Annotated in this window: 50 protein-coding genes and 1 riboswitch (1 of these 51 only partly in view); of the genes, 32 read left to right on the top strand and 18 right to left on the bottom strand. The window is 73.5% G+C overall.

The window, feature by feature from the left end:
- Positions 1 to 471: the 3' portion of a peroxide stress protein YaaA gene (gene yaaA / locus ACWDCZ_RS06460; RefSeq protein WP_049659172.1), read on the top strand. 315 nt of this gene lie to the left of the window's left edge; 471 of the gene's 786 nt are visible here — the last part of the coding sequence; its start codon lies beyond the left edge, outside the window; its stop codon occupies positions 469 to 471.
- A gap of 21 nt (positions 472 to 492) precedes the next feature.
- On the opposite strand, the gene ACWDCZ_RS06455 is transcribed toward yaaA, so the two are convergent.
- From ACWDCZ_RS06455 to ACWDCZ_RS06445, 3 genes are read right to left on the bottom strand one after another with little or no spacing between them, the layout of a single operon-like run.
- The gene (locus ACWDCZ_RS06455; RefSeq protein WP_416873402.1) at positions 493 to 1,632 is read right to left on the bottom strand and encodes a bifunctional RNase H/acid phosphatase; all 1,140 of its coding nucleotides are present in this window, start codon (positions 1,630 to 1,632) and stop codon (positions 493 to 495) included.
- 4 nt (positions 1,633 to 1,636) lie between these two features.
- Entirely contained in the window at positions 1,637 to 2,380 is a 744-nt protein-coding gene (locus ACWDCZ_RS06450) for a zinc ribbon domain-containing protein (protein ID WP_049659174.1), read from the bottom strand.
- A 23-nt stretch (positions 2,381 to 2,403) separates the two neighbouring features.
- On the bottom strand, positions 2,404 to 3,240 hold the full coding sequence (locus ACWDCZ_RS06445; RefSeq protein WP_049659175.1) for a Nif3-like dinuclear metal center hexameric protein: 837 nt from the start codon (positions 3,238 to 3,240) through the stop codon (positions 2,404 to 2,406).
- Positions 3,241 to 4,269: 1,029 nt separating this feature from the next.
- Here ACWDCZ_RS06445 and ACWDCZ_RS06440 point away from each other — a divergent pair.
- Both ACWDCZ_RS06440 and ACWDCZ_RS06435 read left to right on the top strand, forming a co-directional pair.
- Entirely contained in the window at positions 4,270 to 6,255 is a 1,986-nt protein-coding gene (locus ACWDCZ_RS06440) for an alpha/beta hydrolase family protein (RefSeq protein WP_449815369.1), read from the top strand.
- A 617-nt stretch (positions 6,256 to 6,872) separates the two neighbouring features.
- Positions 6,873 to 7,046, top strand: coding sequence for a hypothetical protein (locus tag ACWDCZ_RS06435; RefSeq protein ID WP_158077660.1), 174 nt, complete (start codon positions 6,873 to 6,875; stop codon positions 7,044 to 7,046).
- 165 nt (positions 7,047 to 7,211) lie between these two features.
- Here ACWDCZ_RS06435 and ACWDCZ_RS06430 read toward each other — a convergent pair whose 3' ends face one another.
- Positions 7,212 to 8,294 (bottom strand): alcohol dehydrogenase catalytic domain-containing protein, encoded by a 1,083-nt coding sequence (locus ACWDCZ_RS06430; RefSeq protein WP_449815368.1) that lies wholly within the window; start codon positions 8,292 to 8,294, stop codon positions 7,212 to 7,214.
- A 161-nt stretch (positions 8,295 to 8,455) separates the two neighbouring features.
- Here ACWDCZ_RS06430 and ACWDCZ_RS06425 point away from each other — a divergent pair, with 161 nt between their 5' ends.
- From ACWDCZ_RS06425 to ACWDCZ_RS06405, 5 genes are all read left to right on the top strand, one after another.
- On the top strand, positions 8,456 to 9,841 hold the full coding sequence (locus ACWDCZ_RS06425; protein ID WP_449815367.1) for a M48 family metalloprotease: 1,386 nt from the start codon (positions 8,456 to 8,458) through the stop codon (positions 9,839 to 9,841).
- 121 nt (positions 9,842 to 9,962) lie between these two features.
- Positions 9,963 to 10,616, top strand: a complete 654-nt coding sequence (locus tag ACWDCZ_RS06420; RefSeq protein WP_117487499.1) for a class I SAM-dependent methyltransferase — start codon at positions 9,963 to 9,965, stop codon at positions 10,614 to 10,616.
- A gap of 126 nt (positions 10,617 to 10,742) precedes the next feature.
- On the top strand, positions 10,743 to 12,014 hold the full coding sequence (locus ACWDCZ_RS06415) for a hypothetical protein (RefSeq protein ID WP_074000833.1): 1,272 nt from the start codon (positions 10,743 to 10,745) through the stop codon (positions 12,012 to 12,014).
- A 7-nt stretch (positions 12,015 to 12,021) separates the two neighbouring features.
- Positions 12,022 to 13,062 (top strand): N-acetylmuramoyl-L-alanine amidase, encoded by a 1,041-nt coding sequence (locus ACWDCZ_RS06410; protein ID WP_449815366.1) that lies wholly within the window; start codon positions 12,022 to 12,024, stop codon positions 13,060 to 13,062.
- Between the two features lie 195 nt (positions 13,063 to 13,257).
- The gene (locus ACWDCZ_RS06405) at positions 13,258 to 14,169 is read left to right on the top strand and encodes a hypothetical protein (protein WP_449815365.1); all 912 of its coding nucleotides are present in this window, start codon (positions 13,258 to 13,260) and stop codon (positions 14,167 to 14,169) included.
- 179 nt (positions 14,170 to 14,348) lie between these two features.
- Here ACWDCZ_RS06405 and ACWDCZ_RS06400 read toward each other — a convergent pair whose 3' ends face one another.
- The 3 genes from ACWDCZ_RS06400 to ACWDCZ_RS06390 all read right to left on the bottom strand — a co-directional run bounded on the left by ACWDCZ_RS06400 (position 14,349) and on the right by ACWDCZ_RS06390 (position 17,610).
- On the bottom strand, positions 14,349 to 15,410 hold the full coding sequence (locus tag ACWDCZ_RS06400) for a prenyltransferase/squalene oxidase repeat-containing protein (RefSeq protein ID WP_234348709.1): 1,062 nt from the start codon (positions 15,408 to 15,410) through the stop codon (positions 14,349 to 14,351).
- Positions 15,407 to 16,150, bottom strand: coding sequence for a class I SAM-dependent methyltransferase (locus ACWDCZ_RS06395; RefSeq protein WP_049660417.1), 744 nt, complete (start codon positions 16,148 to 16,150; stop codon positions 15,407 to 15,409). The genes ACWDCZ_RS06400 and ACWDCZ_RS06395 overlap by 4 nt, the downstream gene beginning before the upstream one ends.
- Before the next feature lie 149 nt (positions 16,151 to 16,299).
- Positions 16,300 to 17,610, bottom strand: a complete 1,311-nt coding sequence (locus ACWDCZ_RS06390) for a glycosyltransferase family 4 protein (RefSeq protein ID WP_074000830.1) — start codon at positions 17,608 to 17,610, stop codon at positions 16,300 to 16,302.
- Positions 17,611 to 17,842: 232 nt separating this feature from the next.
- On the opposite strand from ACWDCZ_RS06390, the gene ACWDCZ_RS06385 reads away from it, so the two are divergent.
- The 6 genes from ACWDCZ_RS06385 (at position 17,843) to ACWDCZ_RS06360 (ending at position 24,404) form a co-directional block, all read left to right on the top strand.
- Positions 17,843 to 18,463, top strand: a complete 621-nt coding sequence (locus ACWDCZ_RS06385) for a TetR family transcriptional regulator (RefSeq protein ID WP_049660100.1) — start codon at positions 17,843 to 17,845, stop codon at positions 18,461 to 18,463.
- 114 nt (positions 18,464 to 18,577) lie between these two features.
- Positions 18,578 to 18,659: riboswitch (cobalamin riboswitch) on the top strand.
- Positions 18,660 to 18,766: 107 nt separating this feature from the next.
- Positions 18,767 to 20,035 carry a prenyltransferase/squalene oxidase repeat-containing protein gene (locus tag ACWDCZ_RS06380; RefSeq protein WP_449815364.1) on the top strand — a complete coding sequence of 423 codons (1,269 nt, stop codon included), beginning with the start codon at positions 18,767 to 18,769 and terminating at the stop codon, positions 20,033 to 20,035.
- Complete coding sequence (locus ACWDCZ_RS06375) at positions 20,035 to 20,838, top strand: SCO2322 family protein (RefSeq protein WP_449815363.1); 804 nt, start codon at positions 20,035 to 20,037, stop codon at positions 20,836 to 20,838. Before ACWDCZ_RS06380 ends, ACWDCZ_RS06375 begins: the two co-directional genes overlap by 1 nt.
- Before the next feature lie 16 nt (positions 20,839 to 20,854).
- Positions 20,855 to 21,970 (top strand): CbiQ family ECF transporter T component, encoded by a 1,116-nt coding sequence (locus tag ACWDCZ_RS06370; RefSeq protein WP_449815380.1) that lies wholly within the window; start codon positions 20,855 to 20,857, stop codon positions 21,968 to 21,970.
- A complete protein-coding gene (locus ACWDCZ_RS06365) occupies positions 21,967 to 23,571 on the top strand; it encodes an ABC transporter ATP-binding protein (protein WP_449815362.1) in 1,605 nt (534 codons plus the stop codon). The genes ACWDCZ_RS06370 and ACWDCZ_RS06365 overlap by 4 nt, the downstream gene beginning before the upstream one ends.
- Positions 23,568 to 24,404 (top strand): ECF transporter S component, encoded by an 837-nt coding sequence (locus tag ACWDCZ_RS06360; protein ID WP_449811390.1) that lies wholly within the window; start codon positions 23,568 to 23,570, stop codon positions 24,402 to 24,404. The genes ACWDCZ_RS06365 and ACWDCZ_RS06360 overlap by 4 nt, the downstream gene beginning before the upstream one ends.
- On the opposite strand, the gene ACWDCZ_RS06355 is transcribed toward ACWDCZ_RS06360, so the two are convergent.
- Entirely contained in the window at positions 24,401 to 25,210 is an 810-nt protein-coding gene (locus ACWDCZ_RS06355) for a helix-turn-helix domain-containing protein (protein WP_449815361.1), read from the bottom strand. The two genes, ACWDCZ_RS06360 and ACWDCZ_RS06355, sit on opposite strands and share 4 nt — an antisense overlap.
- Before the next feature lie 249 nt (positions 25,211 to 25,459).
- Here ACWDCZ_RS06355 and ACWDCZ_RS06350 point away from each other — a divergent pair, with 249 nt between their 5' ends.
- Positions 25,460 to 26,272 (top strand): alpha/beta hydrolase, encoded by an 813-nt coding sequence (locus ACWDCZ_RS06350; RefSeq protein WP_449815360.1) that lies wholly within the window; start codon positions 25,460 to 25,462, stop codon positions 26,270 to 26,272.
- On the opposite strand, the gene ACWDCZ_RS06345 is transcribed toward ACWDCZ_RS06350, so the two are convergent.
- Positions 26,269 to 27,582, bottom strand: coding sequence for a helix-turn-helix domain-containing protein (locus ACWDCZ_RS06345; protein WP_449815359.1), 1,314 nt, complete (start codon positions 27,580 to 27,582; stop codon positions 26,269 to 26,271). The two genes, ACWDCZ_RS06350 and ACWDCZ_RS06345, sit on opposite strands and share 4 nt — an antisense overlap.
- Positions 27,583 to 27,876: 294 nt before the next feature.
- Between ACWDCZ_RS06345 and amcB the strand changes: the two genes are divergently transcribed.
- Genes amcB through ACWDCZ_RS06325 form a run of 4 tightly spaced genes read left to right on the top strand, consistent with a single transcriptional unit; the run spans position 27,877 to position 30,667 of the window.
- A complete protein-coding gene (amcB, locus tag ACWDCZ_RS06340) occupies positions 27,877 to 29,055 on the top strand; it encodes a cyclophane-forming radical SAM peptide maturase AmcB (protein ID WP_449815358.1) in 1,179 nt (392 codons plus the stop codon).
- The gene (gene amcA, locus ACWDCZ_RS06335; protein ID WP_198959297.1) at positions 29,052 to 29,222 is read left to right on the top strand and encodes a multiple cyclophane-containing RiPP AmcA; all 171 of its coding nucleotides are present in this window, start codon (positions 29,052 to 29,054) and stop codon (positions 29,220 to 29,222) included. The genes amcB and amcA overlap by 4 nt, the downstream gene beginning before the upstream one ends.
- 60 nt (positions 29,223 to 29,282) lie before the next feature.
- On the top strand, positions 29,283 to 29,981 hold the full coding sequence (locus ACWDCZ_RS06330; RefSeq protein WP_449815357.1) for a pentapeptide repeat-containing protein: 699 nt from the start codon (positions 29,283 to 29,285) through the stop codon (positions 29,979 to 29,981).
- Positions 29,978 to 30,667, top strand: coding sequence for a hypothetical protein (locus ACWDCZ_RS06325; protein ID WP_074000823.1), 690 nt, complete (start codon positions 29,978 to 29,980; stop codon positions 30,665 to 30,667). Before ACWDCZ_RS06330 ends, ACWDCZ_RS06325 begins: the two co-directional genes overlap by 4 nt.
- A 144-nt stretch (positions 30,668 to 30,811) precedes the next feature.
- On the opposite strand, the gene ACWDCZ_RS06320 is transcribed toward ACWDCZ_RS06325, so the two are convergent.
- Positions 30,812 to 31,900, bottom strand: coding sequence for a methyltransferase domain-containing protein (locus ACWDCZ_RS06320; RefSeq protein WP_449815356.1), 1,089 nt, complete (start codon positions 31,898 to 31,900; stop codon positions 30,812 to 30,814).
- 151 nt (positions 31,901 to 32,051) lie between these two features.
- On the opposite strand from ACWDCZ_RS06320, the gene ACWDCZ_RS06315 reads away from it, so the two are divergent.
- The 8 genes from ACWDCZ_RS06315 to ACWDCZ_RS06280 all read left to right on the top strand — a co-directional run bounded on the left by ACWDCZ_RS06315 (position 32,052) and on the right by ACWDCZ_RS06280 (position 44,316).
- Complete coding sequence (locus tag ACWDCZ_RS06315) at positions 32,052 to 33,365, top strand: XRE family transcriptional regulator (protein ID WP_449815355.1); 1,314 nt, start codon at positions 32,052 to 32,054, stop codon at positions 33,363 to 33,365.
- 98 nt (positions 33,366 to 33,463) lie between these two features.
- Positions 33,464 to 34,597 carry an RICIN domain-containing protein gene (locus ACWDCZ_RS06310; protein WP_449815354.1) on the top strand — a complete coding sequence of 378 codons (1,134 nt, stop codon included), beginning with the start codon at positions 33,464 to 33,466 and terminating at the stop codon, positions 34,595 to 34,597.
- A gap of 27 nt (positions 34,598 to 34,624) precedes the next feature.
- Positions 34,625 to 35,290 carry a M15 family metallopeptidase gene (locus ACWDCZ_RS06305; protein WP_449815353.1) on the top strand — a complete coding sequence of 222 codons (666 nt, stop codon included), beginning with the start codon at positions 34,625 to 34,627 and terminating at the stop codon, positions 35,288 to 35,290.
- A 117-nt stretch (positions 35,291 to 35,407) separates the two neighbouring features.
- On the top strand, positions 35,408 to 35,824 hold the full coding sequence (locus ACWDCZ_RS06300; protein ID WP_387819782.1) for an NUDIX hydrolase: 417 nt from the start codon (positions 35,408 to 35,410) through the stop codon (positions 35,822 to 35,824).
- Between the two features lie 82 nt (positions 35,825 to 35,906).
- Positions 35,907 to 37,307, top strand: a complete 1,401-nt coding sequence (locus tag ACWDCZ_RS06295) for a hypothetical protein (RefSeq protein ID WP_449815352.1) — start codon at positions 35,907 to 35,909, stop codon at positions 37,305 to 37,307.
- 109 nt (positions 37,308 to 37,416) lie between these two features.
- On the top strand, positions 37,417 to 38,250 hold the full coding sequence (locus ACWDCZ_RS06290) for a LysR family transcriptional regulator (protein WP_449815351.1): 834 nt from the start codon (positions 37,417 to 37,419) through the stop codon (positions 38,248 to 38,250).
- Positions 38,251 to 38,321: 71 nt separating this feature from the next.
- Positions 38,322 to 43,376: an HD domain-containing protein gene (locus ACWDCZ_RS06285; RefSeq protein WP_449815350.1), complete on the top strand. Its 5,055-nt coding sequence runs from the start codon at positions 38,322 to 38,324 to the stop codon at positions 43,374 to 43,376.
- A gap of 343 nt (positions 43,377 to 43,719) precedes the next feature.
- On the top strand, positions 43,720 to 44,316 hold the full coding sequence (locus tag ACWDCZ_RS06280; protein WP_049650518.1) for a hypothetical protein: 597 nt from the start codon (positions 43,720 to 43,722) through the stop codon (positions 44,314 to 44,316).
- 70 nt (positions 44,317 to 44,386) lie between these two features.
- Here ACWDCZ_RS06280 and ACWDCZ_RS06275 read toward each other — a convergent pair whose 3' ends face one another.
- Positions 44,387 to 44,710 (bottom strand): antibiotic biosynthesis monooxygenase family protein, encoded by a 324-nt coding sequence (locus ACWDCZ_RS06275; RefSeq protein ID WP_074000815.1) that lies wholly within the window; start codon positions 44,708 to 44,710, stop codon positions 44,387 to 44,389.
- A gap of 176 nt (positions 44,711 to 44,886) precedes the next feature.
- Here ACWDCZ_RS06275 and ACWDCZ_RS06270 point away from each other — a divergent pair, with 176 nt between their 5' ends.
- Positions 44,887 to 45,075 carry a hypothetical protein gene (locus ACWDCZ_RS06270; RefSeq protein WP_074000814.1) on the top strand — a complete coding sequence of 63 codons (189 nt, stop codon included), beginning with the start codon at positions 44,887 to 44,889 and terminating at the stop codon, positions 45,073 to 45,075.
- 91 nt (positions 45,076 to 45,166) lie between these two features.
- Here the strand turns inward: ACWDCZ_RS06270 and ACWDCZ_RS06265 are convergent, their stop codons facing one another.
- A complete protein-coding gene (locus ACWDCZ_RS06265) occupies positions 45,167 to 45,577 on the bottom strand; it encodes a cupin domain-containing protein (protein WP_449815349.1) in 411 nt (136 codons plus the stop codon).
- Positions 45,578 to 45,639: 62 nt separating this feature from the next.
- Between ACWDCZ_RS06265 and ACWDCZ_RS06260 the strand changes: the two genes are divergently transcribed.
- A complete protein-coding gene (locus ACWDCZ_RS06260; RefSeq protein ID WP_449815348.1) occupies positions 45,640 to 46,116 on the top strand; it encodes a MarR family winged helix-turn-helix transcriptional regulator in 477 nt (158 codons plus the stop codon).
- Positions 46,117 to 46,130: 14 nt separating this feature from the next.
- Here the strand turns inward: ACWDCZ_RS06260 and ACWDCZ_RS06255 are convergent, their stop codons facing one another.
- Positions 46,131 to 46,610: a CYTH domain-containing protein gene (locus ACWDCZ_RS06255; protein WP_049650521.1), complete on the bottom strand. Its 480-nt coding sequence runs from the start codon at positions 46,608 to 46,610 to the stop codon at positions 46,131 to 46,133.
- Between the two features lie 52 nt (positions 46,611 to 46,662).
- Positions 46,663 to 48,735, bottom strand: coding sequence for an MFS transporter (locus tag ACWDCZ_RS06250; protein WP_449815347.1), 2,073 nt, complete (start codon positions 48,733 to 48,735; stop codon positions 46,663 to 46,665).
- Positions 48,736 to 49,187: 452 nt separating this feature from the next.
- Between ACWDCZ_RS06250 and ACWDCZ_RS06245 the strand changes: the two genes are divergently transcribed.
- Positions 49,188 to 50,426 (top strand): hypothetical protein, encoded by a 1,239-nt coding sequence (locus tag ACWDCZ_RS06245; RefSeq protein WP_449815346.1) that lies wholly within the window; start codon positions 49,188 to 49,190, stop codon positions 50,424 to 50,426.
- A gap of 35 nt (positions 50,427 to 50,461) precedes the next feature.
- On the opposite strand, the gene ACWDCZ_RS06240 is transcribed toward ACWDCZ_RS06245, so the two are convergent.
- The 4 genes from ACWDCZ_RS06240 to ACWDCZ_RS06225 form a co-directional block, all read right to left on the bottom strand.
- On the bottom strand, positions 50,462 to 51,049 hold the full coding sequence (locus tag ACWDCZ_RS06240; protein ID WP_049656026.1) for a TMEM165/GDT1 family protein: 588 nt from the start codon (positions 51,047 to 51,049) through the stop codon (positions 50,462 to 50,464).
- A gap of 297 nt (positions 51,050 to 51,346) precedes the next feature.
- Positions 51,347 to 52,129 (bottom strand): ABC transporter permease, encoded by a 783-nt coding sequence (locus ACWDCZ_RS06235; RefSeq protein WP_449815379.1) that lies wholly within the window; start codon positions 52,127 to 52,129, stop codon positions 51,347 to 51,349.
- Entirely contained in the window at positions 52,129 to 53,751 is a 1,623-nt protein-coding gene (locus ACWDCZ_RS06230; protein WP_449815345.1) for a dolichyl-phosphate-mannose--protein mannosyltransferase, read from the bottom strand. Before ACWDCZ_RS06230 ends, ACWDCZ_RS06235 begins: the two co-directional genes overlap by 1 nt.
- A gap of 188 nt (positions 53,752 to 53,939) precedes the next feature.
- Positions 53,940 to 55,241, bottom strand: a complete 1,302-nt coding sequence (locus ACWDCZ_RS06225; protein ID WP_449815344.1) for an MFS transporter — start codon at positions 55,239 to 55,241, stop codon at positions 53,940 to 53,942.
- Positions 55,242 to 55,385: 144 nt separating this feature from the next.
- Between ACWDCZ_RS06225 and ACWDCZ_RS06220 the strand changes: the two genes are divergently transcribed.
- Both ACWDCZ_RS06220 and ACWDCZ_RS06215 read left to right on the top strand, forming a co-directional pair.
- The gene (locus ACWDCZ_RS06220; RefSeq protein WP_449815343.1) at positions 55,386 to 55,967 is read left to right on the top strand and encodes a MarR family winged helix-turn-helix transcriptional regulator; all 582 of its coding nucleotides are present in this window, start codon (positions 55,386 to 55,388) and stop codon (positions 55,965 to 55,967) included.
- Positions 55,968 to 56,087: 120 nt separating this feature from the next.
- Positions 56,088 to 56,639 carry a hypothetical protein gene (locus ACWDCZ_RS06215; RefSeq protein WP_449815342.1) on the top strand — a complete coding sequence of 184 codons (552 nt, stop codon included), beginning with the start codon at positions 56,088 to 56,090 and terminating at the stop codon, positions 56,637 to 56,639.
- The last annotated feature ends 91 nt before the right edge of the window (positions 56,640 to 56,730 follow it).

Raw genomic sequence — 56,730 nt, 5'->3', positions numbered from 1 at the left:
GAGCGTTCGCTGCTGGTCTTCTCCGGCCTCTGGGGCGCCGTGCGGATCTCCGACCGGATTCCGTCCTACCGCTGCTCGATGGGCGTCAAGCTCCCGCAGCTGGGGGCGCTCGGGGCGTACTGGCGGAGCGCGATGGCCCCTGTGCTCCCCGAGGTCGCGGACGGGCTGGTGCTGGACCTGCGCAGTTCCGCGTACGCGGCGGCCTGGAAGCCGGCCGGCGAGGTGGCCGCCCGGACCGCGACCGTCCGGGTGCTCCAGGAGCGGAACGGCAAGCGCAGCGTGGTCAGCCACTTCAACAAGGCGACCAAGGGGCGGATCGTCCGGGACCTGCTGGCGGCCGGGGCGGAGCCGAAGACGCCCGGCGAGCTGATGGACGCGCTGCTGGAGCTGGGCCACCACGTCGAGCTGGCGGCGGAGGGCACCGCGCGCAAGCCGTGGCAGCTGGACGTGGTGGTCACCGAGGTGCACTGAGCACCCCGGTGACGACGGGCCCTAGCGCAGGTGCGAGGTGTCGTTGAGCAGCCGCACCGAGGCGTTGCCGTCCGCGTAGTACTGGACGGCGCAGATCGAGGCGGCGGACAGCTCCATCCGGTACATCGAGTCCGGCGGGGCGCCGAGCGCCAGCCGGACCAGGGTCTTGATCGGGCTGACGTGCGAGACCACCAGCACGGTCTTCCCCGCGTACCGGGCGAGGATCTTGTCCCGGGCGACGCCGGCCCGGTGGGTGAGCGTGGTGAAGCTCTCGCCGCTGCCGGTCGGCTTGGCCTTGGCGGAACCGAGCCAGGCGGTCAGGTCGTCCGGGTAGCGCTCCCGCACCTCGGCGAAGGTCAGGCCCTCCCAGGCGCCGAAGTCGACCTCGCGCAGCCCGTCCTCGTACCGGACCTCCAGGCCGAGCCGGGCGGCGACGGTCTCGGCGGTCTGCCGGGTGCGGAGCATCGGGGAGGCGACGACCGCCTGGACGCTGCCGCGCGCGGCCAGTGCCTCGGCGGCCCGCTCGGCCTGCCAGCGGCCCTTGTCGGAGAGCTCCGGGTCGCTGCCGCCGCTGCCGGAGAAACGCTTCTCCGGGGTGAGCGGGGTCTCGCCGTGGCGCAGCAGGACGAAGGTGGTGGGGGTGCCGAGGTCGGCGGGGGCGGCCCAGCCGGCCTTGGGGGCGGCGGTCTCCAGCGGCGGCTCGTCGACGGCCGCGGCCGCGGCCTTGGGCTTCGGCTCCCACTGGCGGCCGTCGCGGCCCGCGTCCATCGCCTCGTTGGCCAGCCGGTCGGCGTCCTTGTTCCGCTCGCGCGGGATCCAGGTGTACGTGACCCGGGCGCGCGGGAGGACGGTGCGCGCCTCGGCGGCGAGCGGCTGCATGTCGGGGTGCTTGATCTTCCAGCGCCCGGACATCTGCTCGACGACCAGCTTGGAGTCCATCCGGACGTCCACCGAGGCGTCCGGGTCCAGGTCGCGGGCGGCCTTGAGCCCGGCGATCAGTCCCTTGTACTCGGCCACGTTGTTGGTGGCGTGGCCGATGAACTCGGCGGCTTCGGCGATGATCTGCCCGGTGTCCCCGTCACGGACCACCGCGCCGTAGCCGGCCGGCCCCGGGTTGCCCCGGGACCCGCCGTCGGCCTCGACGATGAAGCGCGCCGCCACCGGATCAGACGCCCGAGTCGGAGGTGCGGACCAGGATCCGCGAGCAGTTCTCGCAGCGGACGACCTTGTCGGCCGGCTCGGCCTTGATGGCGTTCAGCTCGGTGATCGAGAACTCGGTGCGGCAGCCCTCGCAGCGGCGCTGGTAGAGGCGGGCCGCGCCGACGCCGCCCTGGGTCTCGCGCAGCTTGGTGTAGACCTTCAGCAGGTCGGCCGGGATGACGGCGGCGACGGTCTCGCGGTCGCGCTTGACCTTCTCGGCCTCCCCGTCGATCTCGGCGAAGGCGGCGTCGCGGCGGCCCTCGGCCTCGGTGAGGACGACGGTGGAGTGCTCCAGGCGGGCGGACAGCTCCTCGACCCGGCTCTTGGCGCTCTCCTGGCGCTCCATGATCTCCAGCACGACGTCCTCCAGGTCGCCCTGGCGCTTGGCGAGCGAGCCGATCTCGTGCTGGAGGTTCTCCAGGTCCTTCGGCGAGGTGATCGCGCCGGAGTCCAGGCGCTGCTGGTTGCGGGCGGCACGGGAGCGGACCTGCTCGACGTCCTGCTCGGCCTTGGTCAGCTCGCGGGCGGTGTCGCCCTTCTGGGCCTCGGCGGCGACGACGAGGTCCTTGAGCGCGGTGTGGTCGGCGGTGACCTTCTCGATCTCGGCGTGCTCGGGCAGGCTCCGGCGCCGGTGGGCCAGCTGGTCGAGCTTCGAGTCGATGGCCTGGAGGTCGAGCAGGCGGTTCTGGTCGGCGGGCGCGGCGTTCAAGCGGAGAGCTCCTGTGAATCGGGTCAGGCGGTGAAGGACATGGGGGCGTGCGCGGTCCACGGGTCGGTGACCCGGTGGGAGACCTTGGTCTCCACGGCCCAGCCGCGCTTGTCGGCGGCGGCCAGCAGGGCCCGCTCGGCCAGGGTGAGCCAGGGCCACTCGGTGGCCCAGTGGGCGGCGTCGAGCAGCGCGACGGGCGACGCCTCCGCGGCCTCGGAGGCCGGGTGGTGACGCAGGTCGGCGGTCAGGTAGGCGTCCACGCCGGCCGACCGGACGTCGGCGAGGAAGCTGTCGCCCGAGCCGCCGCACACCGCGACCCGGCTGACCAGCCGGTCCGGGTCGCCGGAGACGCGGACGCCGGCGGCGGTGGCGGGCAGGCCCGCCGCCACCTGCGCGGCGAAGGCGGAGAGGGTCAGCGGGGGCTCCAGCAGGCCGATCCGGCCGGTGCCGCGGCGGCCCAGCGGGTCGGTCGGGTCCGGCACCAGCGGGCCGGTCACCCGCAGGCCCACCGCCTCGGCGAGCGCGTCCGAGACGCCGGGGTCGGCGTGGTCGGCGTTGGTGTGGGCGACGTGCAGGGCGATGCCGTTGGTGATCAGCGTGTGCACCACCCGGCCCTTGAAGGTGGTCGCGGCGACGCTGGTGGTGCCGCGCAGGTAGAGGGGGTGGTGGGTGACCACGAGGTCGGCGCCCCACTCCACGGCCTCGTCGACGACCGCCTGGACGGGGTCGACGGCGAAGAGCACGCGGTTGACCTCGGTCTGAGGGTCTCCGCAGACCAGGCCGACGGCGTCCCAGGACTCCGCCCACTGCGGGGGGTAGACCTCTTCGAGCGCGGTGATGACGTCGGACAGTTTCGGCACCTGTCGAGACTACCGTGCGCGCGGGGGCGGTCGGGCCTCGGCCGTACGGCCGGGCGCCGGGGGAACGGTCGCGGCCGGGTCGCGTCGCGCCCGCGGCGCCGGGTCGCCGCCGGTCCGCCGCCGGTACGTCCTCGGTCCGTCGTCGGTCCGTCGTCGGTCCGTCCTCGACGCGTCGCGGCCGCGTCGGCCGGTGCCTCGCGGCCGTTCGGACACGGGAGCTGGGGGCGTACGGGTGCACGTCAATCTGCGACGAGAGGCGCCCGACGGGCCCCGCGCGCTCCGTACGCGGCCGCGCGCCGGTCGTCCGTTACTCACAGCAGGGTTCCCGTACGGGTTCGAAACCAGGCCTTTGCACCCTTACGAGTGAAGTGACCGGCTCTGCGTTGAGGCTTCGGTTGGCTCGAAAGTAACTTCACTTCTGCGAACAGGAGTTGCCCCGGCGGCGGCCACGACCAGGAGTCGGGCGGTGCCGTGCCGGGCCGGACGGGATCCGGGTGGGCACTCCCGTACCGGGGCGGTACCGCCGCCCCTTCCGGAAGAACCGATCAGGCCGGGCCGTCCCCCGGGTGCCGCGAGCAGTGGGCACCGGGGCGGCGGCCGCGACGAAGGGATGTGGTGGCGGATGGGGGCGGGCACATCGCTGCGTACGGCCGGGGACAGGGGATCGGTGGACCGCGGACCGGGTGCGGCGGGTTCGTGGCCGGAGGCGACACGGGCGGCACCGGCCGGTGCCGGAGGCCGGGGAGGCGGCGGTGACCGGGAGGTCACCGTCGGCGGCTTCCGGCACACGGCCCGGCCCGCCGGGCGAGGGCCGGTGCCGCCCGCCGTCGGTCCGATCGGCCAGGAGGACTCCGCCGTCCTGGTGCAGGAACGAATCGCCGGGCCTCCGCCGTGCCGCGGCCGGGTCGCTGCCCGGCCGCGGCACGACGGAGGCCCGGCCCGCCCCGGCGCCGTGGACCCGTCCGGCACCACAGGCCCCTCCGACCCGGCGGGCCCGTCCAGCACCACCGGGGTGAGCGGAGCATGAACGTGGCCACCCGAACCATGACCCAGACGCTGCGCCGGCTGAGCTTCACCTTCGCCGCCGACGGCAGCCACGCCGCCTGCCTCGCCTCCTCCGCCGACAGCGGCTGGTACGTGGAGAGTTGGCGGCTGCCGCAGGACGGCGGACCGGCCGTGCCGACCGCGCTGCCGCTGCCCGGCAACCGCGCGGAGAGCCTGCGCTCACAGCTGGTCGCACTGCCGGACGGCTCGGTGCTGACCTGCCGGCACGACGGCGAGCGGCACGACCTGGTCCGCCTCTCGTACGGCGGGAACGGCGCCCTGGAACAGCAGTTGGGCTCGCTGCGGATGACCGGCCTGCGGGTCCTGCCGCTCCCCGCCCAGGCCGGCGCCGACCCGCGGACGCCGGTGGCGGTCGCGCTCGGCAGCGACACCCGCCCGGCGACCACCGCCTGGCTGGTGCGCACCGACGGCAGCGACCCCGAACAGGTCGCCGAGATCCCGGGGTTGCACGGCGGCGGCACCTGGCTGGACCGTACCGGCACGCTGCTCGCGCTGGACCGGGTGAACGCGGGCCTGGTCCGCAGCGTGGTGCTCGACCTGCGCGCCGGCCGCACCTCCCCCCTGCTGGAGATCGGCCCGCAGAGCAACGACCGCCTGGTGCTGTTCGACCCGGACAGCCGGTTCGCGATGGTGCGCAGCGACGCGCCCGGCACCGACCGGCTCGGCTGGGGCGTCCTCGGCGCCGGGGAGCCGCTGCGCTTCCCCGAGTGCCTGCACGTCGCGGGCATGTTCCTGCGGCCGGTCGCCCTGCGGGTGGCGGCGGACGGCCCCCGGGTCGCGGTGCAGATCGACCACGGCGCGGGGTCGGCGCTCGCGCTGTGGCGGCCCTCGGCCGGGCGGCTGGACCCGCTGCCGGTCCCGCCCGGGCGGCTCGGCGCGGTCGGCCACTGGGGCGAGGCGGGGCTGCGCGTGCCGTACTCCTCGCCCGACCACCCGACGGCGCTGGCCACCCTCGACGTCGACACGCTGCTGACGCACGGACCGCTCCCGCCCGTCTCCGGCCCGACGCCGCTCCCGCTCCAACTCGCGCCGCTGGCCTCGGGGTTGCCAGGGCCGTGGCGGGACACCATCCTGCCCTGGCAGCCCGGCGGGGTGCGCCCGGTGCGGACCGAGCCGCCCGGCTGGCGGCTCGACGGCAGCACCCCGCCCGGGGACGGCGGCCGCTGGCATCCCGCGCAGAGCCTCGAACTCGCTGGCCCGGCAGGCCCGTTGGAGGCCGTGGTGTACGGCGGGGACGCCTGGCTGAGCAGCCCGCACCTGGTGCTGGCGCTGCACGGCGGCCCGGCGGACGCCTGGCGGCTGGAGTTCGACCCGACACTGCAGCGGATGGCCACCGAGGGCCTGGCGGTGGTGGCGCCGAACCAGCGCGGCTCCACCGGCTACGGCGTGGCGCACGCGCTGGCCATCCGGGGCGCCTGGGGCGGTCCCGACCTGGACGACGTCCTGTACCTGCTGGACGGCATCGCGGGCCAGCGCGCCGCCCTCGGCCTGGAGCCGCCGGCCCTCTTCGGGGTCAGCTACGGCGCCTTCCTGGCACTGCTGGCGGCCTCGCACGCGCCGGCCGAGCAGGTCGCCCGCTGCGCGGTGGTCGCGCCGTTCCTGTCCGGCGCCCGGCTGCTGGCCGAAGCGGCGCCGCCCGTACGGGCGTTGACCACCCGGCTGGGCGGCGGCGAACAGGTCGCCGACGCCCGCGGACCGCGCGACGTGCTGCAACTGGCGCACCGGCTGAGCGCGCCGCTGCTGGTGGTGCACGGCAACCGGGACGAGGTCGTACCGGTGAGCCAGTCCCGCTCGCTGCGGCACGAGTTGCTGCGGATCGGCCGGGTCGAGGGCGAGGACTTCCGGTACGTCGAGGCGGCCGGCTCCGGGCACGAGGTGCTCGCCGACGAGGGCGCCGCCGTCCTGCACGAGCTGCTGGCCACGTTCCTGCGGACCGGCCGCCCGGGCTGACCCGCCGCCCGGTGCTGTCCCGGACACCAAGCTCGGGCACCGAGCCCAGGCGCCAGGCCCAGACGCCAGCCCCGGGCGGCCTCGACGCCGCGCTAGGCGATCCGAGTGAACTCTCCGCAGGTGGGCGCCACTTGTCGGCCTTGGTACGGACCTGCCCGTCCCCCGCCCCGGCCGTGCTGCCGGACCGGGCGGCCCGTCGTCCGGACGCCGACGCCGAGGAGCGGGTCGAACGGGCCTCCGCCGCGCACACGGGGACACTGATGATCGCCGATGATCGTTGCGCGCCGCATCAGTTCCGCACCGCGGGCGGACCCGGCTGCCGCCGCCGGACGGCGGGCGCGGGCCGCCGGCCCGGCACGGCGGTCTCCGGGCATCGTCCCCGCGCCACCGCGAGCCGGTCGGCCGCCGGCCCGGTTCCGGGCCCGGGACCAGCGCGGGACTCGCGTCATGATCTCGATAGGATCTCGTCCGTCCCGGCCGTTATGGTGACCGGGGCACGGGCCGCGATCACCGGCTACGGGCGCGCACCGGGCGCCCGATCGGGGACCAGACCGTGCGCCACCGGCGCCGGCCGGGCGCCGATGACCTGCACCCTCCGCACGGAAAAGACGATTCTCATGTCCGACACCCTCACCGACACCACCGGACCCGCGGTTACCGGGACCGACGCCGACGAGAAGACGGCCAAGGACACCGCGTCGCACGGCCGCCACCGCGGTGGCTCCGCCGCCGACGACAGCCCGGAGTCCGACCCGCACGGCCGCCACCGCGCGGCCGGGGCGCTGGGCTGACCGCACCACCACCAGGGCACCGCGTACGAGGGCCCGCCGGGAGGGCACGGACTCCCCCGGCGGGCCCTCGGCTTTCCCGATGCCCCCGCCCGAAGTCTCCGTGCGAAGCCTCCGCCCGAAGTCTCCGTGCGAAGCCCCGAGCAGCGCCCCGGCCGCGACCCGCCCTCAGCCCAGCGCCACGACCGTCCGCAGCGCCTCGCCGCTCCGCATCTGCGCGATCGCCTCGTTGACGTCCGCGAGCCCCACCCGGTGGGTGACCATGCCGTCGAGGTCGATCCGCCCGGCCCGCCAGAGGTCCACGACCAGCCCGATGGTGCGCGCCACCGTCGCCCCGCCGTAGAGCGAGGGCAGCAGGCGCTTCTCGTTGAAGAACAGCTCGCCCATGGTGAACTGCGCGAGGTCGTCCTGCGCGCCCGCGCCGATGACGACCACCGCGCCGCCGCGCCGGGCGGCCTCGTAGCCGGCCCGGACGGTGGCCGCGCGGCCGACCGCCTCGAAGACGTAGTCGAAGCCGCCGCCGGGCAGCTTCTTGGCCGTCGCCTTCAACTCCTCGGGGGCGATCGCCCCGGTGGCGCCGAACGCCAGGGCGCGCTCGCGGCGCGAGGCCACCGGGTCGACGACGGTGATCCGGCCGGCGCCGCAGACCCGGGCGCCCTGCACGGTGGCCACGCCGACCCCACCCGCGCCGATCACCGCGACGGAGGCGCCGGGCTCGACCCGGGCGGTGTTCACCGCGGCGCCGATGCCCGTGGTCACGCCGCAGCCGATCAGCGCGGCGGCCTCGTACGGGAGGTCGTCGGGCACCTTGATGACGGCGTTCGCCGCGACCACGACCTCCTCGGCGAAGGCCCCGGTGCCGTAGAAGCCGGAGGCGCTCAGCCCGCCCTCGGCGATCCGGAAGCCCGGGGCGCCGAGGCCGCGCAGGCTGGCGATGCAGAGGTGGCCGCGGTCCCGGCGGCAGTGGTCGCAGCGGCCGCAGGGGGCCATCCAGCAGAGCACCACGCGGTCGCCGGCGGCGAGGCCGGTGACGCCCTCGCCGACCTCCAGCACGTCCCCGGCGCCCTCGTGCCCGGGGACGAACGGCGCGGGCTGCGGCAGGACGCCGCTCATCGCGGAGAGGTCCGAGTGGCAGAGGCTGGCGGCGCGCATCCGGACCCGTACGGTGCCCGGCCCGAAGCCCACGGCCGTCACGTCCTCGCGAACGTCGAGGGTCTCCTGGCCGGTCTTGTGCAGGACGGCTGCGCGCATGGGTGCTGCTCCCGGGGTGCCTGGTGTTCCTCGGATCGGCGGTCGGGCCGATTCTGGCACGGGCGGCGCGACGCGACTAGAACGCGTTCCACAACAACCGGCCGGCGGAACTGTACGAATTCACTGTCCTTCCACCACCGCGACACGCCATGATCACCACCGTGTCGACACCCCTTCCGACGTCCCCGCCTCCGCCCTCGCAGGCCTCCCCCGAGCAGTCCGCCCACGGCGCGTCCTGCCCCCGCTGCGCCGCCGCGCTGACCGCCGACCCGCGCTTCACCGCCTGGTGCCCGGCCTGCGACTGGAACCTGTCCCCCGGTCAGGACGGCGCTCCCGCGCCCACCCGGCGCGAGCGGGCGGCGGCCGACCGCACCGACCGGCTGTTCGAGGAGCAGGCCGCCGGCGGCGACTCCCCGACCGCCCGCCGCGACTGGCTGCTGGCCTCCGCCGCCGCCGGCCTGGTCCACCTGGTCACCGTCGGCCTGCTCTGCCTGGCGGTCTGGCTGCTCGTCACCGGGAGCACGGTGCAGCGCTGCGCGGGCGTGGTGGCGCTGGTGGTCGCGGTCGCGCTGCGCCCCCGGCTCGGCCGGGTGCCGCGCGACCAGAACGTCCTCGACCGCGCCTCGGCCCCGGCCCTGTACGGGCTGGCGGACCGGGTGGCCGCCGAGCTGGGTGCCGCGCCGGTGGCCGTCATCCGGGTCACCGACGAGTTCAACGCCTCCTACGGGCTGGTCGGGCTGCGCCGCCGTCCCGTCCTCGAACTGGGCCTGCCGTTCTGGGAGGTGCTGGACGACCGGCAGCGGATCGCCCTGCTCGGCCACGAGTTCGGCCACCACGTCAACGGCGACCACCGCCGCTCGCTCTGGCTGCACAGCGCGGTCTCGGCGCTCGCGGCCTGGTACGGCATGGTCCGGCCCGACCGGCCGGGCCGCGCGCACGGCGACGAGCTCTCGCTGCTGATCCGGATCGGCGCGCTGGTCGGCGCGGTCGTCCTGCGGGCTGTCGCCTGGCTGCTGCTCCAGGGCCTCTACCTGTTCGACCGGCTCACCTCCCGCGCCGGGCAGCAGGCCGAGTACCGCGCGGACGCCCTCGCCGTCCGGGTCGGCGGCAGCGAGGCGGCCGGCGGGATGCTCGCGACGCTCCTGCTGTTCGGCCCGGTGTGCACCGCCGTGGGCCGGATCCGCGCCGAGGAGCGCCGGCGCCCCCGGACGGTCCGCCGCGGCCGCGGCCGGGGCCCGGAGCGGCCCGAACAGCCCGAACAGTCCGAGCGGCCGAAGCCGCCCGCCCCGGAACTGCTCTGGGAGCGGCTGCGCGAGCACCTCGGCTCCGTCCCCGCCACCGAGCACGAGCGCCTGCTACGGCTCAGCGCCCGTGACCACGCCGCCGTGGACTCCACCCACCCTCCGACCCACCTGCGGATCGCCCTGGTCGAGCGCGCCGAGGCCCGGCCGGCCGCCGTCACCGCCACCCCCGCCGAGGTCGGGGCGATCGCCGCCGAGCTGGCCCCGCACCGCGCCCGGATCGCCGCCGACCTGCTCGCGGGCTGACCGCGGCCCGATCGACGCACGGCACCGGTCGGCGCCGGCCGCCCCGGCGGCGCCGCTACCGCTACCGTCGAGTAGGGTCCGTGCACGTCCGCCCGCGTCCCGACCCCCCGAGGAGCACCGCATGTCCGACCTGCTGCTGAGCGCCGAGCCGGCACCCGAGGTGCTGGCGGCGTTCGAGGAGGCCACCGGGTTCATGCCGGTGGACGAGGGGCTCGCGCTGTACGCGGCGGCGGTGGAGGCGGCCCGGAGCACCGGGCTGCCGGTGCTGGAGATCGGCACCTACTGCGGCCGCTCGGCGATCCTGCTCGCGGCGGCGGCCCGGGAGGCGGGGACGGTCGCGCTGACCGTCGACCACCACCGCGGCTCGGAGGAGCAGCAGCCCGGCTGGGAGTACCACGACCCGACCCTGGTCGACCCCGAGGTCGGGCTGATGGACACCCTGCCGCGGTTCCGCCGCGCCCTGCACGCCGCCGGTCTGGAGGAGCACGTGGTGGCGCTGGTCGGCCGCTCGCCGCGGATCGCCGCGCTGTGGGGGCGCCCGCTGGGCCTGGTGTTCATCGACGGCGGGCACACCGACGAGCACGCGACCGGCGACTACGAGGGCTGGGTGCCGCACCTGGCGCCGGAGGGCCTGCTGGTGGTGCACGACGTGTTCCCCGACCCGGCGGACGGCGGCCAGGCCCCGTACCGGGTGTACCTGCGGGCGCTGGCCGAGGGCTTCGAGGAGGTCTCGGTGACCGGCTCCCTGCGCGTCCTGCGCCGCTCCGCGCGGTAGTTCGCTCCCGGGGCCCCGCGCCGATGCTCTAACGTCGTGCCGGGGCTGCCGGGCAGGGGTTCGAACGGTACGGTGGCCGCGCAGCACCAGGCAGAGCATCGGCGGACGGTGGGGGCCAGCAGCGACATGACGGACCAGCAGAACAGCGCTCCGGCGGTCTGGGACCCGACCGCGCGCGGCGGCGCCGGCGGCTGGGTGCGCGGCCCGCAGCGCCCGGCCGACGCGCAGCCCGTCCCCGAGGCGCCCGCCACCCCCCAGCCTCCCGCAGCCCCGCAGTCCACGGCTCCGCAGTCCGCCGCCCAGCCCGGTCCGATGGCCCCGCCGCCCTCGCCCGGCGCCGTCGGCGACCAGGGCCCGCCGCTGGGCGCCCGCCCGTACCTGGCCGCCTCGCCCGGCTACGACCCGCCGACCGCCCGGCTGTTCCCCGGCGCCGCCCCGCCGCCCCCGGCCGCCCCGCCGGCGTCCGCGCCGTTCCCCTCCCACGCGGGTCCGCCGTCCCACGCCCCGCAGCAGGAGACGCGGCAGACCCCCGGCTACGACTACCTCCTGCAGCCGCCCGCCGCCCCGCCGCAGTCCCCGTACGGCGCCCAGCCCCCGTACGGCACCCCGCTCCCCTACGGCGCGCAGCCCGACTACCCGACCGGGACCGCCCACGGGGACGATGAGGACCGGCCGACCAACCGCAGGGCCCCGCTGCTGATCGGCTTCGCGCTGCTCCTGGTGCTGGCGGTCGGCGGCGGCCTGCTGTTCGCCCTGCGGGGCGGCGGCGACAAGGACGGCCAGGCCGCGCCCGCCCCGGCCTCGGCCCCGGCGACCGGCGCGGAGAACCCGCCGCCCGCGACCGCGCCCACGGGTGCGGACGGTGCGCCGAGCGCCGCCGCGAGCGCGTCCGGCTCGCCCGCCGGTACGCCGTCGCCGAGCTCGACCGCTCCCGGTCCGGGCGCCAAGGCGCAGGCCCAGGCGCTGGACGGCCTGCTCAGCGAGGGCGAGAGCGCCAAGGCCCCGATCGGCAGCGCCGTCGCCAAGGTGACCAGCTGCCCGCCGAAGGCCGACATCGAGAGCGCCGCGCAGGACTTCGACAACGGCGCGAGCCAGCGGACCGCCCTGCTGGCCAAGCTCTCCCAACTGAGCGTCACGGACGTGCCGGGCGGCGCGGACGCGGTGAACTCCCTGAAGTCCGCCTGGCAGTTGTCCGCCGACATAGACAAGGCGTACGCGAGCTGGGCGCGCGCCGTGGCCGCCCAGGGCTGCACCGGCCGGGCCCCGGCCACCGCCGACAAGAAGCACGCGGACGAGCTCAACCCGCAGGCCACGCAGGCGAAGACGGACTTCATGACGAAGTGGAACGCGATCGCGAAGAGCTACGGCCTGACTCCGCGCACCCAGGACAGGATCTGACCGACCAGTGACCGGCACCGCCCCCCGACCGCCCCGCCGCTCCGCCCTGCTGCGCGCCACCACCGCCGCGGCCGTGGCCGTTCCGCTCTGCACGGCGGGCTGGTTCGGCTGGCGGGCCCTCGACCACTCCGGCCCGGCGGGCGCCACGGCGGCCCCGGCCGCGTCGGCCCCCGCCGCCTCGTCCCCGGCTTCCGGCCCGGCTTCGGCGCCGCCCGCCCCGACGGCCACGGACCAGCCGGGGACCGCCGACCCCGGCGCCCCGGCCGACGGCACCGCCGCGCCCCTCACCCCGCCGGTCGCACCGCCGCCGTCCACCACCCCGGCGGCCGAGGCCCCGCCCGCGCCCGCCGACGCCGCGGTCCTGACCGGCCGCACCGTCCTGCTCGACCCCGGCCACAACCCCGGGAACTCCACCCACACCGCCGAGATCAACCGCCAGGTGGACATCGGCAACGCCCGCAAGGAGTGCGACACCACCGGCACCGAGACCAACGCCGGCTACACCGAGGCCGAGTACACCCTGGACGTCTCCCGCCGGGCCCGCGCCCTGCTGGCCGCCCGGGGCGCCACGGTGGTCCTGGTGCAGGACGGCGACCGGCCCTGGGGCCCGTGCGTCGACGAGCGGGCCCGCGCGGGCGCCGACGCCCACGCCGACGTCGCGGTCTCGGTGCACGGGGACGGCGGCCCTGCGAGCGGCAGCGGGTTCCACGTGATCATGCCCGCCCGGGTGGTGGCGGGGAAGGCGGACAACGCGGCGATCGTCGCCCCCTCGCGCCGGCTCGGCCTCCTGCTGCGCGACCGGTTCCACGCCGCGACCGGCGAGCCGTACGCGGACTACATCGCCAAGGACGGCCTGGACACCCGCTCCGACCTGGGCGGCCTCAACCTCTCGACGGTCCCCAAGGTGTTCATCGAGTGCGGTAACATGCGCAACTCGACGGACGCGAAGCGGATGACGGACCCTCAGTGGCGCCAGCAGGCGGCCCGGGGGATCGCCGACGCGCTGACCGCTTTCCTGACGACCCAAGAGAAGACCGAAGAGCGGTAAGGGAGTTGGGCCGCGACCGGCGGAGGACGACGCTCCGCCCGGACCGCACGGTTTGCAACGACTTCACCCCATTCCCGGTCCCGCCGTGCACCGGCAGGACGGTTGGGCCTAGGCTTCTGGTCCGTTCGGGAGTTTCGGCCGGTCGGCCCGACCGCGCGAACCACCGTCCACGACACGTCAACGAGGGGAACGTTAGTGAATCTGCGCGCTCTCACCAGGGGAGACGCCGCCGTCGCAGGCGCGGCCGTCCTGCTCTTCATCGCCTCCTTCCTGCCTTACTGGACCGTGGACTGCGGCAACAGCCGGTACTGCCCGCCGTCGCAGAACGCGTGGAGCACGGACCTGTTCCCCATCCTGCCGTCGATCTACCTCCTCGGCATCGCCGCCGCGGTGCTGATCCTGGTGCAGCGCTTCCAGGGTGCGGCCGCGGCCAACCGCCAGGTGCTCGGCCTGCGGCTGGACCAGTGGGGCATCGCCCTCTCCGTCGCGGCGCTGTGGACCTCGGTCTGGGCGCTCGGCGGCGGCACCTCCAGCTCCGTCGTCAGCCACGGCTTCGGCGCCTGGCTCGGCTTCATCGCGCTGCTCGCGCTGGCCGGCGCGGCCGCCGCGGGCCCCCTGGTGCCCGCACTGAAGGCCCCGCTGGCCGCCGACCGCCCGGCGGCCGTCCCCGGCCAGTACGGCTACCCGGGCCAGCCCGGTCAGCCGGGTGCCCCCGGCCAGCCCGGCCAGTACGGCTACCCGGCCCAGGGCCACGACCCGGCGTTCGGCGGCCAGGGCGGCTACGGCTACCCGGGTGCCGGCCAGCCGCAGCCCGGCCAGCCGGTCCCGGCCGCCCAGCCGCACGACGTCGGCGCCCCGGCCCCGCAGCCGGTCCCGGCCGCGCAGCAGGCGCCCGCCCCGGCGGCGGACTTCCAGCCGTTCTGGTTCGCCGTCCCGGCCCCGCGCCAGCTGGCCCCGAAGGACAACCCGGCCGGTGCCCCGGTCGGCGAGGTCGTGCCGGGCACCTGGTACCTGGCCGTCGAGCAGCGCGGCGCCGCGCTGGTCGCGCAGCTGCCGGACGGCAGCCAGGGCGTGCTGGCCGACACCACGGGCATCCAGCGCGGCTGACGCCCGCGGACGCACACCGCGAAGGGGCGGGACCGGTTCTCCGGTCCCGCCCCTTCCGCGTGTACGCGCCGTCTCCGCGCCCTGTGCGCGCGGTGCGCCCTGTGCGCCCGATCCGTACGGACGTCCGCTCCGCGTACGCCCGTCCCGCGCGCGCCCCGTCCCGCGCGCGTGCGCCGGGCTCAGCAGCAGTCCGCGACCACCAGCCCGGCCGGCAGCTGCTCCCCGCCGAAGACCGCGACCGTCGCCGGGTCCCCGCCGAGCGCGGCCACCGCGAGCAGCAGCGCCCCGGCCGTCCAGGTGGTGCGCTCCTCCGGCCAGATCGCGTCGTCCTCGAAGACGTACCCGGTCCAGTACGAGCCGTCCTCGTGCCGCAGGTGCTTCTGGATCCAGCGCAGGATGTCCACCGCGCGGTCGGACTGGCCGATGGCCCAGAGCGCGAGCGCCAGCTCGGCGCTCTCGCCGCCGGTCACCCACGGGCGGTCGCTGACGCAGCGCACGCCGAGGCCGGGGACGACGAAGCGCTCCCAGTCCCGCTCGATCCGGGCCACCGCCGCCTCGCCGCGCAGGCCGGTGCCGAGCACCGGGTAGTACCAGTCCATCGAGTAGCGGCCCTTGTCCAGGAACCGCTCGGGGTGGTGGGAGACGGCGTGCCCCAGCCGGCCGGCCGCGAGCTCCCAGTCGGGCTGCGGCTCCTCCAGGTACTCGGCGACGGCCAGGCCGCAGCGCAGCGCGTGCAGGATGCTGGACGAGCCGGTGAGCAGCGCCTCGTCGGTGGCGGTGCCGTCCCCGTCGACCCGCCAGGCGATCGGGCCGCCGGGCAGCCGCAGCCCGACGATGAAGTCCAGGGCGCGCCGGACGACCGGCCAGATCCACTCCAGGAAGGCGTCGTCGCCGGTGCTGAGGTGGTGGTGCCAGACCCCGACCGCGATGTACGCGCAGAAGTTGCTCTCCTTGGCCCGGTCGGTGACCGCGCCGTCGGTGTACGCGGCGTACCAGGAGCCGTCCGGGTTCTGGGCGGCGGCGAGCCAGCGGTAGGCGGCCTCGGCGGCGGCGTGCTCGCCGGCCGTGTCGAGGGCCATCGCCGCCTCGGTGTGGTCCCAGGGGTCGAGGTGGTGGCCGGCGAACCAGGGTATGGCGCCGTCGGGGCGCTGCTCGGCCAGGATGCTGCGCACGGTGTCGGCGGCCTGCTCGGCGTCGAGCACCCCGTCGAGCAGCAGCACCTCGGGGACGGCGGCCGTCACGCCGTCCCGCCCGGCGCGCGGTTGGGCTTGGAGGCGTACGCGACGAAGCTCTTGCCGATCACCGGGTTGAGGGCCCGCTCGGCGGCCCTGGTGAGGCTGCTGATCACCGGGGTGCCGACGATGTCCCAGACCAGCAGCTGGTGGTAGGCCTTGACCGGCAGCGCCTTGTCGTTGTCGACGCCGACCGCGCACTTGATCCACCAGTACGGGGAGTGCAGCGCGTGCGCGTGGTGGGTGCCGTACGGCTCCAGGCCGGCGTCCTTGAGCTTCTCGAGCAGCTCGTCGCCCCGGTAGATCCGGATGTGGCCGCCCTCGTTGGCGTGGTACTCGTCGGACAGCGCCCAGCAGATCTTCTCCGGGAGCCAGCGGGGCACGGTGACGGCGAGCAGGCCGCCCGGCTTGAGGACCCGGAACATCTCGTTGAGGACGCCCTTGTCGTCCGGGATGTGCTCCATCACCTCGGAGATGATGATCTTGTCGAAGTACTCGTCCTCGAACGGCAGCGCCAGCGCGTTGCCCTCCATCGCGACCGCCGACGCGCCCTCGGGGGCCTCGCCGGCCTGCTCCATCGCCGCGAACCACTTCCTGACCTCGGCGATCTCCTCGGTGTTCTGGTCGAGGGCGATCACGTTGGCGCCACGGCGGTAGCACTCGAACGCGTGCCGGCCCCCGCCGCAGCCCAGGTCGAGCACCCGGTCGCCGGGGGCGAGCGGGAAGCGCGAGAAATCGACGGTCAGCACTGCAGGACTCCCATTCCTATTGCTACCAAGCGTTCTTGACGCTTCGTCACGCCACTCCCGGCACGTCACGCTTCGTCGGGCAGGCTCGCCCTGCCGCCACCGCCCCGCCTCCACCGACCGGCCGTCACCGACCTGCCGCGGGCGGGCGGCTAGGCCACGTACCGCCAGCCCGGACCCGAGCGGGCCCGGGCGCCGACGCCGGTGGCGAGCGCCGCGCGGTAGGCCTCGGCGGTCAGCTCGGCGGCCCGCTCCCAGGTGAACCGGGCCAGCACCCGCTCCCGCCCGGCCGCGCCGAGCCCGGCCCGCAGCTCCGGGTCGTCCAGCAGCCGGCCGAGCGCGGCGGCCAGCGCGTCCGCCTCCCCCGGCGGCACCGCCAGGCAGGACTCCCCGTCCGGCCCGGCCACCTCGGGGATCGCCCCGCCGGTGGTCGCGACCAGCGGGGTGCCGGTGGCCATCGCCTCGGCGGCGGGCAGCGAGAAGCCCTCGTAGAGCGAGGGGACGCAGGCCACCTCGGCCGAGCGGTAGAGGTCGACCAGCTCCTGGTCGGTCAGCCCGCTGCGGAACTCGATGTGCCCGGCCAGCCCGAAGCGGCGCACCGCCTCGGCCACCGGCCCGTCCTCCTTCTGCGGCTTGCCGACCACCACCAGGTGGGCGTCCCGCTCGGTGCGGACCTTGGCGAGCGCCTCGACCAGGAAGACCAGGCCCTTCAGCGGGACGTCCGCGCTGGAGGTGGTGACGATCCGGCCGGGGACGCGCTCGATCTCCGCCGAGGGCGACCAGAGCCGGGTGTCGGCGCCGATCGGCACCACCGAGATCGCGCCGGGCGCGACGCCCAGGTGCTCGGCGATCTCGCGCTGCGAGGTGCCGGAGACGGTGATCACGTGGTCCAGCCGGGCGGCGACCCGGCGCTGCATCCGGGTGAAGGCGTACCAGCGGCGCAGCGAGAGCCGCTTGCCCCGGGTGGTGGCGGCGTCCAGCTCCAGCTGCCGGTCCACGGTGATCGGGTGGTGGATCGTGGTGACCAGCGGGAAGCCGTGCCGGGCCAGGCCGAGCAGGCCGTAGCCGAGGGTCTGGTTGTCGTGCACCACGTCGTAGCGGCCCTTGTGGGCGGCCAGGTAGCGGCGGGCGCGCAGCGAGAAGGTGAGCGGCTCGGGGAAGCCGCCGGTGCGCATGGTGGCGAACTCCAGCACGTCCACCGGGCCGCGGAACTCGTCGCGGGCCGGGGTGCGGAACGGGTCGTCGGCGCGGTAGAGGTCCAGGCTGGGCAGCTCGACCAGGCGCACCGAGCCGGGGCCGTCGACCTCGTCGAGCACCGGGAAGGGCTGGGCGCCGATCACGTCCACGTGGTGGCCGAGCCTGGCCAGCTCCCGGGAGAGGTGCCGTACGTACACGCCCTGACCGCCGCAGAAGGGGTCCCCTCGGTACGACAGCAGGGCAATCCGCAGCGGCTGCGCGGTCATCCTGGGCCCTCTTCTCTAGCTGCTTACGGTGCTGCCGGTCGTGCTTCCGGTCGCTAAAGTAGATCAGGTTTCAGTGGCTGGGGAACTCGTCGTCGACCACGTGAACAATGAGAGACCTCGAAGATACCGGCCCGTAGCTTTCCCTCAGGAGCCAGGGCTGGTGATTCCCGCCACGCCGGATCCTGCCGACCATGTGGAGCACGCCGCCACTCTCGCCCGCCCGGGAGCACCCTTGCCGCCACCCCCTCCTTCCACCTCTCCGCAGCTCTCGCCCCCGGGCGAGCCGCCGCTGACCGCGCGCCAGGCCGAACGGCGCCGGCGCATCCTGCGGGCCGCCACCGCGCTGGCGGTGCGAGGCGGGTACGAGGCGGTGCAGATGCGGGAGGTCGCGGAGGGCGCCCAGGTCGCCCTCGGCACGCTCTACCGCTACTTCCCGTCCAAGGTCCACCTGCTGGTGGCGGTGATGCTGGAGCAGCTCCAGGGCCTCCAGGAGCACATCCGGCGGCACCCGCCGACCGACCGCGAACCGGCGCCGCGGGTCGCCGACGCCCTCACCCGGGCCTTCCACGCGCTGCAGCGCGAGCCGCTGCTGGCCGAGGCGATGGTCCGGGCGCTGTCCTTCGCGGACCGCTCGGTGGGGGCCGAGGTGGACCAGGTCAGCACGGCCACCGGGCAGCTCATCCTGGACGCGATCGGCCAGTCCGGACCGCCCACCGAGAGCCAGCGCGCGGCGGTGCGGGTGATCGAGCACACCTGGCACTCGGCACTGGTCGCCTGGCTCTCCGGGCGCGCCTCGATCGCCGAGGTCCGGGCCGACCTGCACACCGCGGCCCGGCTGCTCGCCCTGCCGTGAGCCGCCCTCCCCTCTGCTGCGACTGGAACCTGTTCCTGCCTGCTGCGGGGCGCCCGTGGCGCTCCGGCGGCTAGAGTCGACAGTCGGCACAACTCCATCCCGCTCCTCCCCCGGGGAAAGCCGGTGCGAATCCGGCGCTGACCCCGCAGCCGTGAGACCGGCGCCGCCATCGGCCGCCCGGACGAGTCGGAGCACCCGGGGAGGGGCGAGCGGCCAGTCCGGACGCACGCGCCCGGCACCGTCGAGGACTACGGAACGGCCCCGCCCGGGCCACCACCGCTCACCGAAAGGCACACCCGCACCATGCTGACCGCCGCCCGCCTGGGCGCCGCCGCCCTGTCCGCCGCGCTGCTCACCGGCCTCGCCGCAGGACCGGCCCTCGCCGACAGCCCCGCGCCGACCCCCGCCGCCGTTCCCGACGGGCTGTACGGCAAGAGCGACCCGACGTACGACGGCGTCTGGCGGCAGTCGCTGGCGCTCACCGCGCTGACGGCGGCCAAGGTCACCCCGGCCGACTCGGCCGTCGGCTGGCTCACCGGGCAGCAGTGCGAGGACGGCGGCTGGCCCTCCTACCGGGCCGCCGGCGCGGCCTGCGACCCCAAGACCGAGGACAGCAACGCCACCGCCGTCGCCGTCCAGGCCCTGGTCGCCCTCGGCGGGCACCAGGAGGCCGTCGACAAGGGCGTCGGCTGGCTCAAGGCCAACCAGAACGCCGACGGCAGCTGGGCGTACAACCCGGGCAGCCCCGGCGACGCCGACTCCACCGGCCTCGCCGTCAACGCGCTGTTCGCCGCCAAGACCGACCCGGCGGGCGTCGCCAAGGCCGGCAGGTCCGCCTTCGACGGGCTCGCCCTCTTCCAGCTCGGCTGCGCCGCCCCCGCCGACCAGCGCGGCGCCTTCGCCTACCAGACCGACCCGGCCGGCGGCGCCCTCACCCCGAACGCCCTGGCCAGCGCCCAGGCCGCGCTCGCCGCGAGCGGCGGCCACCTGCCGGTCGCCGGCACGGTGCACGCCGACGCCGCGCCCAAGGCCCTGGCCTGCGCCGACGCCCCGGCCGCCCAGGGCTCCTCGGCCTCCTCGGCCCCGGTTTCGCACGCGGAGTCCGGCGAGGCCGTCGGCGCCTACCTCGCCGCCCAGCTCGCGGCCGGCGGCGACCACCTCACCCTCACCACCCCGGGCGCCGCCCCCACCCCCGACTACACCGCCACCGCCTGGGCCGCCCTCGCGCTCAGCCAGAGCGGCCACCCCCAGCAGGCCGCCGGCGCCGTCGACTGGCTCGGCAAGGAGGGCGCCACCTGGACCAAGGGCGGCACCGACGCCGGCGCCACCGCCACCCTCCTGCTGGTCGCCCAGGCCGCCCACCGCGACACCGCCGCCCTGACCGGCCAGCTCACCGCCCTCGGCCCGGCACCCAAGGCCACCGACGCCTCCGCCACGGCGACGGCGACCGCCCCGGCGAAGAAGAAGGACGGCGGCATCGGCCAGTACTGGCTGATCGGCGTCGGCCTGCTCATCGGCGTCGGCGGCGGCCTCCTCCTCAGCCTCCAGCGCAAGCGCAACACCCACCTCTGATGCGTCCCGCCTCCCACGCCGCTCCCGGCGGGCCGGGCCCCGGCCTGCCGGGCGGGGGCGCCCGCGCCCGCCGTCGCACCGCCCTCGCCGCGCTGCTCCTCCCCCTCCTCGGGGCGGTGCTGCTGCTCGCCTCCGCCGCTCCGGCGCAGGCCGCCGGGTACCGGTACTGGTCGTTCTGGCGCGGCGCCGAGGGCGGCAGCTGGACGTACCAGCAGCAGGGGCCCTCCGTCGCGGTGCCGCCGGACGGGGCCGTGGACGGGTGGCGGTTCGCGCTGAGCCCGGACGGCGGGCAGGACGCCGCGAAGCCCCGGACGGCCGGGAGCTTCGCCGACATCTGCGCGGACACGCCCGCGCAGGAGGGCCGCAAGCGGGTGGCCGTCGTGCTGGACTTCGGCACCGCCGAGGACGCCGGCTCCGCCGCCGGATCGTCCGCCGCCGGTTCGTCCGCTTCCGGCTCGTCCACCTCCGGTTCGTCCGCCGTCGGTTCGTCCGCCGCCTCGGTGCCCGAGCAGCGCACGGCCTGCGCCACCGTCGCGCCCCGCGCCACCTCGGCCGAGGTGCTGGCCACCGTCGCCCCGCCGCTGCGCTACGACACCAACGGGCTGCTGTGCGCCATCGCCGGGTACCCGAAGGCGGGCTGCGGCGACCAGGTCGGCGCGGCCGGCGCCGCCCAGCCGGCCGCCGGATCCGCCGACCAGAGCACCGGCAGCGGCCCGGACGTCGGCCTGATCGCCGGTGGCGCGCTGGTGGCCGTCCTCGCCGGTGGCGCCGTCTGGCAGGCGCGCCGCCGCCGTCACCCCTAACGTCCCCCACCCAGGAATCACCGTGAGCAGCACCGCCGTCCGTACCACCCGGCCGCCCACCGGCCCCCGTCAACTGCACCCCGGGGCCTGGTGGTTGTGGGCGCTGGGGCTGGGCGCGGCGGCCACCCGCACCACCAACCCGGCGATCCTGCTGCTGCTCGTCGCCGTCGCCGGGTACGTGGTCGCGGCCCGGCGCGGCGATGCGCCGTGGTCGCGCTCGTACGGGGCGTTCCTGCGGCTGGGCCTGCTGGTGCTCGGCATCCGGCTGGTGTTCGCGGTCTTCCTCGGTTCGCCGGTCCCGGGCACCCATGTGCTGTTCACGCTGCCCGAACTGCCGCTGCCCGTCTGGGCGCAGGGCGTGCGGATCGGCGGCCGGGTCACCGTCGAGGGGCTGCTCGCGGCGCTGTACGACGGGCTGCGGCTGGCCACCCTGCTGGTCTGCGTCGGCGCCGCCAACTCGCTGGCCAGCCCGGCCCGGCTGCTGCGCGCCCTGCCCGGCGCGCTCTACGAGGCGGGCGTCGCCGTCGTGGTGGCGATGACCTTCGCGCCGAACCTGATCGCGGACGTCCGCCGGCTGCGTGCCGCGCGGCGCCTGCGGGGCCGCTCCGACAAGGGCGTCGCGGCCGTGCTGAGCGTCGGACTCCCGGTGCTGGAGGGCGCGTTGGAGCGGTCCATCGCACTGGCCGCCGCCATGGACACCCGGGGGTTCGGCCGCACCGCCGACGTCCCGCGCCGGCTCGCCCGGGCGACGGCCGCGCTCACCCTGGCCGGACTGCTCGGGATCTGCCTGGCCGCGTACGGGCTGCTGACGGCCAACGGCGCGGGCTGGGCGCTGCCCGTCCTGCTGCTCGGTCTGGCCGCCGCCTTCGCCGGCCTGCTGCTGGGTGGCCGACGGTCCGTCAGAAGCCGCTACCGTCCCGACCCTTGGGCCGTCCCCGAGTGGCTGACGGCCGGTTCCGGGGCGGCCGTGGCGGCCCTCACCACCTACCTGGCCGCGCGGGACCCGGCCGCCTTCGCCCCCACCGTCGTCCCGCCGACCGTCCCCGCGCTGCCACTGGCCGCCGTGCTGACCGTGCTGCTCGGCCTGGTACCGGCGTTCGCCGCCCCGACCCCGCCCCGGAGGGCATCGTGATCACCTTCGAGCAGGTCTCCGTCCGGTACGCGGACTCGGCCGCACCCGCCCTCGACGGCGTCGACCTCACCGTCCCCGAGGGCGAACTCTGCCTGCTCGTGGGCCCGTCCGGCTCCGGCAAGTCCACCCTGCTGGGAACGGTCAGCGGCCTGGTGCCGCACTTCACCGGCGGGGTGCTGCACGGCCGGGTCACCGTCGGCGGCCGGGACACCCGCGAGCACCGTCCGCGCGAACTCGCCGACCTCGTCGGCACGGTGGGGCAGGACCCGCTGGCGCACTTCGTCACCGACACCGTGGAGGACGAACTCGCCTACGGCATGGAGTCCCTGGGCCTGCCGGGCGACGTGATGCGCCGCCGGGTCGAGGAGACCCTCGACCTGCTCGGCCTCGCCGACCTGCGCGACCGCGCGCTGAACTCCCTCTCCGGCGGCCAGCAGCAGCGCGTCGCGATCGGCTCGGTGCTCACCGTGCACCCGCGCGTGCTGGTCCTGGACGAGCCCACCTCGGCGCTCGACCCGGGCGCGGCCGAGGAGGTGCTGTCCGTCCTCCAGCGGCTGGTGCACGACCTCGGCACCACCGTGCTGATGGCCGAGCACCGGCTGGAGCGGGTCGTCCAGTACGCCGACCAGGTGCTGCTGCTCACCCCCGAGGCCCCGCCCGTCCTCGGCGAGCCCGCCGAGGTGATGGCGCACTCCCCGGTGCACCCGCCGGTGGTCGGCCTCGGCCGGCTCGCGGGCTGGCGGCCGCTGCCGCTCTCGGTCCGCGACGCGCGCCGCAAGGCCGCGCCGCTGCGCGCCCGACTGGACGGCCGGACGCCCGCTCCCGCCGACCGCCGTGCCGGCGCCGCCCCCCTCGCCGTCACCGACCGCCTCGCCGTCCGGCGCGGCCCCGTCCCGGCCCTGCGCGGCGTGGACCTCGCCCTCCACCCCGGCGAGATCACCGCCCTGATGGGCCGCAACGGCGCCGGCAAGTCCACCCTGCTGGGCAGCCTGGTCGGCCTGCACGCCCCCTCCTCCGGCAGCGTCAGGGTCGGCGGCCGCACCCCGCACCGCACCCGCCCCGCCGAACTGATCCGCGAGGTCGGCCTCGTCCCGCAGGACCCGCGCGACCTGCTGTACGGCGAATCGGTCGCCGCCGAGTGCGCCGCGGCCGACACCGACGCCGGAGCCGCCGCCGGCACCTGCCGCGCCCTGGTCGAACGCCTGCTGCCCGGCATCGACGACGACACCCACCCGCGCGACCTCTCCGAGGGCCAGCGGCTCACCCTCGCCCTCGCCGTCGTACTCACCGCCCGGCCCCCGCTGCTGCTCCTCGACGAGCCGACCCGCGGCCTCGACTACGCCGCCAAGGCCCGGCTGGTGGAGATCCTGCGCGGCCTGGCCGCCGAGGACCACGCCGTGCTCCTCGCCACCCACGACGTCGAGCTGGCCGCCGAACTCGCCCACCGCACGGTGATCCTCGCCGAGGGCGAGATCGTCGCGGACGGTCCGACGGCGGAGGTCGTGGTCTCCTCCCCCGCCTTCGCCCCGCAGGTCGCCAAGGTGCTGGCACCCGGGCCGTGGCTCACCGTCCGGCAGGTCGCGGAGGCGCTGGACGCATGAGCACTCGTCCCGTCCCGCTGGGACGCCGGTCCGTCGCGGCGCTGCTGTCGGTCTCCTTCGTCGGCGTCGCCGCCTTCGGCTGGCCGCTGCTCGCCTCCACCAAGTCGGCGCTGGTCGGCCACTCCACCGACGCGCCCTGGCTGTTCGCCCTGCTGCTCCCCCTCCTCCTCGCCGTCGTCATCGCCCAGATCTCCGAGGGCCGCTCGGCGGGCGGCGGCGCCCCCGGCCTGGACGCCAAGTCCGTGGCCCTGCTGGGCGTCCTGGCCGCCGCCGGCGCGGCGCTGCGCCCCCTCGGCGCGGGCACGGCGGGGCTGGAGCCGATGTTCTTCCTGATGGTGCTGTCCGGGCGGGTGCTCGGCCCGGGCTTCGGCTTCGTCCTCGGCTCGCTGTCGATGTTCGCCTCCGCGCTGCTCACCGGCGGGGTCGGGCCGTGGCTGCCGTTCCAGATGCTGGCGATGGGCTGGGTCTGCCTGGGTGCGGGCCTGCTCCCGGGGGCCTCCGCGCTGCGCGGCCGCCGCGAACTCGTGGTGCTGGCGTCCTATGGCGCCATCGCGTCCCTGCTGTACGGCACGATCATGAACCTCCAGGGCTGGCCGTACATCGGCGGCCTGGCCGGCTCCATCTCCTTCGTCCCCGGCGACCCGCTGCCCGCCAACCTGGTCCGCTTCGCCGCCTACTGCCTGACCACGTCACTGGGCTGGGACCTGCCGCGTGCCGCACTCACCGTGGTGCTCTGCCTCACCCTCGGCACCCCCGTCCTGCGCGCCCTGCGCCGCACCACCCGCCGCGCCGCCTTCGACGCCCCGGTCACCTTCCGCCCGCCGGAGCGCTAAGCGCCGCCCGCCCGGCACGCCCCGCACACCTGCCCGGCTCCCGCCACGGGCCGCCCGCACATCCCGCCCCGGCCGGGGCACTCGTGCCGGCGCGGCCCATCGTTTGCCTTCCTGGACGCCGGAACGGTCGGCACCTTGGCGATCCGCGCCGCCAGGATCGCCCCGACGCTGTGCGTGACCTTGTCCGGCAGCGGAGCCGCGATGATCCCCGCCAGCGCGTCCCGCGTCCACCCACTCGCGAGCAACCCCTCCACCCGCGCGGCTTGATCACTCAAGGGCTTCCCCGCCAGGGCCATCTTCGGCTCCCGGCACCCGAGTTCGAGCAGCAGCGCCATGCCCGCCGTCAACTTCTCCGGGGGACGGACGGAAGGTTCTTCCACGTCCTTGGTTCCCCGTTCCTTGGAAGGGCTTCCCGCCTTCCCGACGCCTGGCTTACCTGGAGCTGGACCACCGGCGGCCGGGGGCACGGGAAGCGGCGGCACCGTGTGCACCGCCTTGCCCGTCGTCACCGGCACCTCGTGCACCGAGACGACCGTCCGCACCTGCCCGGTCAGCGGGTCCCGCTGGGTGCGCCGGACGTAGTGCCCGGCCGCCTCCAACTCCCTGAGCGCCCGCGCCACGCTCGTCCGGCCCTCCACGCTCTTGGCGGCCAGCGTGCGGACGTCTTCGCGCGCCCCGTCCGGCAGGCTGAGCAGGTAGCTGAGGAGCCCCCGCGCGGCCCACGACAGCGAGTGCTTGCGGACGACATGCCCGTTGTCCAGGATCGTGTACCCGGGAGCGTGCTGAGGGATACGATGAATCTGCATCTGGAGTTGCTTTCTCCTGGTGCCAAACCCCGGGGTGTTGGAGCACCGCCGGGGTTACTTGTGCCCACGCACCGGGCGCTTCTCCGAGCACCCGACACCACAATCTTCACCGCAACGCCGTAACACCTCGTCAAACCCCCACCCACATCACCCTTTCGTGCGGCGCGAGCGCACTCCCCCCAGCGCGCCCCGGAACCTCCGCTCCCTGGACGCTCCAGCCTCGTCCGCGAGTTGATACCGTCGGTGGACATGACTGACTACGAGACCGCATTTCGGTCGCTGGACGGCACCGCACTGTCCGGCACGGTCACTCCCTCGCCAACTCCCCCAACTGCTCTGGCCGTTCTCGCACACGGCGCCGGCGTCACCCGTGAAGAAGGCGGATTCTTCGGCCGCCTGGCGGCCGGTCTCGCCGCCACCGGCATCACCTGCCTCCGCTTCGACCTGCGGGCCCACGGCAGGAGCGCCGGGCGCTTCTCCGACATCACGATCGCCTCCATCGCCAACGACATCCGGGCCGCGTCCGGACACCTGGCAGAGATCGCCGATCGCCCCGGCCGGGTCCACGTCGTTGCCGCCTCGTTCTCCGGCGGTGCGGCAGCCCTACATGCCGGAAGCCGACCCGATGAGGTCGACAAGCTGGTCCTGCTGAACCCACGTATGGACTACCGGAACCGCTTCATCACCGAAGCAGCCGGATGGGTCGAGGACCGCCTCTCCACAGAGCACGCCGTGAAGCTGGACGAGCGCGGCTTCTCCGTCCGTCAACCGTTCGAGACGGGCCGCGGTCTCCTGAACGAGGTCTTCCACCTCGACCCCGTGCAGCTCTGCACCGGCGTGCGGTCACCCGTGCTCATCATCCACGGCACGAAGGACACCTTCGTCGACATCGAACTGTCCCGTCGATTCGCGCCGCTCTTCGGCGCCGGGGCCGAACTCTACGAACTCGACGGCGCACAACACGGGTTCGCCGTCCATGACGACCCCTCCTACGGCCACCCGCAGTCCCAGGCCTGGCAGCGAGAGGTGATCGCCAAGGTGGCGGAATTCGTCTCGTCCTAACATGACGCGGTCACCATCAGACGTTCGTGGAACTCCCGCACCGCCGGACGGTCGCGGTGCGGGAAGAGGATCTCCGCCGTGCGGTGGAGTTCCGTGATCACCTGTCCGTAACGCGGAGGCGCGGCCACGGCCAGGGCCCGGAGAGCCGCGTCAGCCGCCTCGTCAGGCTCACCTGCCTCGGCGAGAGCCCCCGCCAGGAACGCGCTGTAGTGGGCATGGTCGCGAGGTCCGAGGACACTCCCCGAGAGATGTGCCCGAAACACCGCAACTGCTTTGTCCGGCCGCTTGGCCTCACGCCAGCAGATCCCGGACTGCACCATCAGCCGATCGCGGGTGTAGCCGTCCCCGAGAGGCCCGGTGCAGGTCGCCGCCCCGCACGGCTCGGCCGCCTGGTCCAACGAACCATGCGCCTCGTCCAGGACTCGCTCGATCTGCTTCTCGGCGGCCCCGGTCATCGCAAGTCCGCGCGCCTTCTGCTGAAGTGCCTCAGCACGTGGACGTGGCGGAAGGACCCACGGCCCACTGGTGGCCGCATCTGCCAGGGCGAGTATCCGAGCCGGGTCGTGGCGTCCCATGGCCTGCGCCTGACGCAGGAGAACGTAGGCGTGCATGGCACCGTCGCTGGTGAAGGTGGCCCATTCCTTCGACTGGTTGTGCCAGTAGGTGATCGTCCGGTGAGGCGATCCGGCATCCCGGTGAAGCCACGCTGCCAGTTCGGCCGCACGCGCCCCCAGACCGAGTAGCTGTTGACGAATGCCGGGCTTGGCATCTCGTGCAGCACCGTTGATCGCGGAGAGGATTCCAAGCGCGGCGGGCATTGCCCGATGCGGCCCGTCGAGAAGATCAATCCGAGCCGTATCGTCCAGCGCGTTGCGCAGATGATCGACAAGATCCTGGTCGGCGTATCGGTAGGCGTCCCGGGCTGCGGCTGCGAAATGGTCCAGTGCCGCAAGATCGAGCAAGGGTGCGACAAGAGCACCGCCTACGAATGTTCGGCGAAGCACATGATCCTCCGTGCCGGGTTCGTCATCGGCCGCAGCGTCCCGCGCCATCGCCTTGCCGGCGGGCGGAACGAAGCCCAGGTGCCCCAAGGGCATACCGAACATCCGGATCAAGACCTGACGCGCGTCCCGGTTCGGCCACAGGGTCTGTCCCGATTCCCACCGTCTGACCTGACGCACCGAGATCCTGGCCTTCGAGCCCGAGGTGCCAGCCGTGGCGTTGTACGCCTCGGCGAAGTCCTCCTGAGTGCGCCACCCACGCTTGATCCGCGCAGTGACGAACGTTCCATTCGGTGTGTGTCCGGGCATCTCTGCACCCCCGCAGATCCAGGCTAAGCCGCCGACATCGGCCAGCGACAGGAGATACGGCGTACCGATCGAAGTGTCCGGTGATGTGTCCTCCAGTCTGACCTCGTCTCATCCGCAGAAGCACGGTTGACTGATGATCAGCCGCTCTGGAACGGGAAATCGCCATCGTTTGCGGGAGTTCCTGGGCAGCCGAACGATCTACGGCATCCCAGCGGGAAGCCTGCGTGACCTCCCGATCGCCACGGAGCTGGTCAGCAAATCCTGCAAGACCGTGCACGCAGACCTCCGCTTCCAGTGATCGCCCCTACGCTTGAGAGGACCACCGTGGCCCGCACACCTCCGCTCACCTCCCGCGAGCGCTACCGCCGGCGGATCTCCCCCCGACCGCGGTCGGTCGTCGTGCAACCGGACGGCTTCTGCAATGTGGCGTGCAGCTACTGCTACCTCCCCGGAAAGGACCGTCGGACGCCGATGACGTCCGACGTCGCCGAGGCCGTTGCCCGGTCGATCCGCGAGATCGCAACCGTCGATGCCCCGATGGACCTTGTGTGGCACGCGGGTGAACCGCTGGCACTCGGGACGTCGCGTCTCTCCGAGTTGACCGATCCGTTCGAGAGCCTTCGACATGAAGGCCAGCTGCACCACTATGTCCAGACCAACGGCACCTTGGTCAGTGACCGCTGGTGCGAGTTCTTCGCGGAGCGCGAGGTACGTGTGGGGGTGAGCATCGACGGTCCCGCCGAGTTCAACGCGGAGCGTGTCGACCGCCGAGGAAAGCCGGTCTTCGATCGCACCCTCCGAGGCATTGCGCGTCTTCGCCGACACGGAATCGGCTTCTCCACGATCGCCGTGGTCACGGTGGACAGCATCGGCCGGCCGGAGGACCTGCTGGACTTCTTCGCCGAACTGGGCTGCCACACCGTAGGACTCAACATCGAAGAGCGCGAGGGAGCCAATGCCCACCGCCCCGTCCCGATGTTCGAGGCCGCAACCGAGTTCTGGAACCGCGCGATCGCCTGGACTCGTTCGAACCCCGGCCTGACCGTCCGCGAAATCGATCGCCTTGGCGCCTACCTGCGCTCCCTGCGAGGCGGAGACGGCTGGCAAAGCGTTCGGATCGACCCCATCCCGACCGTCTCTTCAATCGGGGACGTCGTTCTTCTCTCCCCTGAGCTGGCGGGCGTCCAATCCCCCGAGTACCACGACTTCCAGGCCGGGAACGTCCTGCAGCTCACCATCCGCGACATGCTGGCCAACGCCCATCGGCTCCGCTACGTGGACGAGTTCCTGACCGGCCTGGACGCCTGCGAGGCCACCTGCGAGTACTTCGGCTTCTGTCGGGGTGCTCAGGCCGGAAACAGGTTCTTCGAGAACGGCCGCTTCGACTCCACCGAGACGAACCACTGCCGCGTGTCGCGGCAGGCCCTTCTCACCGCCCTGTCCGATACCGTCCGAGCGGAGACCGCGTCATGACCTTGCTCGAACTGCTGAAGACCATCGAAACCGACGTGATCAGCGACCTGGTGGATGCCGGCACGACCGGCCCCGCGGTGGCGAAGTTCGACAACCGCCCCACCTGGGACAACGCCGGCCCCAAGTTCGACAACCGTCCGACCTGGGACAACTGGAACAAGAAGTGAGCGTCGCCGGGCCAGTGCCGACCGGCGCTGGCCCGGCGCAACGGAAAGCGAGCATTCACCATGCCCAGCCGTTCCTTCGGCCGTATCAGCATCACCTTGCCCGATCTCACCGGTGGCTCCCTCTCCAGCACCTCGACCTTGGAGAGCGGCCGGGGCATCGTCCAGGAGTTCGCCTATGCCGACGCCGATCTACGCGACCTCGACCTGGCCAACACCCGTCTCCTCACCGGCCGCGTCACCAACCTTCGTGCTTCCCGTGTTCGCATGGACGAGGTACGCGTGGACTCGGTCGAATTCACCGACTGCGACCTGGGAAATCTCCAGTGGGTCGACAGCAGGCTGTCGCGCGTCGTCTTCAGGAACTGCAAGATCATGGGCGGGAACTACAACGGCCTCACCCTCGACAACGTGCTGTTCGACCACTGCAAGCTGAACTACTCCACCTTCGAGAAGCTCCGCACCACCGGCCCGCTCGCTTTCACCGACTGCGTGCTCACCGAGTCGGCCTTCAACGGGTGCGACCTCACTGCTGCGGTCTTCGACGGCTGCTCGCTACGAGACACCGAGTTCGGCCGCGGCACCTATCGAGCGACCGACCTGCGCGGCAACGACCTGTCCATGCTTCGGGGTATCGGCAACCTCACGAAGGTCATCATCGACCGCCCCCAGCAGATCGAGCTCGCCCAAGCGCTCATGGCCGAGCTGGAGGTCACTTTCGGGGATGACCTCGACGGGCCCGGGTCCAGGAGGACTCCATGAGTCTCAAGGTCGCCCACGCCTCACCTGCCGCCCTCGCAGCCCGCACCCAGGTCGCCAGTGTCGGCACGACCCGCGGCGACGCCCGGTTCGAAGAGGGTGCTGTCATTCCCATCGGCCCTTGGCGTTCCCTCGATCACGACGTGATCGACCGGCTCCGACCCGGTCGGTCCACGGCCGACGACATCGTCGTCGAGGTGGTCGGGGCCGAGAGCATCGGCCCCGACCACCTCAACAGTCCTGGAACCCACATGCTTGGCAAGGCTCTCAGCGTCGCCAAGTCACCGACCACGACACCCAACTACCAAGATGGTCGGCTGATCGGCCTGCACGTCGACAACTGGGACAAGCTGAGCCACGCACGCAAGCACACCGGTCGGCGACGACTGTGCATCAACCTCGGGCCTGGCACCCGCTACATCCTGCTCGGTGACGTCGACATCCAGAACGTCTGCCGGACGGTCCGCGAGGATCACGCCGCCTGTTACCCGCACACCGATGACCTCCGGTCCTACGTCGCACGCGGATTCCCCCTCCACTGCTTGCGCATTCGGCTCGATCCCGGCGAGGGCTACATCGCACCCACCGAGTTCCTGCCTCATGACGGCTCCACGGAAGACCAACAGGAATCCACTGCCGCCTTCTGGCTCGGCCGCTGGGCATGCGGCGCCATGGGATCGCTGGTCTGACACTGTCCGACAACGTCCCCGAAGGCATCCGAGAGTGTGTCGAGCACCTTCGGGTGCTCCTTGATCACCCGTTCAGGCAGCGCACGCGCGCACAGTCCGGCGCGCCCCGGGCCCGCGAGCCCAGGGCGCGCTTCATGCCACCCATCACCCGACCACGCGATCCGGCTCGTCCAGCCACACCCGGTGCTCGCCCGCGACGGTGACGGTCAGGCCGAACCGGTCGAGGCCGGGCTCGCCCTGGCGCCGCCACCAGGCATGGGCGGCGGTCACCTCGTCCCACAGGTTCCGGGGGCCGGACTGCGAGACGGCGTGCTTCCCGTCCCGGTCGGCGAGGCGGCAGTGGGCGTACGAGACCCCGTCCCACACCTCGAACCGCCCCGTACCGAAACGGTCGTATCCCGCCCACACCTCCCGCCGGAACAGGCCCGGCAGCCGCAGTCCGATCGCGAAGGCGGCGTCGGTGCGCTCGGCCACGGCGGCGGGGTCGAGGGCGGACGGGCCGTGCCGGACGTCCTCGATCTCGAACTCGCCGCTCCCGGGGCGCTGGTCCCGCACCCACATGAACGCCACATCCTCGACGAACGGCCCGCTCGCGGACCGGCCGTCGGCGGCGACGGTGAGCCTCAGCAACCCCCCGTTGCAGAACGCCGTGCCGTACGGGACGACGATCACACCGCCGGGCACCGTCTGCTCGACCAGCGCCCCGGGGACGCGTTGCACGGCCGCGGTGACATGGATCCGGTCGTACGGCGCGCCCGCCGGATGGCCGAGCATGCCGTCGCCGACAACGGCCGTGACCGGCAGGCCGTTCGCCGCCAGGCGCCGCCGCGCCGCACCGGACAGTTCGGGATCCAGCTCCACGGTGGTCACGTTCTCCACCCCGAGCCGGCGCGCCAGCAACGCGGCCGTCCACCCCGCACCGGTGCCGATGTCCAGCACCCGCATGCCGTCGGTGACCCGGAGGTGCCAGAGCATCCGGGCCACGACGGTGGGCATCGAACTGGACGAGGCCGGCGTGCGGCCGTCCTCGTCCAGCCGGGTCACGAGCGGGACGTCCGAGGCGACCAACTCGCCCCACTCGCCCGGCCGTTCCGCCCGGTCGAGCCACTCACCCCCGTGGTGGACCCGGTCCGGAACGAACAGACGTCGGGGCACCGCCCTGAACACCGGCTCCCAGTCGACCGACAGCACTCCGGACTCCCGGAGCGCGTCGGTGAGCGCGTTCCACTTCACGCGGCCATCCCCTTCGCAACGGAACTCGGTCGGTGCGAGTCGAGTACAGCCCAACTCGCCCTCACCGGAAAGCCATTGCCCGTGGTCCCGGGGTTGTCCCGCCCGCACCGGCGGTAGGCTCGCGGTCACTGTCGATGATGGGATTGACCCCGTGGACGACCCGATCCGGCATCCCCTCGCCTACGCGCGCGAACTGCGTCACTGGTCGCAGGGCGACCTCGTCGCGGAGCTGAACAAGGCCGCCCGGCGTCACGGGCTCCGTTCCGGCGCCGACAAGGCGGCCGTCAGCCGGTGGGAGCACTGGCGCAAGACGCCGAACACCGACTCCCAGCTCCTCATCGCCGAGGCCTTCGACGTCCCGCTGTCGGAGTTGGAGGCGTATGGCTGGCCGTACTGGCTGCCCGGGCGGGACGAGCCGCTGCCCCTGGGCGCCGCCCACACCGTCCGAGCACTCCACGACGCCCAGAGAGCCGCCATGGACCGCCGCAGCTTCATGACCTTCAGCGCGATCTCGCTGGGCGGCCTGGCCGCCCAGTGGGCCACGACCGAGCCCGGGCGCCTCGCCTCGGCCCTGGACGGCAAGCATGTGGACGGCGAACTCGTGGACTGGCTGGAGGACACCAGCAGGAAGCTGACGGCCCTGCCCACCGAACAGCGCCAGCACACCGTCCGCCTGATGGACGCCCACCTGGCCACCGTCACGGAGCTGATCGAGGAGGGCCGCTACGGCGAGGCGACCGGTCGACGCCTCCACCGGCTGGCCGCCTCGCTCGCCACCACCTGCGGCTGGTACCGCTTCGACCAGGGCCGGCACTGGGCGGCCGGAAAGCTGTGGGAGGCCGCGCTGCAGTCCGCGAACGCCGCGGGCGACCGCGACCACGGCGCCGGGGTGCTGTCCGACTTCGCCTACCAGGCCACCTGGCTCGGCGAGGCGGGGGTCTCCGTCAACCAGCTCGGGCACGCCCTGTCCGGCGTCTCGCACCCGACCGCCCGCTCGCTGCTCCTCCTCCGCCGCGCCAGGGCCCACGCGGTGCTCGGCGACCGCGCCGCCTGCTACCGGGACCTGTCCGACGCCGAGTCCGCCCTCGCCGTCGACGCCGCCGATCCCGCACCCGGGTGGTGCGCGTGGATGGGCCCCGCCGACCTGGCCGTGGACTCCGGCCAGTGCCTCCTGGACCTCGGCCGGCCGGACGAGGCCCGGGCCCGGATCGCGGAGGGGATGGCGCTGCTGCCCCGCGCCAGGGACAAGACGCGCGGCGTCTTCCTGACGTACCAGGCCCGGGGCTACCTGGAGGCCAAGGAGGTCGAGCAGGCCGTGTCCGTCACCGGCGAGTCGCTCGACCTGGCCACCCGGATCGGCGCGCCCCGCTGCGTCGCCCTGGTCCGCGAGCTCGCACCGGCCTTCGAGCCGTACCGCCGGGTCGACGGCGTCCCGGAGTTCCTGGAGCGCCTGCGGGCCTGCTGACCAGTAGCCCGTTCCTTCGTCCCCGCACGCCCTGGCGCCGACCCGTCCGATCAAGCGATCATGGTCTTGACGTTCTGTCATATCCCCATGCTGAGAAGGTGTCCACGATGCTGGTCGACTGGCCCACCGAGACGTTCGTCCTACGCCTCCACCGCATTCCCGGCCTGGTGGCCGGAGCCGCGCCGGGAAGCCCCGAGGGCACCCCGGTGGTGCTCGCGCCCGAGACCGGTGGCGACGGCGAGCAGTGGGTGGCCGAGCGGTTCCGGGTGCTCAACCACCGGATTCGGCACGTGGCCACCGGCCTCTACCTGACCGCCGAGGAATCGAGCCGGGGCGCCAAGGTCACCCTGCGGCCCAAGTTCTCCGACACCGGCAGCGACTCCTCGTACTGGCGGCAGGCCTGGCGGGCCTTCGTCCAGCGCGACACCGGCCGGCTGATGGCCCTCCACGACTCCTCCAACTGCCTCCTCGGCCTGGCCGAACCGGCGGCCGAACGGCCGGGCGGGCCCCTGATCCTGGAGAAGGGCGCCGGGGCCCAGGACCTGAACTGCACCGCCTGGGCGCCCGCGCCCCTCCCGGCACCGGAGCCCGCACCCGCCCCGGCGCCGAAGGCCACCGACCTGCCGGTGGGGACGGGACGGGTCCGGGCGCCGGCCCGCCGCTTCGAGAAGCGCGTGCGGACCATCGAGCAGATCTACGACGAGACCAGCTTCCGGGAGGTCCCCGGCGAGCTCCTCACCCCGGGCACCCGCATCGGGGCCTTCGACTTCGACCATCACTCCCAGGGCGACTGGTACCAGGAGGGGCGGGAGGGAGATCTCGTGACCTTCATCGACAGCTACGACACGGCGGGCGCCGCGCGCAGGGCCTTCCACCGGCTGAAGGGGGAACCCGCCCGCTACGTGAACTCCGACGAGGTCGACGTCCACTACGTCCCGCCGAAGCTCGTCGCCCGCACCAACTTCCCGGCCGCGCTCTTCGACCGTGTCGGCGGCAGCGGCGCCCTCTTCCGGACGCCGTACCGGCTGCCCAACGGGCACGGCTTCTACAACCAGCCCGAACGCCGCGAGGGTCTCTACTTCCCCAAGCGCGACGGCGCCGGCACCGTCGTGCAGTGGGAGAAGACCTGGATCGCGGACCGGGACACCTCGTCCAAGGTCTTCCTCTGCTTCGACGGCCGCTACTTCATCGACCAGATGGACATCACCTGGGCCGACGACGCGAAGAGCTGACCCCGGACCCGAGACCCAGGAGGCGTGTTGAGCGAGATCATCCTCATGTCCGACCCGAAGGTCGCCGCGGTCCCCGTCCAAGACTGCGGCGAGCGGCTGTCGGACGTACGGCTGTCGGACGTACGGAGCGGCGGCGGGCTGCCCGTCGACGGGCGCAAGCAGGACGGCACCGGGGCCTTCGCGCAGCTGCGGGCGGGCGTGCTCGACCGGCTGCTCGACGCGCAGGCGGCCCTGCCGGACGGCCTGCGGCTGCTGTTCGTCGAGGGCTACCGGCCGCCGGCCCTCCAGAGCCGCTACTTCGACGAGTACGCCGCCGAGTTGCGGGCCGCGAACCCCGACTGGCCGGACGACCGGGTCAGGTCGTCGGCCAGCCGCTACGTCTCCCCGCCGGAGATCGCACCGCACAGTGCCGGGGCCGCCGTCGACCTCACCCTGGTCGACAGCGACGGCCGTGAACTCGACCTCGGCACCAGGGTCAACGCCAACCCGGAGGAGAGCGCCGGGGCCTGCTACACCCACGCCGACAACATCGGTGCCCAGGCCCGCGCCAACCGGCGACTGCTCGGCAGCGTCCTGACCGGTGCCGGGCTCGTCAACTACCCCACCGAGTGGTGGCACTGGTCGTACGGGGACCGCTACTGGGCACTGGCCACCGGCGCGCCGTCGGCGCTCTACGGGCCGGCGCACCGGTAGCCGACACTGCGCACAACCGACACGACACGCGGCCCGCTGCCTGCTGTCGGCCGCGCCCGCGGCCCCGGGTCAGGATGGCGTCGACACCGACGCCGTCCTGACCCGAGGAGCAGAGCGATGACCGAGCAGAACCCCGAGCACGCACCCCCCGCCGTCGCCGTCGCGATCGTCGTCGAGGACGGCCGGGTGCTGATGGTGCGACGGCGGGTCGCCGAGGGCGAACTGTCCTGGCAGTTCCCGGCCGGGGAGGTCGAGCCGGGCGAGTCCGCCGGGGCGGCGGCCGTGCGCGAGACCGCCGAGGAGACCGGCCTGCGCGTCACCGCCGCCCGGCTGCTCGGCGAGCGAGAGCATCCGCAGAACGGGCGGCGGATGGCGTACACGGCCTGCGAGGTGGTCGGCGGCACCGCCACCGTGGTGGACTCCGACGAGCTGGACCGGGTGGTGTGGGCGACCCGCGCCGAGCTGGCCGAGTACGTGCCGTTCCCGCTGTTCCCGCCGGTGCGGGAGTACCTCGACGGCGCGCTCGCCGAGTAGGGGCACACGGTCTCCGGAACTCATCCCCGCCGGAAGGACGTTCGGACGGGAGACCCCCCTCCCCCGCCCCGGAAGGAAACGCGTGACACCCGCGCACGGAGCCCCGTCCGACCACCCCGCACCGCGAGCCCGCCGGTCGGGGCGGGAACCCGTCACCGACGAGACGGTCGCCCGGCTCCGGGTCCAGGCCCGCACCGACCCCGCCTCGGGCCTGCCCGCGCTGGCCGAGGCGCTGCGGGGCCGGGCCTACGGCCGGCCCGAGCCCCGGCCCGAGGACGCCGTCCCGTTCCTGGAGGAGTCCGCCCGCATCTACCGCGCCCTGGTCGCCGACGGCTGCACCGAGCACCTGGCCGCCGCCGCCCGCGCGCTGGCCTCCCTCGCCCTGCAACTCTCCCTGGCGCACGCCGACGGCCCCGCCCTCGCCGCCCGGCGGGAGGCGGCCGACCTGGCCCGGCGCGCCGAAGCGGACCAGCCGGTGGAAGGCCTCGGCCAGGCCGCCGTCCTGCACGCCGACCTCGCCCACGGCCTCGCCGAGGCAGGACGGTTCGACGAGGCCGTGGACGCCGCCCGCACGGTGGCCGACCGCTCCCGGGCGGTGACCGAGCCCGGCGGGAGCGACCTGGCGTGGCGGCTGCTCGACCTCACCGTGCTGCTCCGCCTCGCGGACCGCACCGAGGAGGCCGTGGCCGTCGAACACGAGGCCCTCGCCCGGCTGCGCGAGGGCCGCACGGAACCGGCCCGCAGCCCCGTCCCGGCCCTGCGGACGGCCGGCGCCGCCCTGTGGTTCGCCGATCTGGGCCGCGCCGAACAGTCCCACCGGCTGCTCGCGGACGCCGCCCGCTCCTGCGAACTCCTGCCCGCCCGCGGCGACGCCGGCAACTTCGGCTTCAACGAGGGCCTGCGGAGCGCCCTGTTCGCCCGCTCCGGCGTACGGGACGAACAGGCCGCGGCCGACGCCCCGGACCCGCTCGCGCTCGGCGTCGACCCGGGCCGACCCCTCCAACCGGTGCTGGGCCTGAGCCTCCACCACTGGTCCTTCAGCCTGCGCGAGTCCTTCGAGGACGGACTGGCCACCCTCGCGCGGGCCGTCGAAGCCGTCACCGGCAGGCCCGAGCCCACCGACCACCTGCCCGACGAGGACGACCCGTCCGAGCACCCCGACGACCCCCTACCCCTGCCGGAGGACCGCGCCCTGCTCGCCGCCCTCGGCACCCTCACCCGGCGGCTCGACCTGCGCCGGGCGGTCCGCGGAGACCACCCCACCTACTACGCCCACCTCACGCTCCCCCGGCTACGGCGGAGCGTCCGGATCGAACGCCACCTCCACGCGACCGGCCCCGCCGACGACACCCGCCGCCTCGTCCGGGCACTCACCGACCTCGCCATGGCCCAACTCGTCCACGGCGCCCACGCCGACGCGACCGCCACCCTCCACGAGGCCCACACCCTCGCCGCACGGCCGGAGGCCCCGCGCAGCCACTGACCTCCGGCACCCCATCCCCCCATCCACCCCCGTACCCTGTCCCGCAGCACTCGCACAGGCACCGTACGGACCTTCGGGGGAACCGGGGAAACCAGTGGAACTACGTCAGTTGCGCGTCTTCGAGGCCCTCGTCGCCCACCACACCGTCACCGGCGCGGCCATGGCGCTCGGACTCGCCCCGGCCTCCGTCTCCGAACAGGTCCGCACCCTCGAACACAGCCTCGGCACCGACCTGTTCGACCGGGCCAGGCCCGACCTGACCCTCACCCCCGCCGGGGAACGCCTCCTGCCCTGGTCCCGCCGACTCCTCGATCAGGCCGACCAGGCCCGCCGCGAAGTCGCCGTCACCCGGACCCGCCTGCGCCTCGGCGTGCTGGCCGCCGTCGCCGCCACCCACCTCCCGGCCGTCCTGGCCCGCCTCACCGACCACCGCCCCGACCTGGACATCTCCCTCCACACTGACGCCACCCGGGACGTCCTGCTCGACGGCGTCGCCGCCGGAGCCTTGGAAGCGGCCCTCGTCCTCGACGCCCCCGGCCCGCTCGGCGCCCTCGGCTTCCCCCTGCCGCCCGCCCCGCTCGACCACCTCGACCTCCAGGCCGTCCCCCTCACCCTGGTCGCCGCCCCCACCCACCCGCTCGCCCGCGCCACCGGCCTCACCCCCGAACTCCTCCGCGGCCACCGCCTCCTCGTCGACACCCCCGCCTGCTCCTACCACCTCGCCGGCGAACGCCTCCTCGGCCACCACGTCCGACGCCTCCACACCGGCACCGTCCCCACCACCCGCGCCTGCGCCGAACAGGGCCTCGGCATCGCCCTCCTCCCCACCCACGCCGTCCACACCCACCTCACCGCCGGCACCCTCACCCGCCTCCCCCTCAACCCCCCACCCCTCCACCTCCGCCTCCTCTGGCCCACCCACCACGCCCCCTTCCCCACCTGACCCGCCACGTCCCCTGTTCGAGCCCCCCGAGTGTGATGGGATCATGGGCGCGCTCAAAGGAGGGCAGATCCGTGGACGAAGGAACGCGCAGGGCATTGCTGATCGGGGTGGGTGAAACCCCGGCCGCGGCGCATCGCTTCCCCCCGCTGCAAAACGCGGTCACCGCGGACCTGCACGAATTGGGCGCAGCTCTCACTGACGCCGGCTACGACGTCGAGACGCTGCGGGACCCAACCCGCAACGAGATCGCCGACCGCATCACCCGGATCGCACAGGACGCCCCGGCCGGCAGCACCCTGCTGCTGTACTTCTCCGGACACGGCATCCGGATCCACGACACCGACTACCTGTTGCCCACCGATGCCCTGGCCCCCGCCGATGGCGATCCGGCAGCCTGGAAGCAACCGCACATCACCGAATCCCTGATCGACGCGGACGTCAGCAAGTACCTGTCCGGCTGTACCGCCGGAACCGTCCTGTGGCTGATCGATGCCTGTCGTTCACCCGAGGACAGCGGCCCGGTGGTCTTCGGCAGCGGCATCACCAGGGGCCCGGCCCGCGGCGGCTTCGCCGTCATGACCGGTTGCAAGCCCGGGCAGCGCTGCGGCTACACCGACGCCGGTAGCTTCTTCACCCGCGCGCTCGCCGAGGCCTTCGGGCCATTGACCGAGGCTTCCACGGTGGAGCAGGTCTACCGGACGGCCTCCCTGCGCACCCGCCAATTGGCACTGCACCACCGTGCCGACCCGCAGGAGGTCCGGATCCACTACGGCAGGGACCTGGAGGAGGAGACCCGGGGGACGGTCGTCGCCCCGGGCCGGCGACTGCTCGATTCCTGGCGCGAGGTCGTCCACGCGCCCGAACTCTGGTCCCGGATCCCGGCCTCGGACCAATGCCTGGTACCCCGTTTCCAGGAACAGCTGACTGCCCTTGCCGCCGAGACGGCACGTGACGTCCACCGAGCACAGACCCGGCTGCCCGACCCCTGGGCCGACGACGACTTCCCGGTCCGGCTTCTTCGTCTGCGGATACCGCAGCTTCTCGGCGAGAAAACCGAGCTGTCCGCGCTTGAGGTCACCGCACTGATCGCCGGGGTCTTCCTCCACGAGGCGGCCTGGGCCGACCGGCTCAGCCAGGCCTATGAGGTCGGTCCCTACTTCGTCCGTCCAGAGAAGGACGGAGACTCACTCCGGTCACACTACGAACAGATCGTCAAGCACTATCCGCAGATCGCCGAGGTGCTCTCCCAGACCTACCTGTGGTACACCGATCCGCCGGCGGAGAAGCACGCGGTCGCCCTCTGGCTGACGCACCGCTGGATCGCCGACCGGTTCGAGACCGACGACCAGCCGGTGCCGGTGGAGCGGGCCGACAGGTTCGCCGCCCGGCTGATGGCGGCCGACGAGGCGGCGTCCGCCGGCCGCACCGACCGCGTCCGCGAGCTGTCCTCAGCCCTTCAGCTGATTGCCGCCGGCCCCACGCTCGGCCTGCCGTTCGACCAGTCTGCGCCGCTCCCGAGCCGGCACGCCCTTCCTGAGCGACCCCAGGAGCTCCGGCTGCGCCCGCTGGCCGCACTCCTGCGACTGGCTGCGCTCATGGCCTTCGACGCCCGTACCCTGCCCGAGGTCCTGGCCGAACATCTGGCCGTCTCCGACCGGGTGCGACCGCAGGAGGTGATCGGAGTACTACGGGAGGCGGTCTGGGACACCGAGGACCACGGGAACGAGCCTCAGGACCTGCACCTCGACGTCATGTGCCCGCACCCGGCGCTGCACGCCGCGCTCAGCACCATCGTGGAGGATGTCGACGAACTGAGCCAAATGCTCCGAGACAAGGCCCGCATGATGGCCGCACGCGACGCCCTGCTGCTCACGGGGCTTCCGGCCCGTGCAACGGACCGCAACCTGCGACCGGCCGGCTCACCAGGACAGCGCGCCTACGACGTCCCGCTACTGCAGTTCTCGCTCGCCCAGACCGAGGTGCGCCGCTTGCTGATGGGCGAAAAGCTCTACGATGGTGAGCGGGGCCTTGCCGTGCGCGAGATGTACCAGAACGCCATGGACGCCTGCCGCTACCGCGAGATGCGCCTGCGGTACCTCACCGGACTGGGCCGCACGCCCACGCCGTGGTCCGGTGCCATCCGGATCGGGACGGGCACGGACGCCCGGGGCCGCTACGTCGAGTGTGTCGACAACGGCGTCGGGATGACGGTCGACCAGCTCACCAACACGTTCACCCGCGCCGGCCGCCGCTTCGAGCAGGCCCGCGCCTTTCGGCGGGAACAGGCAGCCTGGCTGCGACACGACCGTTCGCTCCGGCTCTACCCCAACAGCCGGTTCGGCATTGGCGTCTTCAGCTACTTCATGCTGGCCGACGAGATGACGATCACTACGCGTCCGGTCGACGAGGACGGCCGTCCCGCCGCCACCGCTCTGCGGGTGGAGGTGCCGAGCAGCGGCAGCCTGTTCCGTGTGCAGGAGGAGAAGGCCGAACACGGCGACAGCCTTCCTGAGGGCGGCACCCGGGTTCGGCTCTATCTCCGCAACGAGTACGCCCTGCCCGGCTCGGCCTGCGCGGACGTCCTCCGGCCGCTGGTTCTTGTCAGTGAGTTCCGGCTGGAGGCATGGAACGGGGACGACCTCGACCAGGTGTGGCTGCCGGGTGCCCTCCAACTGGGTTCAGGCCAACGGGCTGTCGAGTCCGAGACGGCTGTCGAAGCCGTTCCGGGAACACTCTGGTGGGTCAAGGGCGAAGGAGCGGTCCTCTGTGACGGCATCGCCACCAATGTGCGCCCCTTTGGCTACGTCCTCAACCTGACCGGCCCCCACGCAGGCGAACTGAGCGTCAACCGCAAGAAGCTCGAACGCTATGACCGCGCCTGGGAGGCGGAACAGTGGCGGCTGGGCGCCCAAACCCTCGCGACCTGGCCCGAGTTGGACCTCGCCTGGATGCACAACCTGGAAGACCGCAAGCTCCGGGCAGCCCGAACGCTGTGGCAGGAGTGGCACGACCGCGGCGTCCAGGTGCAGGCCAGGAACGGGTACCGGAACAAGGTCCGCCTGAACGAGGTCGGCTGGTTCAGCCTTGACCAGTGGCTGAACGACAAACACCGCAACAACTACAGCAAGCGGGACATCCAGCACGCCATCCGGCCGTGGCGCTCGACTGTGCTGCGCACAGGTCGCTCCGGCGGGTCCCACGGGCCGCTCTCGCCCGAGGGGCATCCGGTCCCCGAGCCCGGTTGGTCCGCGGTGGCCACGACGGATACCAGGGACTGGCGCAACGTAATCTCGCTCGCCCGGTCCCAGGGAAGCACACCGGCGGAAGTACTCCGCGCCGCCCGCGGACTGCGGATCTCACACGCTTCGTTCGCCGGACCGGCCGTACGTGAGGGCGACCTGGCCTGGAAGCCGACCTACCTCGATTCCGTGATCATGGAGGCGCTGTTGCCTCCCGATGATCCGAGGTTCCGGGCAAGCCGGGATCGGCTTCTCCAGGACCATCCCGGAATCGGCTACCGCCATGCCCCATCGGATCTCAGTGGCATCGTCCGTGCCTCGATGACCAGCGGCCGGACGCTCGGCGAGCTGGCCGACACCTGCGCACGCTACGCCCCGTTCCTCCTCGCCCCACTCGGCGAGGCGCCCGATCACCACCGCGACCACATAGGTGACAAGGACGACCTCAGGCTGCTCTACATACTCCAAGGGACGCAATCCTGGCGGCTGGTGGCCCATGCGTGGGACATCCCCCTCATCGCGGCGACGCTGGGGATCAGCCCCACCGAAGCGTGTCGGAGGGCGTCCCGGTTCTCCTGGCTCGGACGACCGGCTCCCGACCCCACCCTCGTCGCCCAATGGGCGGCCACTCCCGACGAACTGGCACCGGTGCTCCAGCACTACACCGTCCGATCCCCCGACGGCGGCTCCGCGCTCCCCTGGGCCGCCACATTCGATCTGGCCGCGGAGTGGGGCATCTCGCTGCGCAAGGCGGAGAAGCTCCTCGCGCGCGAGGCCGATCGACTGCAACTGACCTACCAGCGGCGGTATTCGAACGGATCGGCCGGCCGCGGTCACATTCCGGAAGAGGAGACCGGAACGCTCGTCGCCCGACTGCACGAGGAGGGGTTCCGGCTGGAAGAAGGCTTCTCCCTCCGCGATCTCGCGTTCGCCGCCCCCCGGCTTGAGTGGTCGGAACTCGCCGACGCATTGGAAGACTTGCGCGGTGCCGGGGTGGACATCCCGGACGGAGGCCGGCTTCTGCGCGCCTGGAACGATCTCCCGCTGCCGAGCAAGTATGCGTTCTCCGGCCGCGACCCGTCCTTCGACGGGGCGGACTACCCCGTGCTGCCCAGTTCGGAGGTGCTGTTCACCGGCAGCCAACAGCTCCAGCAAAAGCTCTCGTTCCTGTGGAAGACCGCTGCCAAGGAGTCCCGCCGCCTGGGCCTCGGATCGGAGCTCACGGCCCCCGAGTTGAGCGCCGAGCTGAAGAACTTCCGACCGTCCTGGGACGAGATCCACGCACTGATCGACCTTGGCGGCGACGAGGACTACGAGGAATGGTTCGAGACTCCCCGCTGGACCCGCCTCACCCCGTCGGCTCTCATCCGCTACGCCCGCGCGAAGAACGTGGGCGCCCGCGCCGCTTTCGGACTGCTGGCTCCGCTCCGGTCCATCGGAGCGGACATTCCCGAGCTCACCGCCGAAGCCCTCGCCGAACTGCCTGAGGACGTACCGGAGGAGACCGACGCGTACGCACTCGACCCCACGTGCCGGGCGTCCGGACCGGACGACCCGATCAGCCCGCTCGACCTCGTCGGCATCGCCGGCCGACTCGGCGAGCCGCTCCCCCGCACCTGGCAGCGCATCATGCCGTACCTCCCGCTGGAACCCGCGGCGGCCTGGCCGACGACCGGCATTCCCGACGTCGTACCGATCTGGCAGGATCTGGCGATCCTCTCCGAAGGTCTCGACGGCATGCCGCCCATGGTGTCGGGCGAGGTGACGCCGGAACGACTTGCCTTCGCGGCCGCGGGGGTCGGGGAAACAGTCGCCTGGGTCCGGGCACGACTCACGAACTACGCAGAACTCTTCACGCTGGATATCCCACCGGAGGATCGGATTTGACGCAGCAACCACCACACGCGTTCGACAAGCCCTACGCCGAGGAGGACCTCGGCCCCCTCGACCGCACGGACTTCGACCAACGCCCCACCCCCGACGGGCGCGGGGTCATGGTGAGTGGTGCCTGTCCACGCTGCCACGGTCGGACCGAGACGGAGATCCGGCGAGGGATTCCGGGGATCGGAGGGAAGGGACTCGTCGACCTGCTCATCGGGCGAAGGAGTGCGGCGGTCGAACCCGAACCGCTGGTCGGGGAAGTGCACTTCTGCGAGTGCGGGCACGCACACCCCGAGCTCCCCCCGGACTCCCTCTTCCTCGGGTGCGGTGCGAGCTGGAGGCTCCGAGCGTGAGTGCCAGATCCGACCGCCGCTGGGCCGAACTGGCCCGGGAACTCGAGTTCACCCGGCTACCCGAGCTCCGCCGCCAGGCCGAAGGCTGGCGAACCGGGCTGACAGGACTGACGGCCCTGCTCACCGTACTCGCCCTCCTGAAGGGGCGGGACAACCTGGCCGATCTGCCGGAATGGGCACGGCTGACGGCCACCGGACTGCTGGTCGGAGCCTTCGCATTGCTCGTCACCGGCTCCCTCCTCGCGATGCGAGCAGCCCACGGTGCCCCGGAAGAAGAGATCCTGCTCGGTGGGCAGGCACTCCGCCGATGGACCGAACGGGAAGCATCCCGGGTGACGACAGCGCTGGCTCGGGCGTCGGCCTGCTGCGTGCTCGGCCTCATGCTGATCGTGGCCGCTGTCGCCGTCACGTGGACCGCCACCCAGACCAAACCCGCGAACCTCGTCAGGGTCACCACCCCCTCCGGCGAGATGTGCGGCGAGTTGGTGTCGGCAGATCAGCGCCAGCTCCTGATCCGCCCGACGACAACGTCAGGTAGCGCGACCGTGCCTATGGGGAGCCTGCTGGGCATGCATCCCGTCGCATCGTGCTGAGCGCCGCAGGACCGGGAACCGTCCGCCCGGAAACGCGCTTTCAGGCGGACGGTTCGCGATGGGCCCCGGGTCAGGCCTTGGGGCCCGCGGACTGGACGACCTCGAAGGACCAGAGGGTGGAGCCGGAGGCGGCGGGGCGCTTGGGGGCCTCGCCGGCGGGGCCGTTCTGGTGGGCGGCCTTCATGGGGCCCTCCATCCAGGCCTTGAAGTCCTCCTCGCTGCGCCAGCGGGTGTAGACGAGGTACTGGTCGGTGCCCTCGACGGGGCGGAGGAGCTCGAACCACTCGAAGCCGTCCGAGTTCTCCACCGCGCCGGCCCGGGAGGCGAAGCGCTGCTCCAGCACCTCGCGCTGCTCGGCCGGCACCGTCAGGACGTTGATCTTGACGACGGACATGGCGCACTCCTTCTGCTCCGGTGACTGCTTACGGGGAGCAGTCTGCTACACCTCACGGCCGGACCGTTCGGAGGCACCGGCGGTCACGGCGGGTAGTGGGGCGTCGACATGCAGGGACCGGGCCCGGGTGGAAGCCTGGAGGTAGAGCCCAGAACCCGAGGGACAGGGGAACGGTCATGGGTATCGGCGACAAGTTCCGGGACAAGGCCCAGCAGGCCGAGGAAGAGGCCAAGCAGCGCATCGGAAGCGGGCAACCGCAACAGGACGAGGCCCAGCAGAAGGCCTCGCAGGCCCAGCAACAGGCCCAACAGCAGGGTCAGCAGAACGTGGACGACCAGGGGAACGACATCGAGGGCCAGCGGTAGCGGCGGCTGTCGAGCGGGGACGGCCGGGGCGAGTCCTCGGCCGCCCCCGTCCCCGCCCCCATCCCCACCCCCGTCGGCATCGGGCTCAGGCTCAGGCGATCCACGGCGGGAGGACGCGCTGGTCGTCGCGCGGGGCGAGGGCGCAGGCGTCGGGCGGGGTGACGGCGTCGGGGTTGTAGGCGTGGGCGGGGGACGGGGAGGCGACGACGGCGGTGAAGCCGGTGTCGGTGGCGATCTGCCGGAGGGTGTCGGCGGGGAGGGCGGCGGTGTCTCCGGCGGCGAGGGTGAAGACCTCCCCCGCCAGGTCGATCCGGGCGGTGCCGGTGAGGAGTGTCCAGACCTGCTCGGTGTCCATGGCGTGCAGCGGGCCCCGGGCGCCGGCGGTCATGTCGACGTGCCAGACGGCGAGGGAGGTGGCGCCCTGGGTGGGCGAGGCGTAGGTGGTCATGACGGCGTTCGGGGTCTCGGTGCGGCGGGCGTCGGTCCGGCGGATGACGGGCATGGCGAGGGAACCCCCTAAGATGGACAATGAAGTTGTCTATATGGTCAATGAGGTTGTCTATCGTGTCAAGTGAACCGTCCCCGCCGGGATTTGAGCTACCGCTGCGCCTACTGCTCGCCTTCCGGACGATCATCGACGAGCTGCACGAGCGCATCGCCCGCGAAGGCCACCCCGACCTGCGCCCGATGCACGGTTTCGTCTTCCAGGCGATCGGCCCGCACGGCACCACCGCCACCGAGCTCGGCCGCCGCCTCGGCGTCACCAAGCAGGCCGCGGGCAAGACCATCGACGGCCTGGAGCAGCTCGGCTACGTCGAGCGGGCCGCCGACCCGGCCGACACCCGGCGCAAGCTGGTCCGGCTCACCGCACGCGGGTTGGACTGCCTGCTCCGCTCGGCCCGGATCTTCGACGAGCTGCGCGAGGAGTGGGCGGCGGCCCTGGGCGAGGAGCAGCTGCGCCAACTGGAGGACGGCCTGCGCTTGCTCGCCCCCGGCGACCCGTTCCGCCTCGACACCCCGCGCTGGTTCGGGGCACCGTAACCCCGTTACCGGTCTCAGGAGTTGGGCAGACCGCCGGTCGCCAGGGTCTGGTTCTTGTACGCCTTCACGCCGGTGATCTCGGCGCCGAACCACTCCGGCGCCGAGAACGCCGCCGCCTCGGCCTCCGAGCCGAACTCGACCTCGACGGTGCGCAGTCCGGCCAACTCCCCCTGGTAGACGTCCGCGTAGACCGTGACGCCGGACGCGTCGAAGGTGTAGCGCTCCTTGACCAGCCGCGCGCCCTCGGTGGCCGGCCAGAGTTCGGTGAACTCCTGTTCCCCCAGCTCGCGTTCCACCTCGATCCGCACCGGGGAACCGGCGCCGGACGCCTTGCGCTTGACGCCGAGGACGCAGCTGCCGCCGATCCGCCGCAGCCGCACCTCCGTCCCGTCGTCCTTGATCGCGATGTACCCCTGCTCGATGTGCTGCCGCACCGCCGTCTCCGGCGGCTCGAAGGCCTCCAGCAGGAACTTGCGCTCGATCTCGAGCGGCACGCCGCACCACCCTTCCCGGTCACGCCCCACGGGCCGACGGACGAACGGACGGTCAGAACGACCGCCCCTCCCCACGGTACGGCCCCTGCGGCCCCGACGGGTCCGGACGGTCGCGCCGGTCCGCGCAGAGCGAGGAGCTGAGCCGGTTCAGGACCCCGGCGAGCTCGGCGTACCGCTGCTCGTCCCAGTCCCCCAGCAGTTCGGCGAGCTGGGTGCGCCGGGCGGCGACCAGCCGCAGCGCCGCCTCCTCCCCCGGTTCGGTGAGCCGCAGCGGCAGCCCGCCGGCCCTCGCCGCCAGCCCCCGGCCCTCCACCTCCCGGACGGCCTCCTCGATCACCGAGACCGGGACGATCCGCCGCTCGGCCAGTTCGGCCGGCTCGACCGAGCCGTGCTGGTGCATCTGGAGGAGCAGCCAGCTGGAGGCGGGCCGCAGGTCCAGCCCGGCGGTCTCGGTGATCCGCCGGAAGAGGTCGCGCCGGGCCTCGCGGCTGTTCAGCACCGACAGGGCGCGGGCGATCTCGTCCAGCGAGGTCCGCTCGACCGGGTTGACCCCGATGGACTCGCTGAGGTCCGGAGCGGTGACGGTGGAGCGCAGCTTCTGTTCGCGCAGGAACAGCGACAGCACGAAGGCGACCACCGCGACCGGCACCGCGTACAGGAACACGCGGGTGATCGACTCGGCGTACGCGTGGTAGACGCCCGGCTGGACGGCGGCCGGCAGTTGGGGGATGACGCGCGGGTCGGAGGTGATGACCTCCGGTCGGAAGCCGGGCGGCAGCGGCACCCCCGCCAGGGCGTCGGCGAGCCGGCTGCGCAGTCCGCTCGCGAAGACCGTCCCGAAGATGGAGACGCCGAAGGAGGCCCCGATGGAGCGGAAGAAGGTGGCGCCCGCGGTGGCCACGCCGAGGTCCTCGTAGCCGACCGAGTTCTGCACGATCAGCACCAGCACCTGCATCACCAGTCCCAGCCCGAGGCCGAAGACCAGGAAGTAGAAGCTCATCTCGGCGGTGCTGCTGTGCTCGTCCAGCCGGGAGAGCAGCAGCAGCCCGATGGTCGTCACGGCCGTCCCGGCGATCGGGAAGATCCGGTAGTGGCCGGTACGGGCGACGATCTGGCCGGAGCCGATCGAGGTGAGCAGCATGCCGAGCACCATCGGCAGCATGTGGATGCCGGACATGGTGGGCGAGACCTGCTGGACCACCTGGAGGAAGGTCGGCAGGTAGGTCAGCGCGCCGAACATCGCGAAGCCGACCACGAAGGAGATCACCGCGACCAGGCTGAACGTCCGCGAGCGGAACAGCCGCAGCGGCAGCACCGGCTCCGCGGCCGTCCGCTCGACCTGGACGAAGGCGAGCAGCAGCACCAGCCCGAGCACGCCGAGGCCGACGACCTGCCAGGACGTCCAGGCCCAGGTGGTCCCGCCGAGCGAGGTCATCAGCACCAGGCAGGTGGCGACGGCGGCGATCAGGACGGTGCCCAGGTAGTCGATCCGGTGCTCGCGCCGGACCTCCAGCCCGTGCAGCACCGCCGCGATCACCACCAGGGCGACGATGCCGATCGGCAGGTTGATGTAGAACACCCAGCGCCAGCTGAGGTGGTCGACGAACACCCCGCCGAGCAGCGGGCCGAGCACGCTGGTGACGCCGAAGACGGCGCCGAAGAGGCCCTGGTAGCGGCCGCGGTCCCGGGGCGCGACGAGGTCGCCGACGATCGCCTGGGAGAGCACCATCAGCCCGCCGCCGCCCAGGCCCTGGAGGGCGCGGAAGGCGATCAGCTCGCCCATGTTCTGGGCGATCCCGCACAGCACCGAGCCGAGCAGGAAGATCACGATGGAGGCCTGGAAGAAGCGCTTCCGGCCGTACATGTCGCCGAGCTTGCCCCACAGCGGGGTCGCGGCGGTGGAGGCCAGCAGGTAGGCGGTGACCACCCAGGAGAGGTGGTCGAGGCCGCCGAGGTCGCTGACGATGGTCGGCAGCGCGGTGGAGACGATGGTCTGGTCGAGGGCCGCGAGCAGCATCGCCAGCAGCAGGGCGCCGATCGGCACCCAGAGGTTGGGGACGGTGACCGCCGGCGGGCCGGGCTCGCCCGCCGGGCTCCGGCCGGACGCGGTGCGCGGCTCCGTCATCGGGTCCCCGCGGGCGTCACGGCGTCCGCGCGGGGCGTCACGGCGTCTCCCCGGGCATCACGGCGTCTCCGTGGGCATGGCGTCTCCATGGGGTCCCGGGCCCGTCGGCCGGGCCGTGCGGATGATCACTCCCAGCTCACCGCGCTGGTCGGTTTCGTCCCGGTATGTTCCACCGGGTTGAGCCGAGCGTAAGCGCCGGGGACAACCGCCGCGCTCCGGGCGTTCTCGGAGGAGCCAACCCGCACCAACCGGCACAACACCCCCGCCGGGGGACGGACGCCCCTGTCCCCCCTTCGGACGGTCCTGCATAATCAGGCCCGATCGTGCGCCCGGATCCGCCGGGAACACGCGCCGAACGCGCACCGGACGATCGACCGACTGAACGAACGACGACTGACCAACGACCGACCGACCGACCGCGAAGTCGACGCGAAACCGAGGAGGACCGGCCGATGCCGGACCAGCACTGCCCGACGTGCGGCACCGCACGCTCCACCGGGTGCGGCTGCGTCCCGGACCCGAGCCTCACCGAGACCGCCGTCCTGCCGCACGTCGAGGGCCCGCCGCTGGTCCGCCCGTACGTTCCGCAGACCGCCGACCAGGTGGCCGACGAGAGCCACCCGAACGCGCCGGTGGTGGACCCGTTCGCGACCACGGTGCTGCCGCCGGTCCCCCCGGGGCAGCCCGCCCCCGGGCAGCCGGCCGCTCCCCCGCTCGGACCGGACGCGGACGCGTACGCCACCACGGTGCTGCCGCCCGTCGCCCCGGGACAGGACCCCTTCGGGTCGGCGCAGGCCCCCTTCGGGTCGGGACAGGCCCCGGCCGGCCCCGGGCAGGACCCGTTCGGCCCCGCCGCCGACGGCTACCCCGGCGCCCACCCCGGCGGCCACGGGGACGCGTACGCCACCACCGTGCTGCCGCCGGTCCCGCCCGCCGGGCCGGGCGGGAACGAGATCGGCCTCTTCGCCTTCGGGCAGGCACCCGGCGCCGGGCAGGGCCCGGACGTCGCGCGGGCCCCGGACGTGCCCGGGCCCGAGGGCGGCGGCCGGGCCGCCAGACGGGCGGCCGAGCAGGCCGAGCGGCGCCCGCTCGCCCAGCGCAAGGGGCTGCTCGCCGGGATCGGCGCCGCCCTGGTCGCGCTCACCATCGGCGTCGCGTACGCGGTGACGCCCTCCGCCGAACCGCCGGCCAAGCAGGCGCAGCCGCTGCCGACGAGCACCCTGGCGCCCGCCCCGGTGAACCCGCCCACCCTGGCGACACCCGTTCCGACCACGGCGGCGCCGACCAGCGAGGCGCCCAGCCCGACGCCCACCGCCACCCGCAAGCCGAGCCCGACGAAGACGGTCACCCCGCCGCCGACGGCCGCACCGACCACCGAGGCCCCGGCCGCTCCCCCCGCCCCGGCCCCCACGCCGACCGTTCCCCCGGCCCCCTCCCCGACCCCGACGCCCACCACCGCCCCGACCCCGCGCGTGCTGCAGTCCGGGATGAGCGGGCCCGACGTGACCGCCCTCCAGCAGAAGCTCGCCGTCGTCGTCTGCTGGGCGAGCGTGCCGGTGACCGGGGTGTACGACGACACCACCGTGAACACCGTCGGCTACGTCCAGTGGATGTGGGCCGTCAAGGGGGACAAGCGGGGCGTCTTCGGCCCCAACACCCGTGCCGCCCTGGACGCCCACAACAGCTGCTGAGGCCGACGGGCGGCGGACGGCGGACGGCGGACGGATCAGCCGGTGATCGCCCCGAAGATGCTGATGCCCGCCAGCACCACCATGATCGCCGCCGCCACCCGGATGATCAGCTTCATCGGCACGTACTTGAGCAGCTTCTGTCCACCCACGATGGCGATCCCGCCGACCGCGCACAGCGCCAGCCAGGAGCCGAGGCCGACGGCCAGCGGGTCGGCGTACTTGGCGGCCAGGTTGGCGGTCATGATCTGGGTCAGGTCGCCGAACTCGGCGATCGCGACCACCACGAAGCTGGCCCCGGCCACCTTCCAGAAGCTGTTCGAGGACGGCTCCTTGGCCGCGTGCTCGTCCTCGTCCTCGCCGCCGTGGAACAGCAGCATCGCCGCGCCGACCAGGAACAGCAGGCCGGTGACGCCCTCCACCCAGCGGTGCGGCAGCAGCGAGAGCAGGTGCCCGGCGGCGAGCGCGAGGCCCACCTGGAGGGCGAAGGCGGCGGCGATGCCCGCGAAGACGTAGCTCGCGCGGTACTTGGTGCCGAGCACCAGGCTGGCCAGCGCGGTCTTGTCCGGCAGTTCGGCCAGGAAGATGATGCCGAAGGTCAACGCGGCAACGGTGAGACTCATCAGGGGTTTTCCTCGGTCGGAGGCTGCCCGGCCGCCGCGGCTCCGTCAGGGGACGCTTCGGCCCGACAGCACTGGTCATGGTCACAGCACTGCGGCCGAAGGTCTCGCCGGCACCGTTCATCGAGCGGTGCCCCGGGCGCCGGGCCCCTGGGGGCCAGTATGTCGACGGTCCGGTGGAGGGCTACTCCCCTTCAACGGCCCCAAGCGTACCCGACGGCGTCAACCAACCCCTCTCGGAAGACCGACGAGGGCCACGACGACCCACGGTGACCTACGACGGGCCGACGGGCACCGCCCCGCCTACCGGCCGCCCCCGTCCGGCTCGACCGCGACCAGCCCGCGCCCGACCAGTTCCAGCACCACCACGATCGCCACCGATTCCACCGCCAGCAACCCGATCAGCACGAACAGCTGCACCGCCCCCGCCTGGACCGGCGAGGACCCGCCCAGCAGCATCCCGACGAACGCCCCGGGCAGGGTGACCAGGCCGACCGTCCGGGTCTGGTCCAGTGCCGGGACGAGCGAGGTCGCCGCCGCCGTCCGGCAGATCTCCAGCCGGGCGTCGCGCTCCTCGAAGCCGAGCGCCAGCGCGGCCTCCACCTCGCCGCGCCGCAGCCGCAGCTCGTCCAGGGCCCGCCGCCCGGCCAGCGAGGTCGCGCTGAGCGCGCCGCCGATCAGGATGCCCGCGACCGGGATGACGGACAGGCCCTCGGCCGGCAGCAGTCCGGCGCCCAGCAGCAGGGCGAGCACCGGCAGCACCCCGGCACCGATCGGGGCGGCCGCCCAGACCCAGCCCGGGCCCGGGGTCATCCGCCGTCCGGCGGTGCGCACCGCGACCGAGAACATCACCAGCACGAACAGCGCCGACCACCAGAGCGAACCGACCACCCAGCTGATCACCGCGGCGACGGCCGCCAGCTGCACCACCGCGCGCAGCCCGGCCCGCAGGACGGCGTGCCCGTGGCCGAGCAGGCCCCGCCCGGCCACCGCGACGGCGGCCAGCAGCAGCACGGCGGTGACCACCCCGAGCACCGGGGTGACCGGCAGCAGCTGGCCGCCCGACGCCGCCAGCGGCACCGGCATCAGATCCAGCTGGTGAACCACATCCGGTCCTGCCAGGACGACATCGGGATCACCTCCGCCGTGTACAGCGGGTAGAAGAAGGCGAAGCAGCCGACGATCGCGAGCACGACCGCCCCGGCCCCGATCGCCCCGACCCGGCGGCGCTCGGGGCTGCACCCGGCCGGGCCGAGGATCGCCCCGAGCATCTGGGCGACGGCCAGGCAGAGGAACGGCACCAGCACGACCATGTAGAAGGAGAAGATCGTCCGCTCCTGGTAGCGGAACCAGGGCAGGTAGACCGCGGCGACCGCGCACAGCACCGCGCCCGAGCGCCAGTCCCGCCGGAAGAACCAGCGCCACAGCAGGTAGACCAGCGCGAAGCAGGCCGCCCACCACAGGAACGGCGTGCCGAGGCCGAGGATCTGCGCCGCGCAGCCGCCCGAGGAGGTGCAGCCGTGCTGCCCGTACGGGATCTGCTCCCAGTACATCGAGACCGGGCGGCCGTCGACCAGCCAGGCGAAGGGGTTGGACTGGTAGGTGTGCGGGGTGCTCAGGCCGGTGTTGAAGTCGTACATCTGCGCGTGGTAGTGCCACAGGCTGCGCAGCGGCGCGGGCACCCAGCCCATCGGGACCTGCGGCAGCGGGATGCCGAGGACGCTGTCCGGGGAGAGCCCGGCGCGCCCGTCGGCCCAGTGCCGGTCGTAACCGCCCCCGCCGTTGGCGCCGCTGCCTCCGGTGGCCAGCCAGCCGCTCCAGGCGCCGACGTACACCACCACGGCGGAGCCGACCATGGCGAGGAAGGCGGGGACGGCGTCCAGGCGCAGCATGGAGCGCCAGGGGCGGCGGGCGCCGGCCCCGCGGCGGCCGGACTGGTCCCACAGGACGGTCAGGATGCCGAAGGCGGCGAGGATCGGGGCGCCGTTCCACTTGACCGCGCAGGCCGCGCCGACGAACACCCCGGCGGCGATCCGCCAGGGGCGCCAGCCGAGCCGGACGGCGTCGGCGTCGGCCACCCCGGCGAGCCTGGCGCGGACGTGGTCGCGGTCGACCAGCAGGCTGCCGAAGGACGCGAGCACGAAGAACATCTGGATGCCGTCGAGCAGGCCGACCCGGCTCATCACCAGCTGGAGGCCGTCCACCGCCATCAGCAGCGCGGCGGTGCAGCCGACCAGGGTGGAGCCGAAGAGGCGGCGGCCGATCCGGGCGAGCATCAGCACGGCGAGGGTGCCGAGCAGGGCGGTCATGAACCGCCAGCCGAAGGGGTTGAGCCCGAACAGCTGCTCGCCGGTCGCCATCACCCACTTGCCGAGCGGCGGGTGCGCGACGAACTCGGGCGCGGAGCCCAGCGGGATCGACTGCGGGACGGAGAGGATGTCGGCGTTGGCGTGGTCCGGCCAGGTGCCCTCGTAGCCCTGCTGGAGCAGCGACCAGGCGTCCTTGGGGTAGTACGTCTCGTCGAAGACGAAGGCGTTGGGGTGGCCGAGGTTCCAGAACCGCAGCAGGCCGGCGAAGAGCGCGACGGCGATCGGTCCGAGCCAGCCGGAGCGGTCGGCCGCCCAGCGGACCAGGCCCCCGCGCGGGGCCGGGGCCGGGGCGGCGGAGGTCGGGGCCGCCGGTGGGTGCGTGAGCGCCGCTTGCGTCATAGCCTCGCCGATTTCGCCTGTCTGCTCTGCCCGGGGCCTGGCTCCGCCCGGGTCGCGCCGCGCCCGCCGGGGCCGGGCGGTCAACAGCCACTGACACTATGTGGCGGTGCCCGCGAAGCCAAGCGCGACGGGCGCCGACCAGGTGACCTGGTCGGCGCCCGTGACGAACACCCGTGCGGGCCGTTCCGCTACGCGGCGGTCTGCAGTTCCCGGACCGGGACGGCGTGGACCACGGCCGGGGCCGCGTTGTCCTGCTCCGGCGTGAGGTACGGGCGCAGCCGCAGCGCCAGGACGACGATCAGCACCGTGGAGCCCGCCATGGCCGCCAGGTAGAGCGGCCAGGCGCCGGAGCCGACCAGCAGCACGCCGACGGCGGGGCCGACCGCGATCGCGATCTGCTTCACCAGGGAGTACCCGGCGTTGTAGGTGCCGAGCAGCCGGGCCGGGGCGAGGTCCGCGACGATCGGGCCCATGGTGGGCGCGAGCAGCGACTCGCCGACGCCGAAGAGGGCGTAGATCGAGACGATGGCGACCGTGGCGGCCATGGTCTCCGTCCGGATCAGGCCGGCCACCAGGGCCATCGCCCAGGCGCCGAGCCAGACCATGCCGGCCGCGGCCATCGCGGTGGTGCGGCGGCGGCGCGCGGTGATCCGCACCATGAACATCTGCAGCACCACGATGGTCAGCGCGTTGGCGCCGATCGCGAAGCCCAGGGTGGAGGGCGCGGTGCCGACGGTGGAGGTGGCGAAGGCCGCGACACCGGACTCGAACTGGCCGTAGCAGGTGAAGAAGATCAGCCCGGCGAGCAGGCAGAGCCGCAGCATCGCCTTGTCGGCGACCAGGGCGCGCAGGCCGGTCGGGCCGTCGGCCTTCTCGTGGACGGCGGTCAGCTGGACCTTGGATATCCGAGCGGTGCCGGTGACCAGGGCGAGGCCGAGGAACGTCGCCGCCTCGATGGTGAACAGCCGGGTGAGGCTGGCCGGGTCGGACACGTTCACGATCTGCCCGCCGACCAGCGCACCGATGCCCATGCCCAGGTTGACCAGGGTGAACTGGAGCGCGAAGGCACGCGAGCGGGTGGCGGCCGTGGAGCAGCGGACGATCATGGTGGCGAGCGCCGGCTGGCAGGTGGTGACACCCGCGCCGAACAGGAAGGCGGAGACCAGCAGGGCCGGGGTGCCGGTGGCGTGGCCGAAGGCGAACGCGCCGGTGGCGGCGAGCGCCGTACCGGCCAGCAGCACCGGGCGGGGGCCGTACTTGTCGATGCCGCGGCCGATGAACGGGAGGACGGCGAGGGCCGCCAGCGCGAAGAGGGTGAACACCATCCAGGCGACCATCGACCCCAGCCCGCGCACCTGGTCCACGTACACGAACATGTACGGCATCGTGAACCCGCTGCCGAACGCACTGAGCGCGTTGCCGATCTGGACGCGGCGCAGCGGGCCGCCCGCTCCACGCCGCTGCCTCTGCTGCTTCACCGTGCCGGTCACCGTGCACATCCCTTCCTGGTTTCAACTGGATACTCTTAAGTCCAGAAGATTTCAGAGCTAAAGTTTGACGAGATAAAGTCTTAGCACCGGAAGAGTGCGGAGTCAAAGGCTTAAGGAGTGCACGCTCGTGCGACACTGGTCCGCATGACTACGGACAAGCCGCGGCCGGCCACTGACAAGCCCGCCCCGGCCACCCCCCTGGAGTTCGGCATCGCCGAGCAAGTGGCCCTCTACCAGCGGGAGTTCCCCACGGTCGACCCCCAGGTGGAGACCATCGTGCAGACCCTCAACCGGGTCTCCCGGCGGATGGGCGTGGCGTACGACCGCCAGCTGACTGTGCTCGGAATCACCTCCGCCGAGTGGGAGGTGCTCAAGGCCCTGGTGGTCGCCGGCAGCCCGTACCAGCTGGGGCCGGGCGAGCTGGCCAAGCGGCTCGGACTCACCCCGGCGGCGATGACGCACCGGATCGACCGGATGGTCGCCGACGGCCTGGTCACCCGGGAGCGGGACGAGAACAACCGGGTGCGGGTGATCATCGAGCTGACCGAGACCGGCCGGGACAAGTGGCTGGAGTCGATGCGGATGGCGGCGGTGTTCGAGGAGGAGCTGCTCCAGGACGTCGCGGGCGAGGACCGCGCCGCGCTCTCCGCAATGCTGGGCCGGATGCTGCGGCGGATCGAGGAGAGCCGGCCGGACGCCCCCGGCCGCACCTCCGGCCAGGCGTAGCCCGGCACTGGGAACACAAAGGAGCCCGGGGCCGGGAACGCGGAGGATCCCGGCCCGCCGGATAGTCGTTAGCTTCCAACCCTTCGATATGAGAATCTGCCTGGCTCTGGAACGATCCTGATGCTCCGTTACCGATTGGGCTCCACCATGCAGATCAAGCGCACCTCCGCCCTGCTCGCCGCCGTCGTCGCGGCCGGACTGGGGCTCACCGCATGCAACAGCGACGGTTCGTCCACCGCCGCCCCGAGCACCGCCGCGAGCACTCCTGCGGCGGCCGCTCCGACGACCCCGGCCGCCGCGCCCTCCGCCCCGGTGTCCGCGCCCTCCACGCCGGCGACCGGTGCCCCGGCCGCCACTCCGTCCGCTCCGGCGGCGGGCGGGACCGCACCCGCCACCGCGGTCCAGAACGGCAAGACCAGGCCCGCCGACCTTCCCGCCGACATCCCGCTCCCCACCGGGAAGATCACCACGGTCAACGGCGCGACCGGCGGCTACCTCATCACCTGCGAGGCCACCGACGGCGACCTCGCCGCGTACCAGGCGGCGCTCAAGGCCGCCGGCTTCGAGGTGTCCCCGGTGGGCGACGGTTCGGTCCTCGCCGAGAAGGGCGAGAGCAACCTGCTGATCACCAGCTCGTCGACCACGATCACGGTCACCTACGCCAAGATCTGAGCGGCCCGACACAGCGGGGGGGGGGGGGGGGCGGGGCGGAGCGGGGGGGGGGGCCCCCCCCCAGCGGGGGGGTGGGGGGAAGGGAAGAGGG

The organism is Kitasatospora sp. NPDC001225 (assembly GCF_053597855.1).
Note: the sequence above shows the minus strand (reverse complement) of the source record. Positions and strands in the feature narration are given on the sequence as shown.

What these genes read in the sequence shown, in the direction of transcription:
- ACWDCZ_RS06435 (WP_158077660.1), top strand. Translation starts at nt 6,873, where the DNA reads ATGTCCGACACCCTCACCGACACCACCGGACCCGCGGTTACCGGGACC.
- ACWDCZ_RS06430 (WP_449815368.1), bottom strand. Translation starts at nt 8,294, where the DNA reads ATGCGCGCAGCCGTCCTGCACAAGACCGGCCAGGAGACCCTCGACGTT.
- ACWDCZ_RS06420 (WP_117487499.1), top strand. Translation starts at nt 9,963, where the DNA reads ATGTCCGACCTGCTGCTGAGCGCCGAGCCGGCACCCGAGGTGCTGGCG.
- ACWDCZ_RS06415 (WP_074000833.1), top strand. Translation starts at nt 10,743, where the DNA reads ATGACGGACCAGCAGAACAGCGCTCCGGCGGTCTGGGACCCGACCGCG.
- ACWDCZ_RS06390 (WP_074000830.1), bottom strand. Translation starts at nt 17,610, where the DNA reads ATGACCGCGCAGCCGCTGCGGATTGCCCTGCTGTCGTACCGAGGGGAC.
- ACWDCZ_RS06380 (WP_449815364.1), top strand. Translation starts at nt 18,767, where the DNA reads ATGCTGACCGCCGCCCGCCTGGGCGCCGCCGCCCTGTCCGCCGCGCTG.
- ACWDCZ_RS06375 (WP_449815363.1), top strand. Translation starts at nt 20,035, where the DNA reads ATGCGTCCCGCCTCCCACGCCGCTCCCGGCGGGCCGGGCCCCGGCCTG.
- ACWDCZ_RS06360 (WP_449811390.1), top strand. Translation starts at nt 23,568, where the DNA reads ATGAGCACTCGTCCCGTCCCGCTGGGACGCCGGTCCGTCGCGGCGCTG.
- ACWDCZ_RS06355 (WP_449815361.1), bottom strand. Translation starts at nt 25,210, where the DNA reads ATGCAGATTCATCGTATCCCTCAGCACGCTCCCGGGTACACGATCCTG.
- ACWDCZ_RS06350 (WP_449815360.1), top strand. Translation starts at nt 25,460, where the DNA reads ATGACTGACTACGAGACCGCATTTCGGTCGCTGGACGGCACCGCACTG.
- ACWDCZ_RS06345 (WP_449815359.1), bottom strand. Translation starts at nt 27,582, where the DNA reads ATGCCCGGACACACACCGAATGGAACGTTCGTCACTGCGCGGATCAAG.
- amcA (WP_198959297.1), top strand. Translation starts at nt 29,052, where the DNA reads ATGACCTTGCTCGAACTGCTGAAGACCATCGAAACCGACGTGATCAGC.
- ACWDCZ_RS06330 (WP_449815357.1), top strand. Translation starts at nt 29,283, where the DNA reads ATGCCCAGCCGTTCCTTCGGCCGTATCAGCATCACCTTGCCCGATCTC.
- ACWDCZ_RS06325 (WP_074000823.1), top strand. Translation starts at nt 29,978, where the DNA reads ATGAGTCTCAAGGTCGCCCACGCCTCACCTGCCGCCCTCGCAGCCCGC.
- ACWDCZ_RS06300 (WP_387819782.1), top strand. Translation starts at nt 35,408, where the DNA reads ATGACCGAGCAGAACCCCGAGCACGCACCCCCCGCCGTCGCCGTCGCG.
- ACWDCZ_RS06275 (WP_074000815.1), bottom strand. Translation starts at nt 44,710, where the DNA reads ATGTCCGTCGTCAAGATCAACGTCCTGACGGTGCCGGCCGAGCAGCGC.
- ACWDCZ_RS06270 (WP_074000814.1), top strand. Translation starts at nt 44,887, where the DNA reads ATGGGTATCGGCGACAAGTTCCGGGACAAGGCCCAGCAGGCCGAGGAA.
- ACWDCZ_RS06265 (WP_449815349.1), bottom strand. Translation starts at nt 45,577, where the DNA reads ATGCCCGTCATCCGCCGGACCGACGCCCGCCGCACCGAGACCCCGAAC.
- ACWDCZ_RS06250 (WP_449815347.1), bottom strand. Translation starts at nt 48,735, where the DNA reads ATGACGGAGCCGCGCACCGCGTCCGGCCGGAGCCCGGCGGGCGAGCCC.
- ACWDCZ_RS06245 (WP_449815346.1), top strand. Translation starts at nt 49,188, where the DNA reads ATGCCGGACCAGCACTGCCCGACGTGCGGCACCGCACGCTCCACCGGG.
- ACWDCZ_RS06235 (WP_449815379.1), bottom strand. Translation starts at nt 52,129, where the DNA reads ATGCCGGTGCCGCTGGCGGCGTCGGGCGGCCAGCTGCTGCCGGTCACC.
- ACWDCZ_RS06230 (WP_449815345.1), bottom strand. Translation starts at nt 53,751, where the DNA reads ATGACGCAAGCGGCGCTCACGCACCCACCGGCGGCCCCGACCTCCGCC.
- ACWDCZ_RS06220 (WP_449815343.1), top strand. Translation starts at nt 55,386, where the DNA reads ATGACTACGGACAAGCCGCGGCCGGCCACTGACAAGCCCGCCCCGGCC.
- ACWDCZ_RS06215 (WP_449815342.1), top strand. Translation starts at nt 56,088, where the DNA reads ATGCTCCGTTACCGATTGGGCTCCACCATGCAGATCAAGCGCACCTCC.